General features: G+C 34.2%; 46 protein-coding genes, 4 tRNA genes and 1 pseudogene (2 of these 51 only partly in view). 17 read left to right on the plus strand and 34 right to left on the minus strand.

Translation table 11 applies throughout. The features are described 5' to 3' along the window. Nucleotides 1-784: the 5' portion of an O-antigen ligase family protein gene (locus ACX9TM_RS27360; RefSeq protein WP_065381850.1), read on the minus strand. It extends 689 nt beyond the left edge of the window; the window shows 784 of its 1,473 coding nt (coding positions 1-784); it begins with the start codon at nucleotides 782-784; its stop codon lies off the left edge, out of view. 462 nt (nucleotides 785-1,246) lie between these two features. Here ACX9TM_RS27360 and ACX9TM_RS27365 point away from each other — a divergent pair, with 462 nt between their 5' ends. The 3 genes and pseudogenes from ACX9TM_RS27365 (at nucleotide 1,247) to ACX9TM_RS27375 (ending at nucleotide 3,315) form a co-directional block, all read left to right on the plus strand. Then, complete coding sequence (locus ACX9TM_RS27365; protein ID WP_000924371.1) at nucleotides 1,247-1,879, plus strand: trimeric intracellular cation channel family protein; 633 nt, start codon at nucleotides 1,247-1,249, stop codon at nucleotides 1,877-1,879. 134 nt (nucleotides 1,880-2,013) lie between these two features. Next, nucleotides 2,014-2,559, plus strand: a pseudogene (locus tag ACX9TM_RS27370) (protoglobin family protein); the annotation flags it as partial. A 54-nt stretch (nucleotides 2,560-2,613) separates the two neighbouring features. After that, nucleotides 2,614-3,315, plus strand: coding sequence for a methyl-accepting chemotaxis protein (locus ACX9TM_RS27375; RefSeq protein WP_370541919.1), 702 nt, complete (start codon nucleotides 2,614-2,616; stop codon nucleotides 3,313-3,315). A gap of 91 nt (nucleotides 3,316-3,406) precedes the next feature. Here ACX9TM_RS27375 and ACX9TM_RS27380 read toward each other — a convergent pair whose 3' ends face one another. After that, the gene (locus tag ACX9TM_RS27380; protein WP_001015630.1) at nucleotides 3,407-4,720 is read right to left on the minus strand and encodes an ArnT family glycosyltransferase; all 1,314 of its coding nucleotides are present in this window, start codon (nucleotides 4,718-4,720) and stop codon (nucleotides 3,407-3,409) included. A gap of 298 nt (nucleotides 4,721-5,018) precedes the next feature. Here ACX9TM_RS27380 and ACX9TM_RS27385 point away from each other — a divergent pair, with 298 nt between their 5' ends. The 8 genes from ACX9TM_RS27385 to ACX9TM_RS27420 all read left to right on the plus strand — a co-directional run bounded on the left by ACX9TM_RS27385 (nucleotide 5,019) and on the right by ACX9TM_RS27420 (nucleotide 15,405). Next, nucleotides 5,019-5,531, plus strand: a complete 513-nt coding sequence (locus tag ACX9TM_RS27385) for an acyl-CoA thioesterase (RefSeq protein ID WP_000412123.1) — start codon at nucleotides 5,019-5,021, stop codon at nucleotides 5,529-5,531. A 213-nt stretch (nucleotides 5,532-5,744) separates the two neighbouring features. Beyond that, nucleotides 5,745-6,473: a glycosyltransferase family 2 protein gene (locus tag ACX9TM_RS27390; RefSeq protein ID WP_000151539.1), complete on the plus strand. Its 729-nt coding sequence runs from the start codon at nucleotides 5,745-5,747 to the stop codon at nucleotides 6,471-6,473. 6 nt (nucleotides 6,474-6,479) lie between these two features. Continuing rightward, complete coding sequence (locus tag ACX9TM_RS27395) at nucleotides 6,480-6,830, plus strand: DUF2304 domain-containing protein (RefSeq protein WP_001121774.1); 351 nt, start codon at nucleotides 6,480-6,482, stop codon at nucleotides 6,828-6,830. Nucleotides 6,831-7,184: 354 nt separating this feature from the next. Then, nucleotides 7,185-8,165, plus strand: coding sequence for a glycosyltransferase family 2 protein (locus tag ACX9TM_RS27400; protein ID WP_065382186.1), 981 nt, complete (start codon nucleotides 7,185-7,187; stop codon nucleotides 8,163-8,165). A 97-nt stretch (nucleotides 8,166-8,262) separates the two neighbouring features. Further along, nucleotides 8,263-9,684, plus strand: a complete 1,422-nt coding sequence (locus tag ACX9TM_RS27405) for an oligosaccharide flippase family protein (protein ID WP_046393130.1) — start codon at nucleotides 8,263-8,265, stop codon at nucleotides 9,682-9,684. 309 nt (nucleotides 9,685-9,993) lie between these two features. After that, the gene (locus ACX9TM_RS27410; RefSeq protein WP_000023708.1) at nucleotides 9,994-12,660 is read left to right on the plus strand and encodes a YfhO family protein; all 2,667 of its coding nucleotides are present in this window, start codon (nucleotides 9,994-9,996) and stop codon (nucleotides 12,658-12,660) included. A 97-nt stretch (nucleotides 12,661-12,757) separates the two neighbouring features. After that, nucleotides 12,758-13,696, plus strand: a complete 939-nt coding sequence (locus ACX9TM_RS27415; protein ID WP_063219912.1) for a glycosyltransferase family 2 protein — start codon at nucleotides 12,758-12,760, stop codon at nucleotides 13,694-13,696. Between the two features lie 155 nt (nucleotides 13,697-13,851). Next, a complete protein-coding gene (locus ACX9TM_RS27420; protein WP_065382187.1) occupies nucleotides 13,852-15,405 on the plus strand; it encodes an ABC-F family ATP-binding cassette domain-containing protein in 1,554 nt (517 codons plus the stop codon). A gap of 51 nt (nucleotides 15,406-15,456) precedes the next feature. Here ACX9TM_RS27420 and ACX9TM_RS27425 read toward each other — a convergent pair whose 3' ends face one another. After that, a complete protein-coding gene (locus ACX9TM_RS27425; RefSeq protein WP_065382188.1) occupies nucleotides 15,457-16,332 on the minus strand; it encodes a TetR/AcrR family transcriptional regulator in 876 nt (291 codons plus the stop codon). 140 nt (nucleotides 16,333-16,472) lie between these two features. On the opposite strand from ACX9TM_RS27425, the gene ACX9TM_RS27430 reads away from it, so the two are divergent. Next, complete coding sequence (locus tag ACX9TM_RS27430; RefSeq protein ID WP_001033494.1) at nucleotides 16,473-19,589, plus strand: efflux RND transporter permease subunit; 3,117 nt, start codon at nucleotides 16,473-16,475, stop codon at nucleotides 19,587-19,589. A 28-nt stretch (nucleotides 19,590-19,617) separates the two neighbouring features. Here ACX9TM_RS27430 and msrB read toward each other — a convergent pair whose 3' ends face one another. The 6 genes from msrB to lytS all read right to left on the minus strand — a co-directional run bounded on the left by msrB (nucleotide 19,618) and on the right by lytS (nucleotide 25,822). Then, nucleotides 19,618-20,583, minus strand: coding sequence for a peptide-methionine (R)-S-oxide reductase MsrB (gene msrB / locus ACX9TM_RS27435; RefSeq protein ID WP_033696055.1), 966 nt, complete (start codon nucleotides 20,581-20,583; stop codon nucleotides 19,618-19,620). Nucleotides 20,584-20,674: 91 nt separating this feature from the next. After that, nucleotides 20,675-21,718 (minus strand): AI-2E family transporter, encoded by a 1,044-nt coding sequence (locus ACX9TM_RS27440; RefSeq protein WP_001166010.1) that lies wholly within the window; start codon nucleotides 21,716-21,718, stop codon nucleotides 20,675-20,677. 324 nt (nucleotides 21,719-22,042) lie between these two features. Beyond that, on the minus strand, nucleotides 22,043-22,735 hold the full coding sequence (gene lrgB / locus ACX9TM_RS27445) for an antiholin-like protein LrgB (RefSeq protein ID WP_000168869.1): 693 nt from the start codon (nucleotides 22,733-22,735) through the stop codon (nucleotides 22,043-22,045). Nucleotides 22,736-22,770: 35 nt separating this feature from the next. After that, nucleotides 22,771-23,202 (minus strand): antiholin-like murein hydrolase modulator LrgA, encoded by a 432-nt coding sequence (gene lrgA, locus ACX9TM_RS27450; protein WP_000104901.1) that lies wholly within the window; start codon nucleotides 23,200-23,202, stop codon nucleotides 22,771-22,773. Between the two features lie 132 nt (nucleotides 23,203-23,334). After that, nucleotides 23,335-24,075 (minus strand): LytR/AlgR family response regulator transcription factor, encoded by a 741-nt coding sequence (locus tag ACX9TM_RS27455; RefSeq protein ID WP_017657608.1) that lies wholly within the window; start codon nucleotides 24,073-24,075, stop codon nucleotides 23,335-23,337. Continuing rightward, on the minus strand, nucleotides 24,053-25,822 hold the full coding sequence (lytS, locus tag ACX9TM_RS27460; protein ID WP_000933561.1) for a two-component system sensor histidine kinase LytS: 1,770 nt from the start codon (nucleotides 25,820-25,822) through the stop codon (nucleotides 24,053-24,055). Before lytS ends, ACX9TM_RS27455 begins: the two co-directional genes overlap by 23 nt. 326 nt (nucleotides 25,823-26,148) lie before the next feature. Here lytS and ACX9TM_RS27465 point away from each other — a divergent pair, with 326 nt between their 5' ends. Continuing rightward, complete coding sequence (locus ACX9TM_RS27465; protein ID WP_072770019.1) at nucleotides 26,149-27,447, plus strand: MFS transporter; 1,299 nt, start codon at nucleotides 26,149-26,151, stop codon at nucleotides 27,445-27,447. A 52-nt stretch (nucleotides 27,448-27,499) separates the two neighbouring features. Here ACX9TM_RS27465 and ACX9TM_RS27470 read toward each other — a convergent pair whose 3' ends face one another. Continuing rightward, nucleotides 27,500-29,068, minus strand: coding sequence for a BCCT family transporter (locus ACX9TM_RS27470; RefSeq protein ID WP_001242445.1), 1,569 nt, complete (start codon nucleotides 29,066-29,068; stop codon nucleotides 27,500-27,502). A gap of 360 nt (nucleotides 29,069-29,428) precedes the next feature. Beyond that, the gene (locus ACX9TM_RS27475) at nucleotides 29,429-30,499 is read right to left on the minus strand and encodes a nitric oxide synthase oxygenase (RefSeq protein WP_000047627.1); all 1,071 of its coding nucleotides are present in this window, start codon (nucleotides 30,497-30,499) and stop codon (nucleotides 29,429-29,431) included. Nucleotides 30,500-30,716: 217 nt separating this feature from the next. Here ACX9TM_RS27475 and sodA point away from each other — a divergent pair, with 217 nt between their 5' ends. Beyond that, on the plus strand, nucleotides 30,717-31,343 hold the full coding sequence (gene sodA, locus ACX9TM_RS27480) for a superoxide dismutase [Mn] (RefSeq protein WP_000094042.1): 627 nt from the start codon (nucleotides 30,717-30,719) through the stop codon (nucleotides 31,341-31,343). Between the two features lie 88 nt (nucleotides 31,344-31,431). Here the strand turns inward: sodA and ACX9TM_RS27485 are convergent, their stop codons facing one another. From ACX9TM_RS27485 to trhA, 4 genes are all read right to left on the minus strand, one after another. Beyond that, nucleotides 31,432-32,319: an NAD-dependent epimerase/dehydratase family protein gene (locus ACX9TM_RS27485; RefSeq protein WP_002195968.1), complete on the minus strand. Its 888-nt coding sequence runs from the start codon at nucleotides 32,317-32,319 to the stop codon at nucleotides 31,432-31,434. 99 nt (nucleotides 32,320-32,418) lie between these two features. Continuing rightward, complete coding sequence (locus tag ACX9TM_RS27490; protein WP_000542569.1) at nucleotides 32,419-33,009, minus strand: AmiS/UreI family transporter; 591 nt, start codon at nucleotides 33,007-33,009, stop codon at nucleotides 32,419-32,421. 445 nt (nucleotides 33,010-33,454) lie between these two features. Beyond that, a complete protein-coding gene (gene galE, locus ACX9TM_RS27495; RefSeq protein WP_000996541.1) occupies nucleotides 33,455-34,471 on the minus strand; it encodes a UDP-glucose 4-epimerase GalE in 1,017 nt (338 codons plus the stop codon). Nucleotides 34,472-34,656: 185 nt separating this feature from the next. Beyond that, nucleotides 34,657-35,304 (minus strand): PAQR family membrane homeostasis protein TrhA, encoded by a 648-nt coding sequence (gene trhA, locus ACX9TM_RS27500; RefSeq protein ID WP_001099727.1) that lies wholly within the window; start codon nucleotides 35,302-35,304, stop codon nucleotides 34,657-34,659. Between the two features lie 164 nt (nucleotides 35,305-35,468). Between trhA and ACX9TM_RS27505 the strand changes: the two genes are divergently transcribed. Then, on the plus strand, nucleotides 35,469-36,029 hold the full coding sequence (locus ACX9TM_RS27505) for a DUF1836 domain-containing protein (RefSeq protein WP_063219902.1): 561 nt from the start codon (nucleotides 35,469-35,471) through the stop codon (nucleotides 36,027-36,029). Between the two features lie 40 nt (nucleotides 36,030-36,069). Here ACX9TM_RS27505 and ACX9TM_RS27510 read toward each other — a convergent pair whose 3' ends face one another. Beyond that, the gene (locus tag ACX9TM_RS27510; RefSeq protein ID WP_065381952.1) at nucleotides 36,070-37,515 is read right to left on the minus strand and encodes a DEAD/DEAH box helicase; all 1,446 of its coding nucleotides are present in this window, start codon (nucleotides 37,513-37,515) and stop codon (nucleotides 36,070-36,072) included. 475 nt (nucleotides 37,516-37,990) lie between these two features. On the opposite strand from ACX9TM_RS27510, the gene guaC reads away from it, so the two are divergent. Continuing rightward, nucleotides 37,991-38,974: a GMP reductase gene (guaC, locus tag ACX9TM_RS27515; protein WP_000432447.1), complete on the plus strand. Its 984-nt coding sequence runs from the start codon at nucleotides 37,991-37,993 to the stop codon at nucleotides 38,972-38,974. Between the two features lie 136 nt (nucleotides 38,975-39,110). Next, nucleotides 39,111-40,928 carry an oligoendopeptidase F gene (gene pepF / locus ACX9TM_RS27520; RefSeq protein WP_000800003.1) on the plus strand — a complete coding sequence of 606 codons (1,818 nt, stop codon included), beginning with the start codon at nucleotides 39,111-39,113 and terminating at the stop codon, nucleotides 40,926-40,928. 39 nt (nucleotides 40,929-40,967) lie between these two features. Here pepF and ACX9TM_RS27525 read toward each other — a convergent pair whose 3' ends face one another. From ACX9TM_RS27525 to ACX9TM_RS27610, 18 genes are all read right to left on the minus strand, one after another. After that, nucleotides 40,968-41,846, minus strand: coding sequence for a radical SAM/SPASM domain-containing protein (locus ACX9TM_RS27525; RefSeq protein ID WP_000713630.1), 879 nt, complete (start codon nucleotides 41,844-41,846; stop codon nucleotides 40,968-40,970). Between the two features lie 219 nt (nucleotides 41,847-42,065). Next, entirely contained in the window at nucleotides 42,066-44,084 is a 2,019-nt protein-coding gene (locus ACX9TM_RS27530) for a GAF domain-containing sensor histidine kinase (RefSeq protein WP_065381951.1), read from the minus strand. Nucleotides 44,085-44,152: 68 nt separating this feature from the next. Then, nucleotides 44,153-44,632, minus strand: coding sequence for a 23S rRNA (pseudouridine(1915)-N(3))-methyltransferase RlmH (gene rlmH / locus ACX9TM_RS27535; RefSeq protein ID WP_001027000.1), 480 nt, complete (start codon nucleotides 44,630-44,632; stop codon nucleotides 44,153-44,155). 59 nt (nucleotides 44,633-44,691) lie between these two features. Beyond that, entirely contained in the window at nucleotides 44,692-44,877 is a 186-nt protein-coding gene (locus tag ACX9TM_RS27540) for a CxxH/CxxC protein (protein ID WP_001052827.1), read from the minus strand. 53 nt (nucleotides 44,878-44,930) lie between these two features. Further along, nucleotides 44,931-46,106, minus strand: coding sequence for a S1C family serine protease (locus tag ACX9TM_RS27545; RefSeq protein ID WP_000008033.1), 1,176 nt, complete (start codon nucleotides 46,104-46,106; stop codon nucleotides 44,931-44,933). 63 nt (nucleotides 46,107-46,169) lie between these two features. Continuing rightward, a complete protein-coding gene (locus ACX9TM_RS27550) occupies nucleotides 46,170-46,964 on the minus strand; it encodes an MBL fold metallo-hydrolase (protein WP_000522837.1) in 795 nt (264 codons plus the stop codon). Beyond that, complete coding sequence (locus tag ACX9TM_RS27555; RefSeq protein ID WP_000383740.1) at nucleotides 46,948-47,790, minus strand: two-component system regulatory protein YycI; 843 nt, start codon at nucleotides 47,788-47,790, stop codon at nucleotides 46,948-46,950. The genes ACX9TM_RS27550 and ACX9TM_RS27555 overlap by 17 nt, the downstream gene beginning before the upstream one ends. Further along, complete coding sequence (locus tag ACX9TM_RS27560) at nucleotides 47,771-49,087, minus strand: YycH family regulatory protein (protein ID WP_065381950.1); 1,317 nt, start codon at nucleotides 49,085-49,087, stop codon at nucleotides 47,771-47,773. Before ACX9TM_RS27560 ends, ACX9TM_RS27555 begins: the two co-directional genes overlap by 20 nt. Continuing rightward, nucleotides 49,084-50,925: a cell wall metabolism sensor histidine kinase WalK gene (gene walK / locus ACX9TM_RS27565; protein WP_000755367.1), complete on the minus strand. Its 1,842-nt coding sequence runs from the start codon at nucleotides 50,923-50,925 to the stop codon at nucleotides 49,084-49,086. Before walK ends, ACX9TM_RS27560 begins: the two co-directional genes overlap by 4 nt. A gap of 3 nt (nucleotides 50,926-50,928) precedes the next feature. Then, nucleotides 50,929-51,636, minus strand: a complete 708-nt coding sequence (gene walR / locus ACX9TM_RS27570; RefSeq protein ID WP_000971865.1) for a cell wall metabolism DNA-binding response regulator WalR — start codon at nucleotides 51,634-51,636, stop codon at nucleotides 50,929-50,931. A 281-nt stretch (nucleotides 51,637-51,917) separates the two neighbouring features. Next, nucleotides 51,918-51,990 (minus strand) — tRNA-Phe (locus ACX9TM_RS27575). Between the two features lie 41 nt (nucleotides 51,991-52,031). Next, a tRNA-Asp gene (locus tag ACX9TM_RS27580) sits at nucleotides 52,032-52,107 on the minus strand. Between the two features lie 21 nt (nucleotides 52,108-52,128). After that, nucleotides 52,129-52,200: transfer RNA gene (locus tag ACX9TM_RS27585), tRNA-Glu, on the minus strand. A 13-nt stretch (nucleotides 52,201-52,213) separates the two neighbouring features. Then, nucleotides 52,214-52,289, minus strand: a tRNA-Lys gene (locus tag ACX9TM_RS27590). A gap of 143 nt (nucleotides 52,290-52,432) precedes the next feature. Continuing rightward, nucleotides 52,433-53,722, minus strand: a complete 1,290-nt coding sequence (locus ACX9TM_RS27595; RefSeq protein WP_000100238.1) for an adenylosuccinate synthase — start codon at nucleotides 53,720-53,722, stop codon at nucleotides 52,433-52,435. A gap of 215 nt (nucleotides 53,723-53,937) precedes the next feature. Then, nucleotides 53,938-55,299 carry a replicative DNA helicase gene (gene dnaB, locus ACX9TM_RS27600; RefSeq protein WP_065381949.1) on the minus strand — a complete coding sequence of 454 codons (1,362 nt, stop codon included), beginning with the start codon at nucleotides 55,297-55,299 and terminating at the stop codon, nucleotides 53,938-53,940. A gap of 27 nt (nucleotides 55,300-55,326) precedes the next feature. Next, nucleotides 55,327-55,773, minus strand: coding sequence for a 50S ribosomal protein L9 (gene rplI, locus ACX9TM_RS27605; RefSeq protein WP_000864228.1), 447 nt, complete (start codon nucleotides 55,771-55,773; stop codon nucleotides 55,327-55,329). After that, on the minus strand, nucleotides 55,770-57,671 hold the 3' portion of the coding sequence (locus ACX9TM_RS27610) for a DHH family phosphoesterase (protein ID WP_063219897.1). The gene runs 72 nt beyond the window's last position; only the last 1,902 of its 1,974 coding nucleotides appear in the window; its start codon lies beyond the right edge, outside the window; the stop codon is at nucleotides 55,770-55,772. Before ACX9TM_RS27610 ends, rplI begins: the two co-directional genes overlap by 4 nt.

The following is a 57,671-nucleotide window of genomic DNA, read 5'->3' on the forward strand; positions in this document are numbered from 1 at the left end:
CAATTACTGCATTAAGCGCAAGGGATTTTTTGTTCGGATTTTTTCTATCAAATAATAATTGTAGTACAATGATTCCGATTGCTGCCCCTAACGTAGCACCAATTGAGCCCATTCCAACTTTTGTACCGACTTGAATTAGCGAATAAATCATTAAAAGTGATGGAATCCAATATAAAATGTGTTTCCAGCTCTTTGTTTTTTGAATAGAATATAGTACCACAATAGGGAAAATAATAGCTAAGATTGAACCTAGTTCATTCCCTGCATAGAACCAACCTCGAGAACCAACCTTCATCCATTCATAACTACCAAAGTCAGTAGATGTTGAAATAGAAATAACCATAATTGCGTTAATGATTAATGTAGAATATACAATACTATTTCGAACCTTATCACTAATATTAACTGTCTTTTTCAATGATTTTAAAGCTAAAATGTATGATCCCAGCATGATATATATATATAATGCTTTCGCAACGAATTTAACCTCTTCACCAAGTACAATAGGATTTTTAACTAGTTTGTTATTAATAAACCCTATCCCTAAAACTCCGGCTAATAATATAAGATAAATTAAAAACTTTCTATTTTCCTTCTCTTTTGCCTGAATTAAAATGTAAATACCACCAACAGCCATAATAAGGAATCTTACTAAAATTCCAACGGTAGCATTTGACTTTAATAAAGTTATGCTAAGAGACGTTAATAAATCTAAAACAGGCTGTAAAATAATAAAAAAGAGCAAAAAATGCTCAAATCTAACCCTAGCTTGATTTGCTAACATTCCAAGACCTCCATACAAAATCTTAACATTATCTTTTAATCATAATTTATTATCGTTAAAACACACCTAGCAATTATAACATAACTCATATTTAAATTGAGAACTATTTTTATACCGAAACTAGCCACTCCACCTTAAGTAACAATAGAAAATATTATCCTTTAGCTATCCTTCCCTATCTCTATAAAAACTATCTAACACCCTTTCACTTATTATCAGCATTATAGTAACATTTATTAATCCTTGTATTAATATATAAAATTTAATAATTACAAAATGACATCTACTCGGCTATCCTACAACTAAAGATTAACTTTGCTTCATTTTCCCCTAAACATTTTCAAACGCTTTCTTTATGTATTTTATCCGTTTTTCTACATGTAACGAAAAGTAATTGTTATTTCCAATACTTTAGTGTATATTTTTTCTCTGGAACATCTTTAAGAGGAAGGGATTAAGGCCATGTTATTAATCGATATATTTACGTTTCTTGGCATTATCGCCGCTGCCATTTCTGGTACATTAGTTGGTTTAAAAAAAGATTTAGATTTATTTGGTGTCCTTTGTTTAGCTGTAGCTACTGCGCTCGGCGGCGGTATTATTCGTGATATCATGATTGGTAACCTGCCCCCTGTCGCATTTGTAAAACCCATTTACTTTTTCGTAAGTGTATTATCAGCATTATTTACTTGTATGTTTTTTGAGCGCATCAATAAACTTCAAGTCGTTATTATGCTTTCTGATGCTGTTGGCTTAGGCGTTTTTACAGCTATTGGTGCAAATGCGGCAATGTCACATCATGTTGACGCCTCATTTCTAGTTGTTTCAATGGGAGTCATTACAGGTATTGGAGGCGGTATTTTGCGTGACATTTGTGCTCAAGATATCCCTTACGTATTCCGAAAAGAAATTTACGCAATCGCTTCTATCTTAGGAGCAATTAGCTTCCTAATCACACACGCTATGGGGGCGCACGTATTAGCTTTCTATGTTTGTTTATTAGTAACATTCGTTATTCGTGTCGTCACTGTAATATATAATGTGCATTTCCCTGTTTTCTTTAAAACACATGCTAAAATTAATAAAGGCCATTAAGAGAATTCTATCTAGAATTCTCTTAATTTATATACTATTCAACGAACTAATATAGAGTAATTATATATAAGCATATATAATTACTCTATATTAGTTTTAAAATTGAAAACGTTTTATATACAGGGGGAAGAATGATGCTTGGGGTTTTCAAAAAAAATATTAATAAAACAAATGCCAGTATAATCGAATTAAGTAAGGACCAACAAATAACTTTTAATGTACCTACTAATTCTGAATTAAAAATTCAAATGGATATGCTACATATTTCAAAAGAAGATTTACAAGTTGTAAAAGTACTACAGCCTTTTATTTATGCAGAAATTGATTGGATTACTGAAAAATTCTATGCCAACATTACAAAACAACCTAATTTAATTACTATTATTGAGCGTTACAGCTCTATTCCAAAACTAAAACAAACTTTAAAAACACATATTAAAGAATTATTCAGCGGCAATATGCATGAAGATTTTATTGAACAGCGTGTTAGGATTGCCAAAAGGCATGTACAAATTGGTTTACATCGAAAATGGTATACTGCTGCTTATCAAGAATTATTCCGCTCTATCATGAAGATTTTACAAACAAAATTAACAACAATCGATGATTTTTCCTATTCTATAAATGTCATAAATAAATTATTCACTCTTGAACAAGAACTTGTTCTTGCAGCTTATGAATCTGAATATGAAAGAATGCAAAAAGAGCATGAGAAAGAAAAAGAATTAACTGCTATGACAATTACGCATATCGCAACAGAACTAGCTGCTGTATCTGAAAAGACAAGCTCTTCTATTCAAAAACTAACCGCTAAGTCTGAAACTATTGTAGAGATTGCTAAAACAGGTACATCATTAGCTACAACATCTGAAGAAAAAGCGAATAAAGGGAAAGAACAATTAAACCAGCAAAACAAACGAATGGGATCTATTCAAATGAATATGGAAACAATTATTACAGATACTCATGAACTTCTTGATATTTCTAACAAAATTAACGAAATCATAGATATCGTTAAATCAATCGCGGAGCAAACAAATTTACTCGCACTAAATGCTGCTATCGAGTCTGCACGTGCTGGAGAATTTGGGAAAGGGTTTTCTGTTGTTGCTGGCGAAATCCGAAAATTATCAGAGCAAACGAAAGAATCTATATTTAACGTTACAAAGCTCGTCGAAAAAACAAATGAACAAATTACTCGTGTCTCGTCTTCTGTGAAACAAATTAGCTCTCTCGTATCGGAAGGAACAGATAGTATGTCGGCAACAGATCGATACTTCCAAGAAATCGTAAAAGATATGTCTAACTCAAAAGAACAGAATAAGAAAATTGAACACGAACTACAAGCTATTTCACAAGTAATGAAAGGAATTCAAGATGATTCCTCACAAATGGCTCTAACAGCCGATAATTTGCAACTAGAACTAAATCGATAAGATGAAATTTAGTAGTCAAGCATACTTTTCATCTGTACTAACTACTAAATTTCATCTTCCATCAAAAAAAAGAATCCAGAATGGATTCTTTTTATTTTCTGAAAAATATTTTTTGACAATACACATAACTCATATAAACACCAAAGCTCTGCAAAATAAACAATGCTGGCATAATTACATTGTAATATGCCATATCTACTTGGAAGAGCTTTAACAATACGTATCCACTAATTAAAAATAAGAACAACATATATCCCTCATTTTGTTGTTTCTTAATAAGGAAGTGTAATAGAGCTATAGTCATAAACAATGTTACGGCTATATATATCAGTTTTTCATATTTGAAAAGAATAGAATTTATCCCCTCATCTGAAAACTGATTTATCATCGGTTCTAAAAGTTTAAATCTTTCTCCCTCAATCTCTTTTAACTTTTGATCAATATGCTCTGTTACACTTTGATTTTTCGATATTTTTTCTTCATGTTGCGTTTTTCCAATTAAAACAGATTGAACATACGTCTCATTCGCAATCGTATATTGTGACATTCCCATTGTCTTAATTCCATAATTCACACCAAAATGGGCACTATAAAATAGAATAAGTATCCCTATCATCTTTAGTAACACCTTTTGTTTCGTTGCTGATTGAAATACTTCGATTAATAATACATATACCGTGATAAAAATAGGAAGAAATAATCCCATTGGGAAAATCATATTACTAAATGCAAATAAAATCGCTGAAAATACCCACATATAAGGATGATCTAATCCTTTATATAAAAGTATGTAACAAGCAAAATAAAATAAAAATATTGCAAGTGACTCAGGAGTTAATACGGAACTCATGAATATATTTGGAATATACAGAGCATAAAAGATAGAAGCAATACGACCGCATTCTTCTCCAAAAACCATTGCTGCAATACGATAAATAAAAAATGCGGTTCCTGCGCAAAATAACACATTAAATAGTTGTAAAGCGAATAATGTATCACCAAATATACGAATAATTACTGACTCATATATAATAAAAGGCAAATGAGTTACAGTCTCTATATTATTACCAATTGCAATCTGCTTTGCAGACTCATACATCACTTTCAGATCACCAATTATTGGAGCGTCTACAAATAACAGCATACTAAGTCTCACAACTATAGATATACTTATAAGAAAAATAAGAAATTGTTTATCTGTAAAACGATATTGTAGAATTGATGCCACTAACAAAATGAGTATGATAAAAATTGCTAATATGATTGTTACACTTGTTGTACTTCCTCCAAAAAATTGCTTACTTTTCTCAAATGCTGCCCAACAACTATAAACAAAAAATGCGAGCATCGCACCGATTGTAATTTTATTAAAGAAAGATGAAAAATTTGTTTGTATATGATTCATATGTCCATTGCACCTCTATTTCCATTCATAACAAAACGATTCTATCATGAATGAGTACACGGCTGATAGAGAATTTCTATGACAAATACATAGTCATTACTTTTTACTTGCAATGTAAGCGAATCCTCTTTTACACTACATTTTAGATAAAATAAATTTTCTTTCAGTTACATGAATACAAATACAGAAGTTTAAATAATCCTCTTTTGGAATACACTTTACTTCATTAAATATCTAATATGAGTAATCCGCTTACACATATTATTCTGATTGAAAACAGACTATAGGGGCTGAATATATGGAAAAGAAATTCATGCGAGAATCTAAAGCAATTAAGACAACACGTGTTTTTCCTAACGATTTAAATAATCACCAAACACTTTTTGGAGGGAAATTATTAGCAGAAATTGATAGTATTGCTTCGATTGCGGCTGCAAGACATAGTCGTAAACATTGCGTAACAGCATCTATTGATTCAGTTGATTTTTTAACTCCAATTCACCAGGCTGATTCTGTTTGTTATGAAGCATTTGTATGTTATACAGGGAAATCTTCAATGGAAGTTTTCGTAAAAGTAATCGCAGAAAATTTATTAGCAGGCGAGCGTAGAATTGCTGCTACTTGCTTCATTACATTTGTAGCAATAAAAGATGGAAAACCTTCGTCGGTACCACAAGTACTACCTGAAACTGAGGAAGAACATTGGTTATACACAACCGGTTCAGAACGTGCGGAAAATAGAAAAAAAGGACGTTTAAAAAGCAAAGAAATGGCTGAGGTTTTAACTTTAAATAAACCTTGGAATATTTAATACAATACTCTTCCATATACATGCACAGATTTTTTCTTCCTTGCATGTATTTTTTTATACAAAATATCACCTCTTACCATTTTATTCTCAATCTGTTCTCCTAAATCATGCACCAGCTTTTCCTTTATTTTGTTATACTGTTAATGGTATATTAAATAAAGTTCGTTTAAAAATAACCATAATATGATTAAGTATATAAGGGATGGTGCGGTAATGACTATTGAAGTACCAATTTCAATACCAAAAACGTTAATTATTATTCCAGCGTATAACGAGGAAGAAGCAATTGCAGATACATTAACAAGATTATTAAAACTAAAACAGCATTTTACAGGATTAAGCATTTGTGTTATTAATGATGGATCACACGATAAAACAGCTCAAATCGTACAAGATTTTCCTGTTCACCTTGTGAATTTACCATATAACCTAGGTATTGGCTCAGCTGTACAAACTGGATATAAATACGCATATGAGAACGGATATGATATTGCGATTCAGTTCGATGCTGATGGACAACATAATCCAGATGATTTATATAAAATTATAAAGCCAATCGCTGAAGATGAATGCGATATGGTGCTAGGGTCACGTTTTACAGAAAAAACAGCATATAAAGGTAGTATTTCCAGAAGGATCGGTATTTTTTATTTTACTGCCCTATTGAAAGTACTAACAAAACAAACATTTATGGATCCAACTTCTGGATATCGTGCTATCAATCGAGAAGTAATTAAAATTTTTGCACACAACTATCCAAAAGATTATCCAGAACCAGAAGTTCTTATTCATTTAAAAAAGAAAAAACTTCGCATTAATGAAATATCTGTAAATATGCAAGAGCGACAAGGTGGACAATCTTCTATCACACCTTTTAAATCTGCATATTACATGATTAAAGTAAGTCTTGCTATATTGATGCAAAAAATCGTGAAAGGTTGATAATAAATGCCTATAATTACCTTTTCATTCATCTTTATTTTATTATTATTATTATTAATTATTAATTCCATTCGCCGTGGAACTTTAGAAACGAAATATGCTGTTTTATGGATTTTTGTTTGTATTGCAATGGCTATTTTAAGTTCTACCGATAAAATTATAAACTGGATTGGAAAACTATTAAAAGTAGAATATCCCCCTTCCATTTTATTCTTATTTGGACTATTATTCTGTTTCATCTTAATTTTTGACCTAACAAGAAAAATTTCTAAACAACATCATCAACTTGTAACATTAACGCAAGATTATGCGTTACTAAAGCAAAAATTAAATGCAACTGAGCCAGACAAAGACTAACCTAATATTTCATAGCTAATATAAAAAACCTCTTAATTTATTGCAAAAATTAAGAGGTTTTTTATTCTTAATAATAATTTATTCGCCTTCACAATCGTTAAGATAGATACATCCTACTTAACTAATAAGTTAAAATGACATGAATAAGAAGTTATATGCAATAGACATGATAAAGCTGTTTGAAATACGAGAATTAACCATAAGAATCTAACTTCCCGCCACCTTTTTAATAGAAAGTTGATTTACAAAGTTTATATGCGTTAAACTTATACAGATGTTCTTGTAATCTTCTTCCTTTCAAAAGGCTTGTATATATGATGCAAGACATAAAAAACTTGAGGAGATAAAAATTCTATGATGGAACAAAAGCAACTTGTTTCTGTTGTCATACCCCTGTATAACACGGAAAAATATATTGAAGAAACGATGCAGTCAATACTAGATCAAACATATAAAAATATCGAAATTGTAATTGTAGATGATGGAAGTAAAGATCAATCACCTTCTATTGTGAAAAACCTTGCTGAAAAATATCCAGGGCAAGTAAAATACGTTCATCAAAAAAACCAAGGTGTTTCAGTAGCTCGTAATACGGGTATTGAAAATGCTAGTGGAGAATATGTCGCTTTTCTTGATAGCGATGACTTATGGCATCCAACTAAAATTGAGAAGCAAGTCGAAAGTATGCATAAAAACAACATGGACGCTTGCTATTGTGGTTATATGAATTTCTACGAAGAAACAGGTGAGAAGGTTGAACATACAACAAACTTTATTAAAGGTGATATGGCAAAAGCATTCCTAACGCATCAAGTTGTTGCTCAAACAAGTACTTGGATTTTCAAACGATCCATCGTAATGGATCATAACATTCGTTTTACACCAGAATGTAGTTGGGGCGAAGATTTAGAGTTTTTATTTAAACTTATGAGTGTGACAAATGTATGTTATGTCCATGAATACTTAACTTATTATAGAATCTTATCAGAAGGAAATCTTTCTTCTAAGTATAAAGATTATGAATTAAAAACGACAAAAGAGCTGGAAGTATTCAATCGTATGAAGGAATGGGTACATAATAAATCTCAAGATTTCATTACAAAAGATTCTCAGTTACTTATTGAAATTCTTGAGACTTATTTATTCCCTTATACAGTCATCAATAACGCTTGTATATATATTAAAGAAAACTCTCAATTAGATAAATCACAAGTTCAATTAATCAAAAAAGATATAAAGAAATATTGCCGTAAAGTCTATTCAAAGAATGGAAAACGTAGTAAAAAACTATATGCAATGCTTTGGTTTGTACGAATTAAATTTCTGTTTTCTTAAACTGAAAATATAACGATACTCTCTCTTTCTGTGAACAAATCAAATTTACAAATAGGACAAGCTAACCGGGTCCTAAAGAATAGAAAGGTCTTTTCTCATGAAAACAAATAAAATTCTAAAAAACGCATCCTACCTGTTTGTAGGAAACATTACTGTCCGTTTTGTACTGGCTATTGCAACAATTTTCTTTGCAAGGTATGTTTCTCCAAGTGATTACGGTATGTTTACAACTGCGTTAGCAGTTTCAGCTGTTATTTGTTACTTTACAGATGCAGGTTTAACACATACGTTTATGCGTGAAGGAACGAGAAGCGATGCTAATATTAGCGTACTAATAAGTAGTTACTTACGTATTCGTTTAATATTAGCTATCGTAATTTCTGTACTTTTCGCTATTTTTGCCCAGTTCTTCTATCCCGATGCTTACTTACGCGCGATGGTATATTGGGTTGTTCTACCAACAATGTTCGGAGCAACCTTACAAGGTGTTGGAATGGCTTACTTCCAAGTAACAGAACGCATGCAATTTACAGCTATTATTTCTGTACTACAAGGTGTAACTGCTGCTGCTGCCCTATTACTAGGGATGTCTTTCCAATGGTCACTTATGATGGTTGCTGCCATGTACGGGGTATCTAGTCTTGTAACAGGTGTTATCGCCTTTATAATGACAATACGTTATACGAAGGTCCATAAGGGTTGGGATAAAGGCATTTTAGATCAACTACTTATTTTTACAATCAATGGCATCATCATTATGCTCTTACCACAATTGGGCCCTATTATATTAGAAAAGGTTTCAACGTATAATCAAGTTGGATTCTTTGGTGCTGCATCTAAAATACCTGCTGTACTATATCAAATACCTGGGGTAATTGCAGCGGCCTTTTATCCAAGGCTTTTTGCTTTTGGTAATGAGAAAAATATTGAAGAACATAGAAAATTATCAAGTTTTGAATTAAAACTTATGTCTTTTTTAGGAATGGGAATTTCTATCCCTTTTATTGCGGATCCAAGTTTCTGGATTGTTAGTTTATTAGGAGAAGAATACGCTCCCGCCGGTGACGCTCTTGCTATTCTAGCGTTTATGGTTATTTTACAATCAATTAACTATCCACTAGCCGATAATTTAACAACGATTGGCCAGCAATGGAAACGTGCAACAACAATGACTATTGGATTAGTTGTTGCCATCATAGGTTATATTGTATTAGGTAGTAAATATGGAATGATGGGAGCAGCTGCCGCAGCTATCCTTACCGAAATTACACTATTAATCGGATTTACCCTCTTTATTCGTAAAGGCATGCAATTATTAGTTAAAGGAGTTATATTTAATTCCTTAGCCTTTATTATTAGTTACGGTATATACCGAATTGCATTAATCAACTTACCGCCACTAATTGCTTTAACTCTTACTGGTATACTATACGGTATAATTGGAATTGGAATTGATCCTCAAATACGTGGATTTGTTTTAGGGTTTATAAAACAAAAGCTCATTCGCAAACATGCTTAAAAGCAAAAAGCTTTTCCTATTTAAAAATGGAAAAGCTTTTTGCTTTTTTTATATACCATCATTTTTCTTCAGTAAAAAAATGCTATATATTCCAGCTCAAATTGACTTACTTTCTGAAAATGCCTTATACTAAATTACATGTAAACTATGAACTTCAACGCTTGTAAAAATATATATGCTTCAACAAAAATATATATTTTCTCATGTTAAAACTAAAGAACACACCTTTAAAAATTGGTGTGTTTTTATATGCTACCTAAAAACTAGTTGTTACATGTAACGACTTTCAAAGGAGGATTATCAATTTTTATGAGCATAAAGCCGAATAATAAATTCTTTTCCAAGAAAACAATGATAATTATGCCAATATTATTATTGTGCGCTTTTGCTTTTCATTATTTCTTTTTAACATCTAATCAAGCCTTTTCTGGTACAGGGGATGCGTTACGTCAATTTGGCTTTTTTACGTTTCTTCTACAACATGCCTTTAAAGATGGCAACCTTTTTTGGTCTTTTGATTATGGATTAGGTGGAGATTTATTTGGAGAGTTTAGTTATTATTACAGCACATCACCGTTTTTCTGGATTACACTGTTACTACCTAAACTAAGTCTTGAGCAAGTATATGACGTGAAATTATACATGAGTATTTTAAAAAACTTTTTAGCTATGGTATTCATGTATGGTTCTTTACGTTACCATAATAAAACAGCATTCTCATCTTTTGTTGCTGCTATTATATATGGTGGCTGTATTACTTTCATCCGCCACTCTTTACTATGGGATTTCATGGCTGATGCCATTGTATTTTTACCATTAGTAATATGGGGACTTGATAAATATATTATTGAAAAGAAGCACGGCCTTTTCCTAATCGCTGCTACTTTAATGTTAGCATCAAACTTTTATTTTGCTTTTATCACAAGTATTTTCATATTTATTTATGCATTATTCCAATACTTTGCGACACAACAAAATAAAACGATTGTCTCTTTTCTAACTTATTATATTAGAATCGGTTTATTGTACGGATTATCACTCGGTTTAGCCGCCGTTTGCTTCCTCCCATCAGTTAATGCCGTATTTAGCGCTGATCGACTATCAAAAAAGTTTGAGATACCATTATTATTTGAAGATAAATTTTATAAAGATTTAATGGAAAATATTTTCTTCATGTATAATGCTGAAAATCATCAATTAGCTTTACCAGCTTTAATTTTATTCTTAATCGTATTTGGAATGTTTATACGTGATAAACTCGTTAAGAATAAAGTATTCTTTACGTTATTCATGTTCATTCTGTTTATGCTTCCATATACATATTCTATGTTTAATGGTTTTTCAGCAATGCAATCTAGATGGTTTTATTTATTTGTATTTGTAATTGCCCAAACAATTGCATACATTCTAGATTGGATGATTATTCATAAGAAAGACTACAAATTACCTTATTTAATAAGTTTATTAGTGTCTATTGGATTATTCATTTATGCATTTTATAGAAAGGCAAATATAAATGTAACTGATAAACCTTTACAAGACGTTGATAACATTTTACTCGGAACTGTCGTTCTTTCTGTTATTACAGTATGTTTATGGCGTTATATTTCTAAACCTTTCATACAATTTTTAGTTGTATTGAACGTACTCGTTAGCACAATTTCTATGAATTATATGTATGCGAATAATATACTTAGCACAGTTTACGGACAGAGCCAGATTTCAACTGAAAAGTTACACGAACCAGGCTATGATAATCAAGAAGAAATTGCTGCAATTCGCTACATACAAGAAAATGATAAAGACTTTTATCGTATTCTTAATCCATATAGCGAATATAACACACCAATGCTACAAGGATATCATGGCGTAAGTACGTATCAAAGCTTGGTTAATTATTATGTCCATGACTTTATGAAAAATAAATATGGCGTATTCCAAATGTACGATACACCTTCAATGTTTTATCAAGCTGATAGTCGACTACTACTCGAAAATATGCTAGGTATAAAATATCGCGTATTAAGTGCTGATACAGATTCAAAGAATGTACCTTATGGATATAAACTATTACAGCAAGTAGGACCATATAATATTTACAAAAATGACTATGCTTTACCGTTAGGATATGTATATGATTCGGCTATAAGTGAAGAAGAATTTTCTAAATTAAACTTTGCTCAGCGTGATCAATTATTATTACATGCTGTTGTCGTTAATAATACAAAAGAATTTTCATTAAACCATTTTAATAAACAAGACCTTAAATCAAAGGCAGTATCTATTAAAACGGAAAAAGCAAAATTCGAAAACATGGAAAAACAAGAAAATAAACTAATTGTTCATGGCTTTGGAAATATGATTGTACCTATCAATTATCCTGATACACCTGGTGATCTACTGATAGAATTAAAATTAAAAAATGCAGGCACATTCAATGCAACTGTTAATGGAAAAACGATAGGAAAAGGGGACGATGCTGGTGCATACTCTTATCCGTTAGAAAGGTTTGTTTACAATTTGGGCAATGAGCGTCCAGAAAACCTAACTATCTCTATTGATATGGCAGGTGAGTATGAATTAGGTGACTTGCAAGCAAATATTGTAAACTATGAAAGTATACAAAAAGAAACAAAAAAACTAACTGAAAATAGACTTGAAAATATTTATTATAAGAACAATTATTTAAAAGGGGATATCAAATCAAATAAAGACGGGCTCTTATATCTATCTGTCCCATATAGTAAAGGCTGGACTATAAAAATTGATGGGAAAGAAACAGAATTTACGAAAGCGAATTCTGCCTTTATCGGTGTTCCAATTACAAAAGGTTCACATGTAATCGAAATGACTTACGTTACACCTTACTTCAAATTAGGTATGACTATATCAATCATCTCACTAATTATCTGTATAGCTTTACTAATTTTCAAAAATCCAAAAGCACGACGAAAATTTTCTTTTAAAAAGCAATAATGAGCACTTAATGAATCATGAAGCTATCTATTTAGATAGCTTCCTAAAATAATATCTAAATATTATTTTAATCCACTACAAACAAGGAGTGTCAAACATGACCCTTTCAATAGTTGTACCATGCTACAATGAAGAAAAGGTGCTTCGAGCCTTTTATTCAGAGACTTCCCTTGAAATTCATAAATTAACTACCGATTATGAATTTGTTTTTGTTAATGATGGTAGTAAAGATGCTACATTAAATATTTTACGTGATTTAGCTAGTGTAGATTCATCGGTACACTACATATCATTTAGTCGAAACTTCGGAAAAGAAGCTGCAATGTTAGCTGGTTTAAAATATGCTACAGGCGATGCAATTGTTATTATGGATGCTGACTTACAACACCCTCCTACGTTAATAAAAGAACTGTTAGAAGGATATAACGACGGCTACGACCAAGTCATTGCAAAAAGAACAAGAACTGGTGATTCACCCGTTCGCTCTTTCGTCTCTCGTCTTTACTATAAAGTGATGAATAAATTTGTAGATATTGAATTAGTAGACGGTATTGGTGACTTTAGACTTTTAAGTCGAAGAGCAGTAGATTCTTTATTATCTTTAAGTGAATACAACCGATTTTCAAAGGGCTTATTTTCTTGGATCGGTTATAACGAATTAATCATTGAATATGAAAATGTATTACGTTCTGATGGAGAAAGTAAATGGACCTTCTCGAAATTATTAAATTATGGAATTGATGGTGTAATTTCATTCAATAATAAACCGTTACGTCTATCTATATATCTTGGATTACTAACAACCATTTTAGGACTTTTATACGTAATCACTACGTTCGTTCAAATCATCCTCGGTGGTGTGGAAGTTCCTGGTTACTTTACTCTCATTTCCGCTATACTATTTATTGGCGGTATTCAACTCATATTCCTAGGTGTTATTGGTGAATATATCGGTCGTATTTATTATGAAACAAAACGTAGACCGCATTTTATTGTAGCTGAAAAGAAAGTTAGTGAAGTTAAACAAAAGGCATAACCAAAAAGTTACTTCTGTAGGAGAAGTAACTTTTTTATATACTAACATTTACAAACACTTCTTTTGAAAAAATATACATTTTGAAATGATAGCATTATATGAAAGAATTTAGTATCATGATTCAAGGTACTATTTCAAGTTGGACGGAGGATACTATGAGCTTATTAACAGTTGAAAAATTAGGACATACATTTGGCGATCGTACATTATTTAAAGATGTATCTATGCGATTATTAGCAGGTGAGCACGTTGGATTAGTTGGTGCAAACGGTGTTGGTAAATCAACATTCATGAATATCATTACTGGTCAGCTTATTCATGACCAAGGTCGCGTAGAATGGACACCGGGCACACATTACGGCTACTTAGATCAGCATACTGTTTTAACACCTGGGCGTACAATCCGTGACGTACTAGCGGATGCATTTTTACCGTTATTCGAAAAGGAAAAAGCTTTAAATGAAGTTACAGAAAAAATGGGAACTGCTACACCAGAAGAACTAGAAGAACTTCTTGAGCAAATGGCAGAAATACAAGATGTACTTGAAGCAGGTGGTTTCTACTTACTAGATATGAAAATTGAAGAGGCTGCACGTGGTCTTGGAATTGATGCAATTGGTTTAGATCGTGATGTTTCAGCATTAAGTGGTGGACAACGTACAAAGGTATTGCTTGCAAAGCTATTACTTGAACAGCCAGAAGTGTTATTGCTTGATGAACCTACTAACTATTTAGACGTTGAACATATTCATTGGTTAACAAATTATTTGAAAGAATATCCACATGCATTCTTATTAATTTCTCATGATACGGAATTTATGAACAAATGTGTTGATGTTATTTTCCATCTAGAATTCACAAAAATGACACGCTATACAGCGACATATGAAAAATTCCTAGAACTAGCAGAAATCAATAAAAATCAACATATAAACGCTTATGAAAAACAGCGCGAGTTTATCAAAAAGCAAGAAGACTTCATTGCAAAGAACAAAGCTCGTTATTCAACGACAGGTCGTGCAAAGAGTCGTCAAAAACAACTTGATCGCATGGAGCTTATTGATCGTCCGGAAACAGCAATTAAACCGGAATTCTCATTTAAAGAAAGTCGTGCAAGTAGTCGCTTCGTCTTTGAAGGTGAAAATGTAGAAATCGGATATACACATCCGCTACTACCAAAGCTATCAATGACGATTGAACGTGGTGAAAAAATTGCTATTGTTGGATGTAACGGTGTTGGTAAATCAACGTTGCTAAAAACAATCTTAGGTAAAATTAAACCTTTAAGCGGTAAAACAAGTCTTGGTGACTTCTTAGAGCCTGCATACTTTGAACAAGAAGTTAAAGCTGATAATATAACACCAATTGATGATGTATGGAATACATTCCCTGGCCTAGACCAGCATCAAATTCGTGCGATGTTAGCAAAATGCGGATTAAAAAATGAACATATTTCTCGCCCATTAAGTCAATTAAGTGGTGGAGAACAAGCAAAAGTTCGTTTATGTAAGCTAATGGGTGAGGAAAGTAACTGGCTATTATTTGATGAGCCGACAAACCATCTTGATGTTACAGCAAAAGCGGAACTTAAGAAGGCTATGAAAGCATATAAAGGAACAATTCTCCTTGTATGTCACGAACCGGACTTCTATGAAGATTGGATCACAAAAGTTTGGGATGTTGAAGAATGGTCTCAAAATAGTAAGTAGTCTTTAAGAAAAAACTCCTTGTGTAGACAAGGAGTTTTTTACTTATTTTTATTAAGAATTTTTTATATTGTAGTATCCTATAAGGCGTAATCGAAATTCTTTTAATTCCGGATACGCCTCTAAATTTGCTAACATACCTCTAATTACCGGAATTCTTGGATTAAGCAATCGTATTTCCGCCTCTAAAACATCTAATGTAACCAACAGCTCATCATCCTCTAATTGATCAGCTAAAGTGCGCTTAAATACAATAATCTCTTTTAAAAAATGTTCTTTAACTTGTTCCTTAATAAGCTCTGATTTACAAAGGAATTCTCCAAGCTTTTCTTCATGTAAAATAGGTTCTTCCGAAGATTCTACTAAGCCATCTACTAATTTATCTACTCTTTTTAAAATAAAAGCAGCTACATACGATAAATCAATTTCTGGTGCTTGTAAAATAATTAATTCTAAATACCCACGGCATATGCCTTCTACCATAATTACTAAATCCAATAAATATGGCATAACCTTTTCACCATAAATGGACAATAAACTATCCCGATAAAATGCATGAGACTCTAACTTCATCCGCATCATAAATTCTTCTACTTCTTTATTAAACGGAATCGCATTTTCTCTCGCATGCATAATAATAAATTCTTTATGCTTTTGTATATCATTAAACTGACAATGTAATTGTTTTGCAAATTTTTCACGTGGTAATAAAGACTCTTGTTCAATATCCAGCATTTTTTTTTGGATTTTGTCATAATAATATCGAAGTGTCACTAATAAAAGCTCATCTTTCGATTTAAAATATAAGTAAAAAGCTCCCTTAGATATACCACTAGCTGTCACAATTTCCTGCACTGATGTCGCATTTACACCCTTAGTAGCAAATAACTTCATAGCCGATTCTATAATTAAACGCTCTTTTTCTTTCATATCTTCTCTCCTAAATTTAATCTCGCATCTTATTATAAATGTATTATACCATCTCTTTTTATTGACGATTGACCGAACGGTCAGTTATATTATGTATTAGACTGACCAGTTGGTCAATATAATAAAAAGGGAGCGCAAACATGAACAAAATCATCAATTTCTCGTTAAAAAATAAGTTCGCAGTTTGGCTACTAACCATTATTGTTACTATTGCGGGGATCTACTCTGGACTCAATATGAAGCTGGAAACAATCCCTGATATTACAACACCGATTGTGACAGTAACTACGGTCTATCCTGGTGCTACACCAGAAGAAGTAGCTGATAAAGTTTCAAAGCCGATGGAAGAACAACTACAAAATTTAAGCGGTGTTAACGTTGTGAGTTCATCATCTTTTCAAAACGCATCTTCTATCCAAGTAGAATACGATTTTGATAAAAATATGGAAAAAGCAGAAACAGAAATTAAAGAAGCTCTCACAAATGTAAAACTCCCAGAAGGTGTTAAAGATCCTAAAGTTTCACGAGTAAACTTCAATGCCTTTCCAGTTATTTCGTTAAGCGTGGCAAGTAAGAATGAATCTTTAGCTACCTTAACTGAAAATGTAGAAAAAAATGTTGTACCAGGATTAAAAGGACTTGATGGTGTTGCATCTGTTCAAATTGCTGGCCAACAAGTAGATGAAGTACAGCTTGTCTTCAAGAAAGATAAAATGAAAGAACTAGGACTAAGTGAAGATACCGTAAAAAATGTGATTAAGGGATCGGATGTATCTTTACCACTTGGCTTATACACATTTAAAGACACGGAAAAATCAGTTGTTGTAGATGGCAATATTACAACGATTAAAGCGTTAAAAGAACTTAAAATCCCAGCTATACCTTCCTCACCTAACGGTCAAGGTAGTCAAAATGCTGGCGCTGGTGCACAAACGCCGCAAATGAATCCAGCTGCTATGAACGGGATTCCAACAGTTACATTAGACGAAATTGCTGACATTAAAGAAGTTGGGAAAGCAGAATCTATTTCTCGAACAAATGGAAAAGAAGCAATTGGAATTCAAATTGTGAAGGCCTCTGATGCAAATACAGTTGATGTTGTAAATGCAGTAAAAGATAAAGTAAAAGATCTTGAGAAAAAATATAAAGATTTAGAGATCATTTCAACATTCGACCAAGGTGCACCTATTGAAAAATCAGTTGAAACAATGCTGAGCAAAGCAATTTTCGGTGCTATCTTTGCGATTGTTATTATTATGCTGTTCCTACGAAATATTCGAACAACGTTAATTTCTGTCGTTTCAATACCACTTTCTTTATTAATTGCTGTTTTAGTCATAAAGCAAATGGATATTACGCTTAACATTATGACACTTGGAGCAATGACCGTTGCTATAGGCCGCGTTGTCGATGACTCAATTGTTGTTATTGAAAATATTTACCGACGTATGTCGTTATCAGAAGAGAAATTACGTGGAAAAGATTTAATTCGTGAAGCTACGAAAGAAATGTTTATCCCGATTATGTCTTCCACCATTGTAACAATTGCTGTATTTTTACCGCTTGGACTAGTAAAAGGTATGATTGGTGAAATGTTCTTACCATTCGCCTTAACTATCGTCTTTGCTTTATTAGCATCATTACTAGTAGCAGTTACAATCGTACCGATGCTAGCTCATTCCTTATTTAAGAAAGAGAGCATGAGGGAAAAAGAAGTACATCATGAAGAAAAACCAAGTAAATTAGCAAATGGATATAAACGCATACTTGCATGGGCTTTAAATCACAAAATTATTACATCAAGTATCGCTGTCCTTCTATTAGTTGGTAGCCTTGCACTTGTACCAGTTATCGGTGTAAGTTTCTTACCTTCTGAAGAAGAAAAAATGATTATTGCAACATATAATCCTGAACCAGGTCAAACGTTAGAAGACGTTGAAAAAATTGCAACAAAAGCTGAGAAGCACTTCCAAGATAATAAAGACGTCAAAACAATTCAGTTCTCATTAGGTGGAGAGAATCCAATGAGTCCTGGTCAATCAAACCAAGCAATGTTCTTCGTACAATATGATAACGACACGAAAAACTTTGAAAAAGAGAAAGAACAAGTCGTTAAAGATTTACAGAAGATGTCTGGCAAAGGCGAATGGAAAAACCAAGACTTCGGAGCAAGTGGCGGTAGTAACGAAATTAAACTATACGTTTATGGAGATAGCTCAGAAGACATTAAGCCTGTCGTAAAAGATATTCAAAATATCATGAAGAAAAATAAAGACTTAAAAGATATAGATTCTAGTATTGCAAAAACATATGCAGAGTACACTTTAGTCGCAGATCAAGAAAAGCTGAGTAAAATGGGCTTAACGGCTGCTCAAATTGGAATGGGACTTTCTAATCAACATGATCGCCCTGTTCTGACAACAATTAAAAAAGACGGTAAAGATATCAATGTATATGTAGAAGCTGAAAAACAAAATTATGAAACAATCGATGACTTAACAAATCGCAAAATTACAACACCACTTGGTAATGAAGTAGCTGTGAAAGATGTTATGACTGTAAAAGAAGGTGAAACATCGAATACAGTAACACACCGAGATGGACGTGTTTATGCAGAGGTTAGTGCCAAATTAACATCTGATGACGTTTCAAAAGCATCTGCTGCAGTACAAAAAGAAGTAGATAAAATGGATCTTCCTTCTGGTGTAGATGTTTCTATGGGCGGTGTTACTAAAGATATTCAAGAATCATTCAAGCAACTTGGCCTAGCGATGTTAGCTGCGATTGCCATTGTATACTTCGTTCTTGTCGTTACATTTGGTGGTGCCCTAGCACCATTCGCAATTTTATTCTCGCTACCATTTACAATTATTGGGGCTCTTGTTGCCTTATTAATCTCTGGTGAAACATTAAGTGTATCTGCAATGATTGGTGCGCTTATGTTAATCGGTATCGTTGTAACAAACGCAATCGTGCTTATCGACCGCGTTATTCATAAGGAAAATGAAGGACTATCAACACGTGAAGCTTTATTAGAAGCTGGTGCAACACGCCTTCGTCCAATTTTAATGACTGCAATTGCAACAATCGGTGCTCTTATTCCGCTTGCATTAGGATTTGAAGGTAGTGGCTTAATTTCTAAAGGACTTGGCGTAACGGTAATTGGTGGATTAACAAGTTCAACGTTATTAACACTTCTTATTGTTCCAATCGTTTATGAAGTATTAAGCAAATTTAAAAAGAAAAAAACAAAATAACAAAAAAATAACCTCGCTAACTGCGAGGTTATTTTTTATTTCCAAACAAGATTAGGAAATCGCCATAGCCTTCTTTCTCTAATTCCTCTTTTGAAATAAATCGAAGAGCTGCGGAATTAATACAGTAACGAAGGCCATTTGGTCCTGGACCATCTGGAAATACGTGCCCAAGATGTGAATCTCCTTCTTTACTTCTCACTTCTGTACGTGTCATATTATGACTCACATCCATCTTTTCTTTCACACTTGCTGACATCACTGGTTTTGTAAAACTAGGCCATCCACATCCACTATCAAATTTATCTAGAGAAGTAAACAACGGCTCACCTGAAACGATGTCGACATAAAGACCTTCCTCTTTATGGTTCCAATACTCATTTCGAAATGGTGGTTCTGTACCATTTTCCTGTGTTACATAATACTGCATCTCATTGAGTTTTTCTTTTAAATGAGCATTATCCTTTGGCCAATGTTGCTTAATAAAAGCATCTCGTCCTGAGCCTTTACGATATAACTCATAGCGGAATGTATTTTTCTTATGGTATCCTTGGTGATATTCTTCAGCTGGATAAAATGTAGCTGCTGGTAGTATTTTTGTCGCAATTGGTTTTGAAAAGCGTCCACTCTGCTCCAGCTCTTCTTTTGAGGCCTCTGCTTTTTTATGTTGTTCTTCATTATGATAAAAAATCACCGTTTCATAAGACTGTCCGCGGTCGTGGAATTGTCCACCAATATCGGTCGGATCAATTTGTCTCCAATATATATTTAACAATTCCTCATACGGCATTTTATTTGCATCAAATGTAATTTGTACTGCCTCATAATGTCCCGTCGTTTCTGAACATACTTCTTTATACGTTGGATTCTCTTTATGACCACCTGTGTAGCCAGAAACAACCTTTATAATCCCTTCCATCTCTTCAAATGGTGAAACCATACACCAGAAGCACCCTCCAGCAAATGTAGCCAATTCTACCTTTTCATTTACAGCCATTACTTCACCCCTATTCTATGTTCTGCTTACAGTATGGCATAAGAAACATCATATTATAAAAGAAAAAGCACCGAACATCGATGCTTTTTCTTTACTTCACTTTATTTTTTCCAACATCCTTCTCCATTTCATCACTTGTCACATCTAAAACATCTAATAAGAAGATGAAGATTGGAATACCGATAATTAATCCCCATACACCTAAGAAGTGTTCTGAGAAGATTAATACCATAAATGTATAAAAAATCGGTAAATTTGTTTTTTGCGACATAAACTTCGGGTTTAATACGTAACTTTCAAGCGCATGAATCACTGTTACGATAACCAAAATATAAACAACGTACATGATACCGCCAATATTGTAAGCAATCATACAAAGTGGGAATAACGAAATGATAACCCCCGCTACTGGAATTAAGCCAAGCAAGAAAATCATTAACGCTAAACCTAATAATTGCGGGAATCCTAATATCCATAATGCGATAACTGAAAGAACGCAGTTAACAACAGCAATTAAAAATTGCGCCTCGATTACCTTTCCAAATGAACGTGCAAATTTCTTTCCGAAGTACTCAATTTCAGTATAGAAAATTGCAAGCCTGCTTTCTTTAAACTTTGCAGTAAAACCGACAATACGAGATTTTTCTAATAAGAAAAACAAACTCAAAATTAAAGAAAGTAAAACTTGAAGGCCAAATTTACCAACATTCGTAATCGATTTATACAAAATGTCTACGCCTTGTCCTACATATTTAGAAAGCTCCATATGATTGACAGCATTAACTGCATACTTAATTAGTTCACTATCTGGTGGGTTTCTTAAAAATACATTGAATTGGTAAATCAGTTGTGAAATTTGTATCGTCAATACTGGTAAATATTTAAATAGCGTAATAGCAATTCCACCAATTAACATTACATATAGAAACGCTATAATAATTTTTCGATTAATAGGCATGAAATGATCTAATTTGCGTGAAATAAACTTTTGGAATCGATCCATTAAATACGTGAGAATAAACGTAATTAATATTAAATTCAACATACTTTGCAGCCCGTATAACACGAGAGCAAGTATTACTAATACGAGTAACCTCTGGAATCCTTTGCTTTGAAACAGGTTTTTTATTTGCATAATCGACGAATACTCTCTCCTGTCCTATAAACTAAAACGTTAATAAGTAGATTTCTCTCTCTTTTCTACTTTTAATTATTCATTCATATTAAGATTTTTATAAACTCATTATATGCCTACTTTAACAGGTATATAGTAGCTTACTTCTTATTTTACAATACAATGACCTAATTCAAAACGTATTCTACATAGTATTAATGAAGATTTAAGGAAACTTACATTTTTTTAAATAGGTCTTACCACTACTGTAACATAAAAAGCAAGCTATCAGTAGAAATCTGTCCTACAAATAGCTTGCTTTTCTTATTTTTTAAGTAAGTTTTACTATCCAATGAATGGCATGAACATTGGGATGACAACTACTGTTACAACCCCAACTACCGTTACAGCAATACTTGCCATCGCTGCCTCTACCTCACCCATTTCAATTCCTACTGCAACTCCTAATGCATGACCCGCTGTTCCAAGTGCTAAACCTTTTGCAATCGGATGTTTCACTCTAAATGTTTTTAAGAATAATGCTCCTAATGCGTATACGATAACTGCGTTGAAAATAACTGCAAACGATGTAATTGCTGGAATACCACCAATACTTTCTGAAATTGGTAACGCAATTGCTGTTGTTGCTGCTTGTGGTAGCATTGAATTCATTACTGCTGTATCTAAACCGATTGCTTTTGCAACAATGAACACGACAATTACTGAGCAAATAGATCCAACCACGATAGCTGATAAAATTTGCCACCAATATTTTTTCAACTTATCAACTTGTTTATATAGTGGGATAGCGAATGCAATTGTTGCTGGCTCTAAGAAGAAACTAATCATTTTTCCGCCAGTATTATATTCTTCAAAAGTAAAGTTACCTACCTTTAGAAATACAATCCCTAATACCATCGCCACGAATAATGGTGTAAATAGGAAGAACCCTTTTGAATGCTTGAATAATAATGTTCCGATTCCGTATGCGATTAATGAAACGACGATTCCGAAATATGGAGTCATTGTGCTTGCCATGTTCATTACCTCCCAACAATATATAAATACAATGGTTACGCAACCTTTCCGTGCTTGCGTCCTTTATTTACTACTTTCAATTCTTTTGTATCTTCTGTTTCTTTTTCATCTTTTCCTAAAATAAATTGTGCAAATAATCCTGTTACAGCGAGTAAAATAACTGTTGCTACAACAATTACAGTTAAAATTTGTACAAAGTATTGTCCCATTACACCAAGAGAATTAATAACTGAAATACCTGATGGGACGAATAAGAATCCAATAATACCTGTTAAAGCTGTTCCGAGTGATTCAACTTGCTCCAATTTAATAACTTTTAAACATAATAGACTAAATAAAATAACTAACCCGATTACCGATGAAGGCATTGGAATTGGTAAATGTGTTGCAATAATATTAGAAATTAACATAATAGCTGAGAATATGAATGCTTGTGATAAGAAACTATATACTTTTTTCGTACTCATTTTGGCCACCTCTTTCGATTTGGTACCTTTATTGTATAGGAGATAACCGCCTAAGTAAGCGTTTACATAACGGAACGTCAAATATACAGAATCAGTTACAAATATAAAAGGATGAAATACAAAAGCTGCTTCTTAAATACGAAGCAGCTTCTTGAGTTCTTTTGCATATGTACGACTAACAGGTACTTTTGATCCTTCTTTCATAATTAAATTATAAGTAGAGTTAAACCATGGCTGAACTTCAGTAATATGATTAATATTTGCAATAAAGCTACGATGAACACGCATGAAACTTACTTGCGGCAACTTCTTTTCCAAAATCACAAGTGTATCGTGTGTTACATATGTTTCCCTCATTGTTTTTACTGTCACTTTTCCGTCCACAAGTCCTACATATACAATATCTTCAATATTAACAAGTACGATTGATTCTTCAATTGGTAATGCTAACTTATGCATCTCTACTGTTACATCTGTCCCCTTTATTTCGTGCTTCGTTTCTATTTGCGATTGTTTTTGTTTTTTATACTTCTTTAATGTCTGCACAATACGCTCTTCATCAAATGGTTTTAAAATGTAGTCTAACGCATCTACTTCAAATGCTTGCAGCGCATATTGATCATAGGCAGTAGCAAATACAATTGCAGGTGGATTTTTCATCTTCTTTAATATATTGGCGATTTCAAATCCGTTATCATCGGATAATTGAATATCTAAAAACACAATATCTGGTCTACTTTGCATTAGTTCTTCTAATGCGTCTTCCACACAATCAGCCTCACCAATTATCTCAACTTCTTTCGTTCTCTCTAATAAATACTTTAGTTCATCACGTGCTAACATTTCATCGTCAACTACTAATACTTTTAACAATCTGTTCTTCCTCCCCTACTTTTTTTGGAATAACAAAAGTAATCTCTGTCCCCTCATTTAATTCACTTTCGATATGAAGCATCGTTTCTTTTCCAAATAATCCAATAAGACGTTCATTAATATTATATAAAGCTGTTCCAGTCCCTTTCTTTGACGAAACTACCATCTTTCCTAATTGTTCTAAACGTTCTTCCTCAATTCCCTGCCCATTATCTTTTACTTCAAAATGAACCATACCCTCTTTTTCAAAAACATGCACTTCTACTTCACATACTGGTTGCTTCTTCGGAAAAGCGTGTCGCAATGCATTTTCAACCAATAGTTGAAGAACAAATGGTGGTACTAAAGTTGTCTTTAGCTCGTCCTCAATATACATCTTTACCTCATACTTATTTGGGAACCTTGCTTGTTCTAAGGATAAATATGCCTGTACATGGTTTAATTCTTGTTCTAGTGGAATCAATAACTGACGTGCCCCTTGCAAATTACATCGGAAATATACGCTAAGCTGTAATAATAACTTCCTTGCTTTTTCTACATCTGTTCGGCATAAAGCTGATACTGTATTAATCGCATTAAATAAAAAATGCGGGTTAATTTGTGCTTGTAATGCCTTTATTTCCGCATCTTGCAATAATTTACTTTGCAACTCAGCTTCACCTAATTCAAGTTGTGTAGAGAATATTTTTGCTAATCCTTCTGCTAATTCCTCTTCCACACGACTTAACTGGTTAGGATTTTTGAAATACAGTTTTAATGTCCCTATTGTATTTCCATGTGAAGTTAGTGGAATAACAATCGCCGCTTGCAAAGGGCAGCCTTCATGTTGACAATTAATAACCTCACGTGATTTTGCTTTCATTATTTTCCCTGTGTGTAACACTTCTTTCGACAAACCAGTTATTAAACTATGTGACGGAATATGGTGATCTGATGCTAATCCAACATGAGCTAATATTTTCTCTGTATCTGTTAAGGATACCGCATCTGTTCCTGTAAAGCGGTGAATAATTTGTGCCACATGCTTACACGATTCTTCTGTTAAGCCTTGGCGAAAATATGGTAACGTTTTATCTGCAATACGTAATACCTTATGAGTCTGAAGTGCCTTTGCGTTCTCTTCCTGACGCAAAATAGCTTGTATCATAGAAAGTAAAATAAAACTTCCAAAACTATTTACAAGGATCATTGGTATCGCAATTGTTTTCACAATGCTCATTCCATCCTCTACAATTAATAGGATCATAATCATTTCTAAAGAAACGATAAAAACACTTAAAATCGCTGAAAACTTAGGGGTAATTGTACGGTTATATTTTTTAAAAATGTATCCGATATAACCAGTTATAACGCCTGCTAAAATTGAAGAGATTGCACAACTTAGAGCTGTCGTCCCTCCAAGCATATAACGGTGAATACCAGCAATTGATCCTACCCCAATTCCGACGATAGGACCACCAAGCAATCCACTAATTCCAACACCCATAATACGTGTATTTGCAATGGTACTCGATGATGAAACACCTTGTAACCAATTTTCATTCATAATCGTATTTCCTGCTATTTCAATCCCAGTGTAATTGCTTACAATTGTAAATACCGAAAAAATACAAATAAGCTTAAGCTTATCTACATAGCCATCCTGTTTATGAAGGAGGCGTCTGAAAGTTTTAATATGAGAGAGTAAAAATCCTAAAATAACTATAAGTCCGACTCGTTCAATCATCATGAGTACTAAATTTAGCATCTTTGATTCATTCCTTTTTATTTAGTTAGTTTTATTATGGGAAAATAATGAAGTCGGCGTCAAGAAGAACGAAATGTTTTTTGAAATATTTTACACATAATAACTTCCTCTTTATTTGACAATACATATAGAAGAGTGCTAAAAATAAAGTAATATAATACAGTCCTTTAACCCAACCCCGTGAGGTTGAGAAGGAAGTCGGAATACAATATACGTATGTTCTTTTCTTGGGGATACGTATGCTTTTTTGGCCTTCTCATCATATCAGGTGAGAAGGCCTTTTGTTATTCTTCCATAGCGACTGTAGAAAATAAGGAGGAGTAATAATGAACGTCACTACTGATGTACAACAAACAACAGAGGAGACAAAAGCGAAAAGATATAAAACATTATTTGGTTCTGCGCTAGGATATGCAGCAGAAGGTTTAGATATGTTGCTATTATCTTTCGTACTTGTCTATATTTTAAAAGAGTTTCACTTAAGTCCTGTTGAAGGTGGAAACTTAACTTTAGCTACCACAATAGGAATGTTAATTGGTTCTTATTTATTTGGATTTATTGCTGATTTATTTGGCCGTATTCGTACAATGGCCTTCACAATCTTACTGTTTTCACTAGCAACCGCACTCATTTATTTCGCAACAGACTACTGGCAATTATTAATTCTGCGCTTTTTAGTTGGAATGGGAGTTGGTGGTGAATTCGGAATCGGAATGGCCATCGTAACAGAAACATGGTCTAAAGAAATGCGCGCTAAAGCGACATCTGTTGTTGCACTTGGATGGCAATTTGGTGTACTGATTGCTTCACTCCTTCCAGCATTTATTGTCCCACACTTTGGATGGAGAGCCGTTTTCTTATTTGGATTAATTCCAGCTTTACTAGCTGTCTATGTCCGTAAAAGTTTAAGTGAACCGAAAATATGGGAGCAAAAACAACGCTACAAAAAGGAACTATTGCAAAAAGAAGCTGCAGGTAAATTAACAACTACTGAAGCAGAACAACTAAAACATATAAAAAAATTTCCACTTCGAAAGTTATTTACCAATAAAAAAGTAACAATTACAACAATTGGTCTTATTATTATGTCGTTCATCCAAAACTTCGGATATTACGGAATCTTCACATGGATGCCCACTATTTTAGCAAATAAATATAACTATACATTAGCAAAAGCAAGTGGCTGGATGTTCATTTCTACCATCGGTATGCTAATTGGAATTGCAATCTTTGGTATTCTAGCTGATAAAATTGGTCGCCGTAAAACTTTTGCAATCTATTATATTGGCGGTACAGTATACTGTCTCATTTACTTCTTCTTATTCACAGATTCAACATTATTATTATGGGGAAGTGCATTGCTTGGATTCTTTGCAAATGGAATGATGGGAGGATTTGGAGCAATTTTAGCTGAAAACTATCCTGCTGAAGCTCGCTCTACCGCCGAAAACTTTATTTTCGGTACAGGACGTGGGTTAGCTGGATTTGGGCCTGTTATTATTGGCTTACTTGCTACAGGTGGCAACCTACTTGGAGCATTGTCCTTGATTTTTATCATCTACCCAATCGGGTTAATTACAATGCTACTATGTGTACCAGAAACAAAGGGAAAAGTATTAGATTAAACGTAAAAGAGGAAGCATCTCATTTAAGATGCTTCCTCTTTTACGTTTTTATTTATTTTGATTTACTAGCCTTCTGAAATAAGAATGCAGTTTTATCTTCTTCTTTTACAATACCTTGTTTTAATGCTAATTCTCCCGCAACTTTAGGCGCTAACCATAGCATTGGGAATAACAAAATTGATACCGGAACTGCCGTCACCACGATAAACGATTGTAGCGCATTAATACTTCCTTCACCCATATATAAAAGAATTGCTGCAACTGCGCCCATAATAAGCGACCAAAAAATTCGCAAACTAATTCTAGGATCTCCGTCTCCAGTCACTGCCATTGAAATAGAATACGCCATTGAATCTCCTGTTGTCACTACAAATAAAATTGTTAATAAAAGAAATGCTGGTCCAATAATATTAGAAAGTGGCAATTGCCCTGTAATTGCAATCATAGCTGCCGGCATACCAGATTCACTTAATGCGTCCGAGATAGACCCAGGATTCATCAACTCATAAAACACGCCTGATCCACCTAATATAGTAAACCAAAATGTTGTAATAATAGGTGCGATAATTCCAATTGCAACGATGATTTCTCGAATCGTTCTCCCTCTTGAAATTCGACTCACTAAAATTGCCATCATTGGTCCGTATCCAATAAACCATCCCCAGAAAAAGATTGTCCAAGATCCTAACCAACTTGTATCACCACGGTATGTGCTCATCGGTATAAACTCATTTACATAAAATCCAAACGAAGAAACAAACGAATCAATAATAAATCCACCTGGCCCAAATAGTAATATGAATGCCATTAACACAATTGCTAATCTAACATTTAAATTACTTATAATTTGAATCCCTTTATCAATACCTGTTACTGCCGATATGGTAGACACGGCCACCACACAAACAATAATTGCTAATTGAGTAGTAAACACATCAGAAACTCCAAATAATTCTTGTAATCCATAACTTGCTTGTAAACCTAAAAATCCAATTGGGCCAATTGTACCTGCAGCTACTGCAATAATTGCAGCTGCATCAATTATCGTTCCAAGCAGGCTCTTTCTTAATTTTTCCCCAAAAATAGGATATAAAAGTGTTCGAGGTTTTAGCGGCATATCTTTATGATAATGTCCATACATCATAACTACCGCACTAATTGTACCTAAAATCGTCCATGCTAAAAATCCCCAATGCATATAACTTTGTGCTAAAGCAGGCATGACTGCTTCTTTCGTTCCAGCAGATATACCATCATGTATTGGTGGCACCGTCATCAAATGATACATTGGCTCTGCTGCTGCCCAAAAAACGCCACCTCCAGCAAGTAATGTAGACATAATAATAGCAAGCCATTTTGCCGTACTAATCTCAGGTTTTTCTAATCCCCCAAGCTTAACTCTCCCATATTTGGAGAAAGCCATACACATCGCAACAATAAATGTACCTAATAATAAAACTTGCCAGAAGGCACCGAAATATTTAATTGAAAAAGCGAAACTTTTATTAATCGCACTCTCTACATAATCCTTGTTCAAAAAAACTGCAATTACAAATAATAAAAGTGAACCACCACTAATAATAAATACAGGCCAATCAGTTTTTCGACTCTTCATCCTCATTTATACTTCCTCCTTCCTCAGCAATCTAAAAAAACAACTTTATTATGTTTTATTGTTTAAACCTAAAACATAATAATTATATATGCATAACATTTTATCGACTTCCCACATACTTATGTTGTCCCTAAAAATATGCCAAATCCCTTATTAAAAAGAAAAATTCTCTTCCTCTTACATAAAAAAGCAAAACAAAAGACCTTATATTTCTATAAGGTCTTCGAAACAGAAATTTGATTATAACATAAGGTACTCCTTGGTTCAAAAAGCCTCTTCCAAAAATAACCGAGAGTAAAGGCTTCCATTTGCTACATAACAGTAATTAAAAAAAATATATTTTGCAGAAAAAAACTGCACTAAATATTATTTATGAAAGAAATTTGGCTTCAAAATTTCATTCGGATACGGTTTATGATAAATGTGAGTGGTAGCTGGAGATAATGGCGGAATAAGCCATACCCAATTACCTGTTACAACACGACCACAAGCAGCTTCTTGCTTCTCAAATTGCTGAAATTGTTGTGCAGCAGTATGGTGATCAACAATACTAACTCCTTGTTTTTTAAAGGAGTGTAGTACGGCAATATTCAACTCAATTAGCGCCTTATCTTTCCATAAGGTACCGTTTCTCGATGTATCTAAATCCATCATCTCCGCAACAGCCGGAAGTAAATTATAACGATCATGATCTGCTAAGTTGCGCGCCCCGATTTCTGTTCCCATATACCATCCATTGAACGGAGCGGCTGTATAAGAAATACCGCCAATTTCTAAACGCATATCTGAAATCATTGGAACACCATACCATTTCACTCCAAGTGATGAAATAGGGTATTCTGGGTGTTCAATTGGCACTTCTTTTACTTCTTCTCTCGGAATTTCTTTATATGTAGGTGCCTTCCCGTTTATAGAGAACACAAGTGGCAATACATCGAAATTCGTACCTTCTCCTTGCCAACCAAGCCCCTGACAAAAGTCCGTAAATGTAGCGGAATGAGAATCACCAATCACTCCCGTTTCTGTTTTATATCCTGCATATCGAATCAATTGGTGATTATAAATTCTTATATTATTTTCTTCACCTTGATATTGCTTAAAAATCGTAATGGTTGGTTTAACTTTCCCGTCGTTCGTTGCATATTTAATATGATGAATTAATGCATTATATACACCCTCTTCATCATTTACTTCGCGCGCATCTAATATGTGCATCTTACTCCAAAATAGTCTTCCAATACATCTATTACTGTTACGCCATGCCATTCGTGAACCATGAACAAGTTCTTCAAATGTATGCTCATATGTCCCTGTCTTCTCTATCTCAATTTGAATTTCTTTTATACGTTCTTCTATCAATTGTTCTTTATGAAGCTCCTTATAACAAATCGTAATAAAATTACTTGCTTCTTCTATTAATTGTTTCGTTTTACTCATAAACAATCTCCTTCTATTTCAACAAAGCCCTGCTACTTTACAGTATAAGCAAAAAGGATAGGAGTCACAAATGAAAGTGAGAGTGTTACTTTTATTGTAATATTTTTCAGAAAATTAATGGACTTACTATTGACTTATATGGAAAATGGGTGTATTTTTGACTCAGGTAAAGTATTTTTACCTAGACCAACTTTTTAAATAGAAAGGAGGTAATGTTATGTCTTCATTTCAATTGCCAAAGCTTTCATATGACTATGATGAACTAGAGCCACATATTGATAGCAATACACTTTCCATTCATCATGGAAAGCACCATGCGACATACGTAAACAATTTAAATGCTACTTTAGAAAATTATACTGAATTACATAATAAATCTTTAGAAGAATTGCTATGTAATTTAGATACTTTACCGAAGGAAATTGTTACAGCTGTACGAAATAACGGTGGCGGTCACTATTGTCATAGTCTTTTTTGGGAAGTGATGAGCCCACGAGGTGGCGGTGAGCCTAATGGAGACGTTGCAAAAGTAATTGATTATTATTTCAATACCTTTGACAACTTAAAAGATCAACTTTCCAAAGCAGCTATTAGTCGTTTTGGAAGTGGCTATGGATGGCTTGTTCTTGACGGTGAGGAACTCTCTGTTATGAGTACACCAAATCAAGATACGCCTTTGCAAGAAGGGAAAATCCCCTTACTCGTAATTGATGTATGGGAACATGCTTATTATTTAAAGTATCAAAATAGGCGCCCAGAGTTTGTTACCAACTGGTGGCATACAGTAAACTGGGACCAAGTAAACGAGAAGTATTTACAAGCAATTCAATCACAAAAACATTAGTCGTACGTATAAGGTAAATTTGGTAATGTAAAATCAGTATTGTCGAAATCCTCCAGAATCCCCCGGATTGCCACCGGGGGATTTATGATTACTTCATTGTATTTATATAATGTTTTAAAACATTTTTCATTTCTAGTTTCAGCTCTCGGAACAAAAATCCGAATTCACGAGCCTTTCCATTATGTAATGTACAGTTAGTTACCTCATTATAAGGAGCTATATTTTCCCCAGCTTTCTGAATGAGTGCTTTTATTCCTGTCTTCTCTTCTATGAAATGAATAATTTCTTCCGTAGAAACTACCCCGTTACTACAGGCGTTAATTGGCCCTTTCACATTTTCCATTCCGCACCAAGCTAGAAACTCTCCTGCCTCTTTTTCATGTATAAATGACAAAGTTCCATCTACATGATCCACAACGATAGGTTTTTGGTTCACAATACATTCAACGTAAAATTGTAACCTTTTCGTATAATCGTTTTCTCCAATAACAACTGGAAAACGAACTGCAACAACTGGGAATGTTGCTTGTTGAAATACAACGGCTTCAGCTAATCTCTTTCCTTCACCATAATTGAAGTCATTCCTATCTCCATACGCGATTGCATAATCGTACGGATTAAAGTCTTCTTCTGATAAGCTTAGGGCAGGTTCATAGACGGCCATTGAAGATGTCATAACATATTTCTTCGTTTTCCCTCGTAACACTTCACATGTTATCTTCGCTGCATTCGAGCTATAGCATAAATTATCGTATACAATATCATAACTTTTTCCTTCTAGACACTTTTCTAGTAGCTTTCCATCTTCTCTATCAATAATTATTCTTTTTACTGCGCTACCAAAAGAATCTTCAGTAACTCCCCTCGTCGCAATCGTTACATCGTGCCCCTCTTGCAAAAGTGCTTCTACTAAATGTTTACCAAAAAATCTTGTTCCCCCTAGCACCAATACTTTTTTCAACTTCATCATCCCCATTTTAGCAAATTGTAAAATACTACCTCTCTATTATAAGTGCCAACATATAAAAAGCATGGAATTCGTTTAACGATTCCATGCTTTTCTACAGAAAATATATTAACGTACTCGATATTTATAAATACAATAACAGAAGTACAAAATAGAAATTACTGATACATAAACCCATAGTTCATATACAAATCCCTCTCCCCACACTCCCATAAAATAAAAGAGTGAAGGTAAAGTCAATGTTACCCATGATTGTACGAAGGCAATCCTTCCAAGATATTGATTAATGTTCTTCTTTTGTGTATTTAATACAAAGAATAAATACCAAAGTAATGCCCACATAAACCACGTTAACGCATTAACAACATCATGGAATTGAACAAATGAAACAACCATATAGAATAAGGCTATAATTGCTACCCAAATACAAAACCATCCTAGACCACTACTATCCATTCCTTTTATAAAAGTAACACCTACATATAAATAAGTTAATCCAAATAAGAAAGTAGCCGCATATGAATACACTGTCCAATTGCTTTGGTCAGAAATCATGATCAAATAAAACGGAATAATAATTTGTAGTGCACCCACAAATAAATTAAAAACACCCGCACTTTTCATCTCTGCTTTCCCTAATATAACAAGACTATTTAAAAATAAAGCTGCCCCTGAAAGTAATAATCCTACATAACCCATATATATTCGTGTGAAAATCTTTACCTTTCACACTTTTAACCTCCCCACACTATAAAGTGATACTTATATTATTTTTCTTCCCATTTAAAACTACATACATAATTTTTCATTCAAATAAGTCAGACCTCCTACCTCAAAAAGGAGCGAACTTAAAACGCTTTCAATAATAAATAATCCTATCAAAACATGAACTAGGATTCCTTGATTATAAACGGACTCTATCAATGATACAAGTGTTGGAATACTTTTCAATAATACGCTTTCAATTTCTATAAAAAATTAATAAAATAATACATTCCTCTATCTCATTCTACTACCTTCTAGCATAAGATATTGTAAAATCGCATCATTTAAAACAGCGAACGTTCTTTTCTAGGTTCGCTAATAAAATTAATAAAAAATGACCTCTTGCTTTTATGCAAAGGTCATTTTTTTATATTCATCATTAAACTTTTAAATAGCCATTTTTATTATTTGATTGCCATTTCCAAGAATCTGCACACATTTCTTCTAATCCGCGTGTTGCCTCCCAGCCTAATTCACGCTTTGCTTTCGATGCATCAGCAAAACATACTGCCACATCACCTGGGCGACGCTCTGTAATTTTATAAGGAACTTTCTTACCCGAAACTTTTTCAAACGCTTCAACCATCTCTAGTACACTATAGCCCATACCTGTTCCCAGGTTATAAGCATCTACTCCCGTTGTACTCAGTACTTTCTCAAGCGCCTTTACGTGACCATTTGCTAAGTCCACAACATGGATGTAATCACGGACTCCTGTTCCATCTTTCGTTGGATAGTCATTTCCGAATACGCTTAATTCTTTTAACTTACCTACCGCTACTTGCGTTACATATGGCATTAAGTTATTTGGGATTCCATTTGGATCTTCTCCGATACGCCCACTTTCGTGTGCACCAAATGGATTGAAATAGCGAAGTAATGCGATACTCCATTCTGCATCTGCAAATGCTACATCACGCATAATTTGCTCAATCATTAATTTCGTTTGACCATATGGATTTGTTGCACTTAATGGAAACTCCTCCGTAATCGGTGACGTTTCCGGGATACCATATACAGTTGCAGATGAACTAAAGATTATCTTCTTTACATTATGTTTCTGCATTACTTCACATAGCACTAACGTGCTTGTAATGTTGTTATGATAATATGTTAATGGAATCGCTACTGACTCCCCTACAGCTTTAAATCCTGCAAAGTGAATAACTGCTTCAATTGCATTTTCTTCAAAAATTGCGTCAAGCGCTTCGCGATTTAAAACATCTTCTTTATAAAACTTAAATTGTTTTCCTGTTATTTCTTTCACTCGATTTATAGATTCTACCGAGCTATTCGAAAGATTATCCACTACTATAACTTCGTAACCGCTATTTAGTAATTCTACACATGTATGACTACCAATATATCCTGCTCCACCTGTTACAAGTATTGCCATAATTATAGTCCTCCATATTTCATTCATTATAAACTTCTCAAAGTATATCACATATTTCTTATCCTATGTTTAACATGCGAACACAGAAACTTACATTTTATCCCATAATAAATTTATAACATATACGATTCTAATCAGGTAATAAAAAAACGCCACATAATTTTTATTATGTGGCGTTTTTTTTATTAAATTACATAACAATATACACTTAGAAAATGCGCAAGACTACCTAATAATACAAAAACATGAAAAATTTCATGATGCCCCATATATTTAAACTCTAACCATTTTGGCTTTATTCCATAAATAAATCCACCAATTGTATAAAAAATGCCCCCAAGTACTAAGAAAATAATGCCTCCTGTACTTAAATTCTCAGCTAACGGTGCAAAGAATAACACAATTAACCAACCCATCGTAATATAAATTGCTGTCGATAACCATCTTGGACAATTAAACCAAAACATTTTAAATACAATGCCACAAATCGCAGTTGCATAGACTAAACAAAATAATAGTAAACCACTTGCTGAATTTAATGTAATTAAGCAAAAGGGTGCATATGTACCTGCAATTAATATAAAAATCATAGAATGATCTAGCTTCCTAAAGAAGTAAATAACACGTTCATTGGCCACAACACTATGATACACAGCTGACGCCGTATAAAGGACCATCATTCCAATACCAAACAAAATAACAGCTGTAATTGCAGCAAATGATGGCATCTTGATAGAAACTTTCACAAGCATAGCTAATAAGGCAATAAATGATAATATTGCTCCACCTAAGTGAGTAAATGCATTAACTGGTTCCCTTACATAAGTATTCATAATAACACCCCTCATATAATTACATGTAGTTTTGATAACTACATGTAATTATATACACATTTCTTTTTAAGGTCAACATTTACAATTCATTTGTTTCGTAATACCATATTTAAAGATATATTAAACATTAAGTTCCACTAAGTTATAAAAGTGAGGGATTCTACGTGGAAAATATAAATGAATTACTTGAGACATTGCATTTAGAAAAAAACATTAAACTTGAGGATATTCCAAATGTTGACTTATATGTAGATCAAGTTGTTCAACTATTTGAGAATACTTATGCAGATACAACGAGAACTGATGATGAAAAAGTATTAACCAAAACGATGATTAATAATTACGCAAAAGGAAAACTATTCATCCCCATCAAAAATAAAAAGTATTCAAAAGAGCATATGATTTTAATTAGCCTAATTTATCAATTAAAGGGAGCTCTCTCCATTAACGACATAAAAAGTTCATTAGAAACTATAAATGACTCCTTATTAAATGATGATTCATTCGAATTAAATACGTTATACAAAAATTATCTTGCTCTTACTGAAAGCAATGTCGAAAGCTTTAAACAAGACGTAAATAACCGTGTTACAGAAGTAAATGTGATTTCTTCCTTAGAAGATACAAAGCTAGAAAAATTTCTACTACTAACATCCTTCGTGACTATGAGTAATATGTATAGACGTTTAGCGGAGCAACTAGTGGATGATTTAAAAGAATCATAAATAAAAAACTATCCACCTATTAAAGTGGATAGTTTTTTATTTACTTAATTGCTTCATGAACTTTTAGTTGTTTCCCTTTAATCGTTGTAGTCTTCATGACTTTCAAGACGAGTGGTCCTTTTCCATTTAATATTTCAACATAAGAAACATTATCTTGTATCGTAATAATACCTATATCTTCTGCTGTAACACCTTTAATTTTAGCAATTGTACCGACGAAATCTACCGCCCTAATTTTCTTTTTCTTCCCGCCATTAAAGTACAGCTTCATAATGCCTTTGTTGATGTCTGCATTTTTATCTTTCTTTATAATTGGTTTAGCATGTATCTTTTCTTCAAATGCAGCTTTCTCTTTCATAACTTCTTCTTTTGAAGGTCCAATTGCCTTTGGAATTTCAAATCCAATATACTCCTCAATCTCTTCTAAAAATCTATTTTCATATGGTGTTATAAATGTAATAGCTTTTCCACTATTTCCAGCTCGTCCCGTTCTTCCAGTACGATGTACATAGCTTTCTTTTTCAAGTGGAATATCATAATTAATAACATGTGTAATATTATCAATATCAATTCCTCTCGCAGCTACATCTGTTGCTACTAAATAACGGAATTTTCCTTTTCTAAAATCATCCATGACTTCAAAACGATCTTCTTGTACCATACCACCATGTATTTTGTCACAGGGATAGTTAGCTCGTTTTAATTGTCTATATACATGATCTACACTTTCTTGTGTACGGCAGAAAATAATACAGCTATCAGGATTCTCAATCGTTGTTACATCTTTAAGTAGTGAAAGCTTCTCGTCTTCTATCACCTCAAAAAGAGTATGTTCAATTTTATCCGTCGTAATCCCAGCCGCTTTAATTTCAATATGAGTTGGTGAATTCATATATGTACGAGACAATTTCTCAACATCTTCTGGAAGTGTTGCTGAAAATAACATCGTCATTCTTTTTGTAGGTAATTCATCAATAATTGCCTCTACTTGATCGATAAAGCCCATATTTAGCATCTCATCTGCTTCATCAATAACTAAATACTTCAAACACTCTAAAGAAAGGGTACCCTTCTCAATATGATCCAACACACGACCAGGAGTCCCAACTACAATATGTGTCTTTTGCTTTAATTCTAATTTTTGACGTGCAAATGGAGATTTCCCATAAACTGCCGCAGCCTTAATCCTCTTGAATCGACCTATATTTGTAATATCTTCTTTTACCTGTACCGCAAGCTCTCTCGTTGGTGTTAAAACTAATGCTTGTGGTTTATTCTCTTCCCACTCCACCATTTCACAAAGTGGAATACCAAATGAAGCTGTTTTTCCACTTCCAGTCTGGGACTTCACAACAAGATCCTTCTTTTGTAATGCAACTGGAATAACCTCACCTTGTACTTCTGTTGGATGATCATACCCTAACCCAGTAAGTGCCCTTACAATTTCCTTACTTAATTTATAATCAGAAAAACTTTTTTTACTCATATATTAACCTCATTTTATTCTGTATTATTTTCTTTTTTATCTTTTGTATACGTTACTATCACCCTACTTATTATACTTGAAACCTCACATAAAAGGTGAATCATGCCAGATTCATCTTTTTATATAGAAATAAACCTTTTCATTTCATATATTGTTCAACTACTTGATAACATCTTTTGCTCGTATTGTTAGCATTAACCTTTTTATAGTATCCTACATCCAATTAAAAAAATAAAAAGAATACATACAACCTTCTATAATTATCTTAATTTTTCAACCCTTCCTATAAACGAACAATAAAAACAAAAAAATGTTTTAAATTCGTTTTTAACGTTGTTTTTCAGGTATAAAATCTATTTTTTTAAAAAATGTTAAGAAATCCTTTGACTTCTTAATAAAAATAATGTAAATTATCCTATGGACGAACATTTTTGATTAATAAAAATAAAATATTCGTATTTTAGGGGTGTAAATGATGGAAAACGTATTCGACTATGAAGATATTCAATTAATTCCTGCAAAATGTATTGTAAATAGCCGCTCTGAATGTGATACAACTGTCACTTTAGGAAAACATAAATTTAAATTACCTGTCGTGCCTGCAAATATGCAAACGATTATTGATGAAAGAATTGCAACTTATTTAGCTGAGAACAACTACTTTTATATCATGCATCGTTTCCAACCAGAGAAACGAATCTCATTCATTAGAGATATGCAATCACGTGGATTAATCGCTTCTATCAGCGTTGGTGTAAAAGAGGACGAATATGAATTCGTACAACAATTAGCTGCTGAGCAACTTACACCTGAATATATCACGATTGATATCGCACACGGTCATTCTAATGCTGTGATCAACATGATTCAACATATTAAAAAACATTTACCAGAGAGCTTCGTTATCGCTGGAAACGTTGGAACTCCAGAAGCGGTAAGAGAATTAGAAAATGCTGGTGCCGATGCAACAAAAGTTGGTATTGGACCTGGTAAAGTTTGTATTACTAAAATTAAAACAGGCTTCGGAACTGGTGGTTGGCAGCTAGCTGCGCTTCGCTGGTGTGCAAAAGCTGCAAGTAAGCCAATTATCGCTGATGGTGGTATTCGTACACACGGCGACGTAGCTAAATCTATTCGCTTTGGGGCAACTATGGTCATGATCGGTTCTCTATTTGCTGGTCACGAAGAGTCTCCAGGGGAAACAATTGAAAGAGATGGAAAACTTTATAAAGAATACTTCGGTTCTGCTTCTGAATTCCAAAAGGGTGAGAAGAAAAACGTTGAAGGTAAGAAAATGTTCGTTGAGCATAAAGGTTCTTTAGAAGATACGTTAATCGAAATGGAACAAGATCTTCAATCTTCTATCTCTTACGCTGGCGGAACAAAATTAGACGCTATTCGTACTGTAGATTATGTTGTCGTGAAAAACTCGATTTTCAATGGTGACAAAGTATATTAATTCTTAAATTAACTCGAAGGACAAGCATTTTCATGCTTGTCCTTCTTTTTTGTATATGAAAATGTAAAACATTTTAATTTAACTGAATTTTCTAGTATTATGTGTTTAGATAGTCTTAATAAGGGGGAGATACAACTTGAAAAATGTAATAGAAAATCGCCTTAATCGCGCAGAGGTACCCGCTGAACTAACATGGGATTTATCCGATTTGTATAATTCTGATGCCGAATGGCATACTGCATTAAACGCATTGGAAAATGATATACAGAAACTTGATTCATTTAAAGGGCATTTACATACTAGCTCCCACACTTTATTAAATTGCCTACTTTTAGAAGAAGAGCTTTTAATGACGTTAACAAAACTGTACTCATATGCAAATTTAAAAGAAGCTACTGATCGTACAAATCCAAGTATTCAAGCGAACTCTTCCAAAATTTCCGCTTTATGGACGAAAGTACATACTGCACTATCCTTTATTCATAATGAAATCCTCTCATTCGACGAAGGAACAATTGAAAGATGTTTAACTGAAGAAACAAAACTCGAACCTTTCCGTAAATCTTTACTAGAAATACTACAAAAAAGACAGCACACACTCTCTCCTGAAACAGAAGAAGCACTTGCTGCACTTGGCGAAGTTCATAGTTCTCCATACAAAATTTACGGCATGACTAAATTGGCCGATATGGATTTCACTTCTATACAAGACGAACAAGGAAACGAACTTCCTGTTTCATTCTCATTATTTGAAAGCAAATATGAATTTTCTCCAAGCACATATATACGTCGAAAAGCATATTCATCATTTGTTTCCACACTGAAACGATATAAAAATACAATTGCCACAACATATGCTACTGAAGTAAAAAAACAAGTAACACTTTCTCGTTTACGTAAATATGAATCCGTTACTCATATGCTATTAGAACCACAAAAGGTTCCACTTGAAATGTATAACAACCAACTTGATATTATTTATAAAGAACTAGCACCTCATATGCGCCGTTTTGCAGATTTAAAAAAGAGAGTATTAGGACTCGATCAAATGCTTTTCTGTGACTTACATGCACCTTTAGATCCCGAATTTAATCCGGCGATTACTTATGAAGAAGCAGGCACGCTCATTCAAGATTCTTTAAAAGTATTAGGCGATGAATATAGTTCCATAATCCAAAAAGGATTCAAAGAAAGATGGGTAGATCTTGCAGATAACGTAGGCAAATCAACAGGGGCATTTTGCTCAAGTCCATACGGCTCTCATCCCTATATTTTAATTACATGGCAAAATACGATGCGTGGATGCTTTACATTAGCACATGAATTTGGACATGCTGGTCATTTCTATTTAGCAAATAAAAACCAACGTATCATGAACGTACGCCCATCTATGTACTTTGTTGAAGCACCATCAACCATGAATGAATTACTATTAGCTCAGCATTTACTAGCGACTACTGACGATAAGAGAATGCGCAGATGGGTCATTCTACAACTACTTGGCACATATTATCACAACTTTGTTACTCATTTACTTGAGGGTGAATATCAACGTAGAGTATATGCTCTAGCAGAAAAAGGACAGGCCCTTACAGCTACAACTTTAACTGAAATTAAAACAAATGTCCTTTCGACATTCTGGGGAGATTCTGTAGAAATCGATGAAGGTGCGGGCTTAACTTGGATGCGTCAGCCTCATTATTATATGGGTCTATATGCTTATACATATTCCGCAGGCCTCACTGCATCCACTGCAGTAGCTCAAATGATTAAAGAGGAAGGACAACCTGCTATTGATCGCTGGTTAGATGTGCTTCGTGCTGGTGGTACAATGAAACCACTTGAACTAATGAAACATGCCGGGGTAGATATGTCAAAACCAGATGCAATCCGTAAAGCTGTTTCTTACGTTGGTTCATTAATTGATGAATTAGAGCATTCTTATCAAGAATAAAAAAATAAGCCCTCGCTTTAATGAGGGCTTATTTCATATTTACTTCCCAAAACGTTTGCGATATCCACATTTCCTGCAAAGTTCTTCAACCGCAACTCTTTTCGAAAATCCATCGACAATGTTTGTTGCCCTTTCACCTTCAATAATGTTAGAAAATGAATCATTATTAATATTCCCAAGGTTAATAATCCCTTCACCATCTAAACAACAAGGAATAACTGTTCCATTCGCTAAAATACCCGCTTGATTACGAAGTCCATGACAGAATCCTTTCCCATCATCCTCTTCCTCATGTAATGCTGGCCACTGGAATTCATAGTCTTGATTAATAAAGACACGTTCTGCAATTTTTATACCTTTTCCTGGTGTAAGCTTCTCTTCAATTTGATAAGCTAGATCAAATTCATTTTCAATTATAGATAATAACTCTCTATTTTTCTGGATTTCAGCATTTGTTTTATTATCCTGAGTTAAATTCCATAACCTTAACGATACAATTAAATCTGATTGACTTGTCGCTTCCCTAATGAAGGAAAGTATACTCCTTACATAGCCCTCTTTATCTTGCGAACCTGGATGTCCATCAAAACTATGCAGTGAAAAATTCATTTGTCTTAACGCAGGCTTATTTAACAGCCTATGTCTTCTCTTATTAATTAACGTTCCGTTCGTTGTAATATTAACTTTAAATCCTTTTTCATGACTTAAGTCTAATAGTTGATCTATTTTCGGATGGAGCAACGGCTCACCCTTCACGTGCAAATAAATGTAGTCTGTGTGAGGTTTAATTTGGTCTAATCTTTTAGCAAAATCCTCCACAGAAATGAATTGCTTCTGCCTTTCCGTCGGCGGACAAAAGCTACACGCAAGATTACATACACTCGTAATCTCCAAGTAAAACTTCTTAAACTTCTTCACCTTTAATTCCTCACTTCTCTAACTACTTATACTTTTTCCTCTTCATATTACAGCATATTTTTATGGAAATAGAAACATACTTATTTTAGGAAATCTACACACCATCTAATAATATTTAAAAGACCATCGGTAATTTTTGTCCAATGGTCTTTTTATCCTTTTATATACAAAGAATAAATTTATTTATGATACGGCTCATCGTAACTATTCTAAATAAGGTTATTTTTTATTATTTTCATAATTAAATTTAACAAAAAAGGTAGTGCCTTCCGATCCTGTTTGAATTTCTATTTTTGCATTATGGCGGGCAGCAATGGCATAACATACACCTAACCCCAATCCAGTTCCATTATCTTTGGTCGTGTAAAACGGCGTACCCAGTTTCTCTAATACTTCAGGCCTGATACCTTTTCCTTGATCCCGCACTGCAAGCACCACACAATTTTGACCTTCCTTGTAAGTGCTAATGGTTAGAACTTTCCCTGTATTCATCGCTTCTAAGCCATTACGATATAGATTCATTAATAATTGCCGTATCTCATTACGATTTAAAAGTAATTCTGGAATGTCATTTGTATCGACTTGAATATATTTATTTTGATTGTACGTATCAATCTTTATTAAAGGAATAATATCGCGGATAATTGAATTTAAATCTAACATCTGCAAATCCAATTTCCTTGTATTACCCATTGAGAGAAATTCAGTAATAATAGAATTGGCACGGTTAAGTTCTTCAATCATTAAATGAAAGTACTTATTATGTTTCTCATAGGTATTCTCTTCTTTTAATAACTGTAAAAATCCCAGTACTGTTGTCATTGGATTTCTAATTTCATGGCTGATACCTGCTGCCATTTGCCCTATTAAATCTATATTGGATAATCTTTTCAATTCCTGTTCATATTTCTTTTTTTCCGTTATGTTTTTAAAAATACAACAAATACCATCATCATATGGGTATGCAATAACTTCGTGCCAATATTCATCTGCAGTAGAAAGAAATTCGAAATGAACTGTAGTTCGCTCTGACATCGCACGATGAAATTCCTTATACATAACTGTTTCAATTTCACTCGGGAAAACATTCCATATATTCTTTCCTAATACATCTTTTGCTGTTTTTCTTTTCGGAAAATATTGGTGCTTATTTACGTACGTAAATTCCCATTTATTATTTAAAATAAAAAATCCATCCGTAATACATTCAATCACACTTGTAACTTTTTCATTAGCAGCAGCTAGCTCTCTCGTTCGCTCTTCCACTATGCTCTCTAGTTGATCCATATACAACAAATTCGAAAACGTAGGGGCTGTGGCATCAACGATAGATTTTGCTAGTTGAAGTTGGGAATCATCATAATTGTGAGCTTTTCCTTCTTTGCCAACGACTATTACCCCTAATACTTCTCCCATTGAAACCAATGGAATCATCAATAGACCCTTACTATCTATATTTTTTGTTTGAATAACCTCTTGGATCTTGGCTTCATAGCTTTTCTCTGTCCAATCCGCTTCTGTCCAATGACAGTCCTTACTTAATTTCGTTGTTTTAATTGTTGTTTTGTCTAGCGGATCTAGAAGATGAGCAGTCATATTTTTACTCTCTAAAATCTGTTCTAGGTAAAAAAAGCATTTATCAAAACTCTCCTGTATCGAGGAACACATCGATAAATCACGTGTAACATTTAGTAACAGTTGTTTCTCAGCAATAAGGTTTTCCTTTTGTTTTAAATTATTTGCGTTTTGAATTGCAACCGCAGCCATATTTACATAAGCTTCAACACTTTGAATTTCTGAATCTGTTAAGTTCATCGGAATTCCATAATCAAATAAAAAAACCAGACCAAATAACTCTTGCCCAAATGAGATAGGCAGAGCTAATAAGGACTTAATTTTGAATGCATTAACCGGTCTCGGATCTGGTCGATGATCCTTTGAGGTATCAGGAATATAGATGGTTCTTTTCGTTTCAATAACTTCTTTTGCCAGTAAGTCTATTTCAGGATCAATTACTTGAGTATCGAGCGTTACACCATTTATAGTCTCTGGTTTTCCTGCAAACCCTCTAAATGTTCCATCTTCCTGGGGTAAATAAATTCCAACAGCGTCGCACCTAACAATCTCCTCTGATATCGCCATTGTCACACGCTGCAATACGTCACGTAGTTCTAATTTCGTATTTATTATTTTTGTTATATTCGCGAGCCTAGAATATCTCGTCTGATCACTTACCATTCACATAGCCTCCAGTTATAGGCATAATAAAATAAATATGATAATATCAGTGTTTTATATAGAATACATTACTTATGATACGGTTCCCCACGATTAATCCGAAACGCTCTATACACTTGCTCAAGCAACACTAATCGCATTAATTGGTGTGGTAATGTCATCTTTGAAAAAGAAAGTGATTCATTTGAACGCTTCATCACTTCTGAGCTTAGTCCAAGTGATCCACCAATTACAAATGCGACTTTACTCTTTCCGTATGTAGCAAGGCGATCTAGACTTATCGCGAATTCTTCTGATGACTTTTGCTTTCCTTCTATAGCTAATGCAATCACATGTGTGTCATCAGAAATTTTATCCAGTATACGTATACCTTCTTTTTCCTTTACAATTAACATTTCTGCTTCACTTAAATTTTCTGGCGCCTTTTCATCAGGCAATTCAATTACTTCTACTTTTGCGTATGCAGATAATCGTTTTAAGTATTCTGCTATACCTTGTTTCAAATATTTTTCTTTTAATTTCCCAATTGAAATAATCGAGATATTCACACGTATCCTCCACCTTACAAACATGTTATCCACAAAACTTATCCACATATCCACAAATACTACCCACATATTGTGTGAGAATCTGTGTTCGATACAACATATGTCGCCTCATTTTGACAAAATTCACATGTTTTTTTCTCTTTTTCCGAGTTATCCACATTGTTGATAACTGGCGCAACTTCACACTCATCCACAATAATATCTAACGCTAATTCAACATGCTCTAAACAACAAGGTAAATTCATTTTCTTCACCTCACTTTTCTACAATAGAAAACAGGAGGTAGGCCCTCCTGTTTTTAATACTTTTGAATGCCTAATTTCACTGTTGTTGTTACTCTTTTTGTGCCACGATAAAACGTAAGAGTCATTTTATCATTAATTTCCTTATCATATAAGGCCGTACGGAATCCAATAATATCGCGAATCGGTTTTCCATCTACCGCCACAATAACATCATGTTCTCTTAAACCAGCATCCGCACCTGGCGAAGGACTTTTCACATCCAAAATACAAACTCCCTCTGTTACAGTACCTGGTAAATGTAATGTTTTTGACCAATAATAGTTTGGAATTTCATTTAATGACCTAAGTTCAATCCCAACATATGGTCTTCTTACTTTTCCATACTTCTCAAGTTCATTCATAATCGGAACAGCTCTAGTCACCGGAATAGCAAGGCCGATTCCTTCTACTTCTTTTGCAGCAATTTTCATTGAATTAATACCAATTAATTGTCCTGCTGCATTTACAAGCGCACCGCCACTATTCCCCGGATTAATCGCTGCATCTGTTTGTAACACTTCTACTTGCCAATCATAATGTCCATCTTGATCTAAATCTACAGGGACAATACGTTCATTAGCTGAAATAATACCTTGTGTAACTGTTCCAGAAAATTGCAGTCCAAGCGGGTTTCCAATCGCAATAACTGGCTCTCCTCTGCGAACAGTATTAGAATCGCCAATTTCAATTATTTTTTTCACATGCTTTGCATCTATTTCTAATACAGCTAAGTCTGTGACTACATCGGTTCCTAATACTTTTCCAGGAACCTTCTTACCGTCACTTAGACTTACTTCAATACGATTCGCTCCAGCTACAACATGATTATTCGTTACAATATAAGCTTGACCATCTGTCTTTTTATAAATTACTCCTGATCCTGTACCGGCCTCTGAATCTGCCTCTGAAAAGTTATCTCGTTGAATGTTAATAACACCCACAACAGCTTCAGATGCACGATCAACAGCATCTACAAAGCTAATCTGTTTAATCCCTTGAGTTTCGGCCATATTACTTCCGCTTGCTTCAGCTTGCGGAAGCGTATCAGCAGAATTTGAAAATAAAGGCGCTCCAAACGCGAATAAAGAAGCTCCTACAATTGTTCCCGCTATACTAGAAAGAACTATACCTTTGTGCTTCTTTTTTCCTGCACGTTTCATACGATAATTTTCTTCATCAATAAAGGACATATTTGTTCACCTATCTTCCTGAAAACAACTATATTCACCTTTATTGTTTACTAAAATGAAGAATTATACGTATTGAATTTTTGTAGGCATTTTTGGATCTGTATCGTGAATTTCAAAGGATTCACCCACTCCAAATCCTTTTTCCTCTAGTACTTGTGATACTGACATACGCGCTAGTTCTTTCATGTTATTATCTAAGCTTAAATGGGCTAAATAAATATGCTTTGTCTCATCTGTAATTACATCTGCCATCGCTAATGCAGCATCCTCATTACAAACATGCCCAACGTCACTTAAAATACGTCGTTTAATGCTCCATGGATAACGTCCCATACGAAGCATTTCTACATCATGATTACTTTCAAATACGAAAGCATTAGCTCCCTTAATAACGCCTTTCATACGGTCACTTACGTATCCCGTATCTGTAATAAGCGCTAACTTCCTATTATTGTTATGGAAAGCATAAAACATCGGTTCTGCCGCATCATGAGAAACTCCAAATGACTCGACTTCAATATCACCAAAGGTTTTCACATCACCAACTGAGAAAATAAACTTTTGTTCAGTTGGGATATTTCCTATTAAATGTTCCATTGCATTCCATGTTTTCTCATTCGCATAAACAGGTAAATCATATTTACGTGCCAGTACACCTAAACCTTTAATATGATCACTATGCTCATGCGTTACAAGAATACCTGATACATCATTTATATTCAGTTCTGCTTGTTTAAATAAAGCCTCTGTTGCTTTACCACTTAAACCTGCGTCGACTAGTAATTTTTTTTCATCGGTTCCTACGTATAGCATATTTCCTGTACTTCCACTTGCAAGTACGCTAAAATGCAACCCCATTCTTTCTCACTCCAGTATGTTCATCAACCACTTGATTTTCCTTTTCTCCTAATTCCATAACTTGTCCTTCAATTGCATTCACAAAGAAGTCCTGCTTCTGCTCCGTTTTCAAATTCCACGTTGGAGCCAGTACTTGGTTATTAGAAGTAGATGCGGTAAGAGTGGCATAACCAATTTGCGCTTCTTTAACATGCGTATTTCCATGAATTTTATTTTTTAAATACAAATTTTCTAAAGCTGTTTGAGCCGTAATAATTTCTTGCTCTTTCGTTTTTTCACCTTCGCCCATTTCTTTTAAATCAGTTAGCATTGTCTGCGTATATGAAACAAGTTCATTTTTTTCATTTAATTCCACAACAATCATCGCCTGATTATTATAGAAAATAGGCTTATCTTTATATTTTTGGAAGAAATAAATTTTAGAGTCTTTCACCGCTCCAAATTCATACTTTTGTCCATCCAATACATAGTTCTTCAAAAATTCATTATACTTATCTTTTGATAATGATTTCGTATTTAAAAAAGGCTCTTTTAGCTTACTTTCTATCTTGTACATATTTTGTATATGCACCGTTTGATTTTTCAAAGACTGTATATCTTCTTCTTTAAAAGCTTTATTTTCTGCTCTAATAAATGACTCTTTTTTCGGTTCTTTAGGGATATTTCCCATCGTAATTTTGTTTGCTTTTAATTCTTGATCTATCTTTGTTTCTGCAATAAGCTCCAATTGATTACTATCTTGCTTTTGAATGAATTGGAAAATGAGAAAGAGGTCCAAAACAAAAAAGGTCACAATAAATATGGTTTTAATCCGATCCCAATCCATTTAGTCCTCCCTCACTCCACTCATAGATTTTCTGTTTACCTGTTTCATCTTCAACAAGCTTTACATACCAAATTGGTTGTAATCGAACTACTTGTCCATCTAGTGATAACTTGTATCCAATACTAATATCCTTAATTACTTGTTTCTTTATCTCTGGATTATTTTCTAGGGATGCTATTACAACATGCCCTGACGGAAGAGTAACCTTCTGTTCTATACCTTTAGTATTTAAAGACAGCAACGGTCTTTCATATTCCATTACTTCTTCTGATCCCCATATTTGTCTCAATTCAGCTAATCCATCTTCATTGAATACTGAATATCCATCTTCATTTAAACGAAATACTGTCTCTCCTTTATTCATATAGTCCAAACGATATGAATCCAAACTTCCACTGTGACCACTTACGAATTCAAAGCTTTTTTGTAAAAGCATTAAATTATCTATCGTTTTCTCAGTTAAGACAGAAGAGTTTTTATACTTTAGCATGTGACGATCGTTTTCAATTTCCATGGATCTAATACCATCTGTAAATGTTTCTTTCGACATCTCGGTAATCGGACTTAAATAACGAGGATCACTAAACAGAGCATTCTTAAACGTATCAACTGCTAAATTAGATGAAATATATGTTATATTGTTTAACTCTGTCGTTCCATCTGGTAAAAATAACTTTTTCATATCATTAAGTTGATAATCAAAATAAGGCTTTGCTGATACTATAAATTGATTTTGGGCATTTACAATATCTTTTAAATACACGCCACTTAATTTTGCCTCGTATATTTTAAAGTTATCACCATCAGAAACAAAGTTAATTTTAATTTCTTGATCCTTACTTCGAGAAGGATCGAGGAGAATACGATTAAAATGTTTAGGCTTATCTGTACTCTTCTCTTTCATGTTAAACATGGATTTTACTGCATCAAATGGGATATCGGTAGGGAAAACAAGTTCAACTTTCCCTTCACCATGCACATATGAAAGGAAATCACCCTTAGTGATTGATATCTCTTTAAAATCATGTAGTTCCCCTACTTCCAGAGGCTTATAGATTGATTCTATATCTGCCTCTCTTCTGCTCCCATAATGATTTTTATCTTTATGCACGATGATAGAAGTAGGACGGACAACATCGGAAATTTTAGTTTGGTTCATTCCTTCATTTCCCTGCACAAATTTCGCGTTTTGCATGGATGTAGAATCTGGCACATACGTCCATAGGTTAAAAGTAAGAAATAGGCTAATTACAACTAGGTTAATTAAAACTATTGTTTTAAAGTTTTCCATACTCATTCCCAATCGTCCTCTTCATCTGCTGCCATTGGTAACGTGAAATAAATAGTTGTCCCTTTTCCTTCTTCACTCTTCGCCCAAATAGAGCCACCATGTGCCTCAATCATTTCTTTTGCAATTGCTAATCCAAGCCCAGTACCACCCATTTGTCTTGAACGAGCTTTATCTACGCGATAAAAACGTTCAAAGATTTTATCAACGTTTTCTTTTGGAATACCCATTCCTTGGTCACTTACACTAATTTCTAATAAATCACCGCGATCACGTAAACGATATGTTACTGTTCCACCTTCTGGTGAATACTTTAATGCGTTAGAAATAATGTTATACAGCACTTGAGTAATTTTGTCAGTATCCATATCAATAAATCTAGATTTCTTAGAGAAAGATCGTTTGAAACTTACATTTTGCTCTTTAGACATTTCAAAGCGATCAATAATATTATTAAAGAAATCAGTAAAGTCGACCCATTCTTTCATTAAACGATGCTCTGTACTATCAAGTTTAGATAGCTGTAACAACGCATTTACAAGTCTAATCATTCTTTCTGTTTCTTCTTGTGTAACCGTTAAAAATTGTGGTGCAATATTTGGATCCTGCCATGCTCCATCTGTAAGTGCCTCTAAATAACTGCGCATCGTCGTTAATGGCGTCCTTAATTCATGAGAGACATTCGCCACAAACTCACGGCGTTCCCGTTCTATACGCTCCTGCTCTGTTACATCATATAGTACAGCAATTAAGCCGTTTGCCTTCCCTGTTTCTTTTTGAATAACAGAGAAACTAGCACGTAAAATATATGGTTCGTTTCTCGTACTAAAATCTAATAAAACAGAATCTGGCTCTTCATATAAATGATCGAGCGTAAATTCTTCCTGTATCCCTAATACCTCTAAAACAGATTGATCGAGCGCTGTTTCACGAGAAACATTTAACATCTTTTCCGCAGGATCATTTAGTAAAATAATATCCCCTTTTCGGTCAGTAGCAATTACTCCATCTGTCATATGTGATAAAACAGATGATAATTTACGCCTTTCACTTTCTGTAGAAGAACGAGCTTGTTGTAATTTTTTTGATAAATTATTGAAGGATAATGCCAGTTGTCCAATTTCATCATGGCTATGCACTTTTACTTTTCTCGAATAATTTCCTTTTGCCATTTCGATTGCTTGTCTCCGCATATCTGAAATTGGTCTTGTAATTGTTTGAGCCAATAAAATCCCAAGTACGGCCGTTACTAATAAAGCAATTACTGTTCCCGTAGCAAAAATTTGATTTATATCCTTCATTTGTTTATATACATCTTCCATAGATGCCACAATGTAAATAACACCAAGCGCATCCTTACCGTTATCATCTAGAATCGGAGTAAGCATAACTTGAACACGATGACCTGTACTACCATCCTTCTCAATTTTCACTTCCGGCTTTTTTTGTACTAACACTCGCTGAACAGCTATATCAGTTGATGTTCGATTCACCTTATTCTGCTTTGATTCATCTGAAATAGCCAGTAACTTTCTGTGCGAATCAAATACACTTACCTCTTGTATAACTTTCTTCTGATCAGAGGCAAATTTTCGAATTGAAGTTTTAATCGTTTCATCTGTTGACTCTGTTTCTGCTTTTGTATAACTTTTTTTAAACTCTTGCTTCAAATTATATGATAATAAGTTTGTTTGCTGCGTTAAAGAATCCCTAAAACCTTGTACTAAACTCTTCTCTAATTCCCTTACGAAATATACTCCAATAACTTGCATCGCTATTAATATTAATAGCATATATATAAGCACAAATTTTAAATGAATAGATTGAAAAAAACCAACTTTCTTCATATACTATTCCTGCTCTGGGTCACGCAAGTAATACCCTACTCCACGTCTAGTTACAATTAAAGTAGGATGGCTTGGATTATCTTCAATTTTTTCACGCAAACGACGTACTGTAACGTCTACTGTGCGCACATCTCCAAAATAGTCATAACCCCAAACTGTTTGTAATAAATGTTCGCGTGTCATAACTTGTCCTAAATGTTTCGCTAAATAATGTAGCAACTCAAATTCACGATGTGTAAGCTCGATATTTTCCTCGCGCTTCGTTACACTATATGCATTTGGATTGATCACAATTGGTCCAATAACCATTTCTGTATTTTCTTCTTTTTCCGCAGCACCACCTTGTTGATGGCGGCGTAAATTCGCCTTCACACGAGCAAGTAATTCCCTCGTACTAAATGGCTTCGTTACATAATCATCTGCCCCAAGCTCGAGCCCTAATACTTTATCAATCTCAGAGTCCTTTGCTGTAAGCATAATAATCGGCATTTCTGAGCTTTTACGTATTTCACGGCAAACCTCTAAGCCATCTTTACCTGGTAGCATAATATCTAATAAAACCATATCTGGTTGCTCTTCATTAGCCTTTTCAATTGCTTCATCACCATCATGCGCCATTACTATTTCAAAACCTTCTTTTTCTAGGTTAAACTTCAAAATATCTGCAATCGGCTTTTCATCATCAACTACTAAAATTTTCTTTCCCATCATCGTCTATTTCCTCCTTATAAAAATATGGTCAATAATCCCTAAACATATTGATGTTTACATAGTATGTCCTATATGACCGCATCCTTTGTTTAAGTATTTTCTCCTCTATTCTCATAGACTCATGTATGATCCACTTTTACACGGCATCCTATACGATCTATAGAAAAACCTCTAGCTTCAACTGCTAGAGGCTCCTCGTTCTATTTTAAAATAACTACTCAGTTTTGTAAAATTACATAAATAAAAAGGATATTAAGTGGGCCCACTTAATATCCTGAGAGTGGCTCGGGACGGAATCGAACCGCCGACACGAGGATTTTCAGTCCTCTGCTCTACCGACTGAGCTACCGAGCCAAAACTATATATAAAACCACTAATGGTGGTATAAACAAAAGTGGCGGTCCCGACCGGGGTCGAACCGGCGATCTCCTGCGTGACAGGCAGGCATGTTAACCACTACACCACGGGACCAAAAATAAGCAAAAAAAAACATGACCCGTACGGGATTCGAACCCGTGTTACCGCCGTGAAAGGGCGGTGTCTTAACCACTTGACCAACGGGCCACGAAAAATAAAATGGTGAGCCATGAAGGACTCGAACCTTCGACCCTCTGATTAAAAGTCAGATGCTCTACCAACTGAGCTAATGGCTCATACTCACCAACGTCATATTTTCGTGACGACAAGATGTATCATAACATGTATTCTGTATTTATTGCAATACTTTTTTTGTTTTTTTATAAAAGAATAAGAAAAAAACTCATGCAGACATGAGTTTTTTTTCAAAAAATGTTAATTAAGCTTCGTATACGTTACGTACAATATTTGTTTGGTTACGATCTGGTCCAACTGAGAACATAGATATTTGAATTCCTGTTAACTCAGAAACACGTTCTACGTATTTTCGTGCATTTTCAGGAAGTTCATCTAATGATTTTACACCAGTAATATCTTCTTCCCAACCTGGAAGCTCTTCATATACAGGCTCACATTTCGCTAAAATGTTTAAGTTAGCTGGAACTTCATCAATAACTTCGCCATTGTATTTGTAAGCTACACAAATTTTAAGAGTTGGAATACCTGTTAAAACGTCGATAGAATTTAATGATAGATCCGTTAAACCACTAACACGACGTGCATGTCTTACAACAACGCTATCGAACCAACCTACGCGGCGTGGACGACCAGTTGTCGTTCCATACTCGCGACCAACTTCACGAATTTGATGACCAATTTCATCATGAAGCTCAGTAGGGAATGGACCATCACCAACGCGGCTTGTATATGCTTTACATACACCTACAACGCGAGTAACTTTCGCAGGACCAACTCCAGTTCCAACTGTTACACCACCAGCAATTGGGTTAGAAGATGTAACGAACGGGTACGTACCGTGGTCAATATCAAGCATAACACCTTGCGCACCTTCAAATAATACACGGTGATTATTATCTAATGCATCATTTAATACAACAGACGTATCACATACATATTGCGCGATTTGTTGCCCGTACTCGAAGTACTCTTCGAAAATTTCTTCTACAGTGAAACCTTCTGTATCGTACATTTTTTCAAATAAACGATTTTTTTCTACTAAATTGCGCTCAAGCTTCTCTTTAAATGCTTCACGGTCTAAAAGATCAGCCATACGAATACCAATACGAGCAGCTTTATCCATATATGCAGGACCGATACCTTTTTTCGTTGTACCGATTTTGTTATCACCTTTACTTGCTTCTTCTAACTCATCTTGTTTTAAGTGGTAAGGTAAAATAACATGTGCACGGTTACTTACACGTAAATTATCAGTACTTACACCACGATCGTGTAAGTATTTTAACTCTTCAAGTAATGCTTTTGGATCTACTACTAATCCGTTTCCGATTACACAAATTTTCTCTTTATAGAAAATACCAGATGGAATTAAGTGTAATTTATATTTAACTCCGCCGAAAACAATTGTATGTCCCGCGTTATTTCCACCTTGATATCTTGCAACTACTTCCGCATGCTCAGAAAGAAAATCAGTGATTTTACCTTTTCCTTCGTCGCCCCATTGTGTTCCTACAACTACTACTGAAGACATTATTAAAGCACCTCCGCAATTTTCAAACGATCTATTCAAACAATATAATTGTACCAAAACCGAAAGAGAAGTCAACCGAAAAGCGAACATTTTTTCACAAAAAAACATTTTCGTTCGTAAGAATTATATATTTAACTTATGAAAGCCTTATCTTTCTTATAAAAAAAAAGAAACACATCTTATTATAAGAAATGTGTTTCTTTTTTATACTGCCTTTATGCCGGTGGAGCATGTCCATCCTCAAAACGACGTTCTAAGTTAACGAACTTATTGAACTCTTTGACGAATGCAAGTTCCACTGAACCTACTGGACCGTTACGTTGTTTTGCAATAATAATTTCAATTGTATTTTTGTTTTCCGTTTCTCGATCATAGTAGTCTTCACGATATAGGAAAGCTACAATATCAGCATCCTGCTCAATACTTCCAGATTCACGAATATCAGACATCATCGGGCGTTTATCTTGACGAGATTCTACACCACGAGATAACTGTGATAAAGCAATAACAGGCACTTGCAATTCACGCGCAATCCCTTTTAAGGTACGAGAAATCTCAGATACTTCCTGCTGACGGTTTTCTCCTGATTTCCCACTTCCTTGAATAAGCTGCAAATAGTCAATCAAAATCATACCAAGACCTTGTTCTTGCTTTAATCTACGGCATTTTGCTCGAATCTCATTTACTTTAATACCTGGCGTATCATCAATATATATACCAGCATTTGAGAGACTCCCCATTGCCATTGTTAATTTTGCCCAATCATCGGAAGTTAATGAACCAGTACGAAGTCTTTGTGCATCAATATTCCCTTCTGCACAAAGCATACGCATAACAAGCTGATCAGCACCCATCTCCAAACTAAAAATCGCTACATTTTCATCCGTTTTCGTCGCTACGTTTTGTGCAATATTTAATGAAAATGCCGTTTTCCCTACTGATGGACGTGCTGCCACGATAATTAAATCATTTCGTTGGAAACCTGCTGTCATCTTATCTAATTCAGTAAACCCAGTTGGTATCCCAGTAACTTCACCCTTTTGATTATGCAAAAGTTCAATTTTGTCATAAGCATCTACAAGAACATCTTTAATGTTTTGGAATGCTTTTGCATTCGTTTGATGGGATACTTCTAATATTTTTTTCTCAGCCTCGTTTAAAAGACCATCCACATCATCTTCTCTCTCGTATCCATCCGATACAATATGAGTCGCCGTGCGAATTAAACGACGTAAAAGCGCCTTTTCAGCGATGATGCGTGCGTAATATTCTACGTTAGCTGCAGTTGGCACAACTTCTGCTAACTCTGCTAAGTAAGAAAACCCACCAACCTCTTCTAGTAACCCTTGATCAGCCATTGCTGATGTCATCATTACTAAGTCGATCGGCTCTCCCTTATCAGATAGCCCAAGCATGACTTCAAAAATCTTTTGATGTTTCGTTCGATAGAACGAATCAGGTACCAATAACTCTGATGCTGAAGTTAACGCATCTTGATCAATCAATATGGCCCCTAAAACCGCCTGCTCAGCCTCTATATTATGCGGAGGGGTACGATCAGCAAGTACATCACTCATACGCAATCCTCCTTGCTTAATTTATTTTTATTGTTCACTAACATGAACTTTTACTGTTGCTGTTACTTGTGGATGCAATTTCACAGTAACGTTTGTATAACCTAGCGCACGGATTGCATCGTCCATTTCAAATTTACGTTTATCAAGTTTAATCTTGTGTGATTTTTGCATTGCATCTACGATTTGTTTGCTTGTGATAGAACCAAATAAACGGCCACCTTCTCCAGATTTCGCCTTTAATTCTACAGTTAATTTCTCTAAAGTCTCTTTTAACTCTTTTGCATTTTCAAGCTCTGCTGCTGCATCTTTTTCTTCTTTACGCTTTTGAGCTTCTAAAGTTTTCATACTGCTATTTGTTGCTTCAGCAGCTAATCCTTGTTTTAGTAAGAAGTTATTTGCATAGCCATCTGGTACGTTTTTTACTTCTCCTTTTTTACCTTTACCTTTTACGTCTTTTAGAAAAATTACTTTCATGATTGTGTGCCTCCCTGTAAATAGTCATCAATAACAAATCGAAGCTTCTCCTCAGCTTCATCTACTGTAACATTTTTCATCTGTGTGGCTGCATTCGTCAAATGCCCGCCACCGCCTAAGTTTTCCATAATTAGCTGCACATTCACTTCACCTAAAGACCTGCTGCTAATTCCAATGAGATTCTCGCCACGTTTCGCAACAACAAATGATGCAATAATCCCTGTCATCGTTAATAACGTGTCTGCCGATTGCGCAATAAGCACTTGATCGTAGTAATCATCACTATCAACTTTAGCAATCGCAATTCCATTTTTATAAATGTACGCATTTTTTATAGCTTTTGCAACCCGTAAATACTGATCCATATCTTCCTTTAAAAGTTCTTGTACAAGTACAGTATCTGCACCATGTGAGCGTAAATAAGAAGCAGCATCAAATGTACGAGCCCCTGTCCGGAATGTGAAACTTTTCGTGTCGACAATAATACCCGCTAACAATGCCGTCGCTTCTAACATTGTCATCTTTAAATTTTTAGGTTGATACTCAAGTAATTCTGTAACCAATTCTGCCGTTGAAGAAGCATATGGTTCCATATAAACTAGCAATGGGTCTTCAATAAAATCTTCTCCACGGCGATGATGATCAATAACTACTACATTTTCAATTTTATGTAACAGTTTTTGCTCCATCACCATAGAAGGTTTATGCGTATCGACAACAACAAGTAACGACTCATCATTTGCAAATTCCATCGCTTGCTCTGGAGTAATAAAATGAGACCATAACTCCTCATTTTGTTTCACTTTGTCCATCAAACGCTTAATTCCTTTATCGGAATCATTTTCATCTAACACAATATATCCTTTACGCTCATTTAATTGAGCCACTTTTAAAATACCAATCGCAGCACCAATTGCGTCCATATCGGGAGCCCTATGCCCCATAATAATGACATTACTACTTTCTAATACTAAATCCTTTAACGCATGCGAAATGACCCTGGCGCGTACACGGGTACGTTTTTCAACCGGATTTGTCTTACCTCCATAGAACTTAACTTTACCTGTCGCTTGTTTAATAGCTACTTGGTCTCCCCCACGCCCAAGCGCAAGATCTAAACCAGATTGAGCCATTGCTCCAAGCTCTGATAAAGGTAAATCACCTGATCCGACACCCACACTTAATGTAAGTGGTATATTCCTTTTAGATGTTTCTTCACGCACCTGATCTAAAATGTTAAATTTCCCTTTCTCCATCTGCGTCAAAATACTTTCATTTAGCACAACGAAGAATCTTTCTGAAGATGCACGTTTTAAATAAGCACCATACTTAAGTGCCCATTCATTTAGTCGCGATGTCACAAGACTTGTTATATTCGTACGTAATTGATCATCTAATCCTTGTGTAACTTCATCATAATTATCCAAATAGATGACAGCTAAAACAGTCCTTTGATCCTCGTACATCTTTTCGATTTCTGTTTGTTCCGTTACATCAAAGAAATAAATTAACTTTTCTTCTTTCCTTACAAAAACGCGAAACTTTCGATTATTTAAAGAGACTATATCATCAGAAGTTTCTCCTTTAATGAAAAGAAGTAATGTTTCTGATACATCGTAAAGGTGCCATCCAGCTAATGCGTGCTGTCCCAGACATGAAGATAAATAAGGATTTGCCCAATCAATCCCATAATCCTTATTGTATAACAAAATACCAATCGGCATTTGGTTAAATGCTTCATTACTTACTTTCTTTACTCTTGTAATCATATCTGTCGTATGCTTTTCGAAATTCCTTTGAAAATTAAGTTCAAATCGTATAACGATAAAGAATACGATACAAAAAATGACGAAAGCAGCTATACCCATAATTAAATGAAAATAACAGAGAATTGAAAT

The sequence above is a fragment of the Bacillus sp. LH1 genome (genome assembly GCF_057924895.1).

Bases quoted from the DNA above. Each gene is read 5' to 3' on its own strand.
- ACX9TM_RS27365 (WP_000924371.1), top strand. From the start codon at position 1,247: ATGTTATTAATCGATATATTTACGTTTCTTGGCATTATCGCCGCTGCC.
- ACX9TM_RS27375 (WP_370541919.1), top strand. From the start codon at position 2,614: ATGACAATTACGCATATCGCAACAGAACTAGCTGCTGTATCTGAAAAG.
- ACX9TM_RS27380 (WP_001015630.1), bottom strand. From the start codon at position 4,720: ATGAATCATATACAAACAAATTTTTCATCTTTCTTTAATAAAATTACA.
- ACX9TM_RS27385 (WP_000412123.1), top strand. From the start codon at position 5,019: ATGGAAAAGAAATTCATGCGAGAATCTAAAGCAATTAAGACAACACGT.
- ACX9TM_RS27390 (WP_000151539.1), top strand. From the start codon at position 5,745: ATGACTATTGAAGTACCAATTTCAATACCAAAAACGTTAATTATTATT.
- ACX9TM_RS27395 (WP_001121774.1), top strand. From the start codon at position 6,480: ATGCCTATAATTACCTTTTCATTCATCTTTATTTTATTATTATTATTA.
- ACX9TM_RS27400 (WP_065382186.1), top strand. From the start codon at position 7,185: ATGATGGAACAAAAGCAACTTGTTTCTGTTGTCATACCCCTGTATAAC.
- ACX9TM_RS27405 (WP_046393130.1), top strand. From the start codon at position 8,263: ATGAAAACAAATAAAATTCTAAAAAACGCATCCTACCTGTTTGTAGGA.
- ACX9TM_RS27410 (WP_000023708.1), top strand. From the start codon at position 9,994: ATGAGCATAAAGCCGAATAATAAATTCTTTTCCAAGAAAACAATGATA.
- ACX9TM_RS27415 (WP_063219912.1), top strand. From the start codon at position 12,758: ATGACCCTTTCAATAGTTGTACCATGCTACAATGAAGAAAAGGTGCTT.
- ACX9TM_RS27420 (WP_065382187.1), top strand. From the start codon at position 13,852: ATGAGCTTATTAACAGTTGAAAAATTAGGACATACATTTGGCGATCGT.
- ACX9TM_RS27425 (WP_065382188.1), bottom strand. From the start codon at position 16,332: ATGAAAGAAAAAGAGCGTTTAATTATAGAATCGGCTATGAAGTTATTT.
- ACX9TM_RS27430 (WP_001033494.1), top strand. From the start codon at position 16,473: ATGAACAAAATCATCAATTTCTCGTTAAAAAATAAGTTCGCAGTTTGG.
- msrB (WP_033696055.1), bottom strand. From the start codon at position 20,583: ATGGCTGTAAATGAAAAGGTAGAATTGGCTACATTTGCTGGAGGGTGC.
- ACX9TM_RS27440 (WP_001166010.1), bottom strand. From the start codon at position 21,718: ATGCAAATAAAAAACCTGTTTCAAAGCAAAGGATTCCAGAGGTTACTC.
- lrgB (WP_000168869.1), bottom strand. From the start codon at position 22,735: ATGGCAAGCACAATGACTCCATATTTCGGAATCGTCGTTTCATTAATC.
- lrgA (WP_000104901.1), bottom strand. From the start codon at position 23,202: ATGAGTACGAAAAAAGTATATAGTTTCTTATCACAAGCATTCATATTC.
- lytS (WP_000933561.1), bottom strand. From the start codon at position 25,822: ATGCTAAATTTAGTACTCATGATGATTGAACGAGTCGGACTTATAGTT.
- ACX9TM_RS27465 (WP_072770019.1), top strand. From the start codon at position 26,149: ATGAACGTCACTACTGATGTACAACAAACAACAGAGGAGACAAAAGCG.
- ACX9TM_RS27470 (WP_001242445.1), bottom strand. From the start codon at position 29,068: ATGAGGATGAAGAGTCGAAAAACTGATTGGCCTGTATTTATTATTAGT.
- ACX9TM_RS27475 (WP_000047627.1), bottom strand. From the start codon at position 30,499: ATGAGTAAAACGAAACAATTAATAGAAGAAGCAAGTAATTTTATTACG.
- sodA (WP_000094042.1), top strand. From the start codon at position 30,717: ATGTCTTCATTTCAATTGCCAAAGCTTTCATATGACTATGATGAACTA.
- ACX9TM_RS27485 (WP_002195968.1), bottom strand. From the start codon at position 32,319: ATGGGGATGATGAAGTTGAAAAAAGTATTGGTGCTAGGGGGAACAAGA.
- ACX9TM_RS27490 (WP_000542569.1), bottom strand. From the start codon at position 33,009: ATGGGTTATGTAGGATTATTACTTTCAGGGGCAGCTTTATTTTTAAAT.
- galE (WP_000996541.1), bottom strand. From the start codon at position 34,471: ATGGCAATACTTGTAACAGGTGGAGCAGGATATATTGGTAGTCATACA.
- trhA (WP_001099727.1), bottom strand. From the start codon at position 35,304: ATGAATACTTATGTAAGGGAACCAGTTAATGCATTTACTCACTTAGGT.
- ACX9TM_RS27510 (WP_065381952.1), bottom strand. From the start codon at position 37,515: ATGAGTAAAAAAAGTTTTTCTGATTATAAATTAAGTAAGGAAATTGTA.
- guaC (WP_000432447.1), top strand. From the start codon at position 37,991: ATGGAAAACGTATTCGACTATGAAGATATTCAATTAATTCCTGCAAAA.
- ACX9TM_RS27530 (WP_065381951.1), bottom strand. From the start codon at position 44,084: ATGGTAAGTGATCAGACGAGATATTCTAGGCTCGCGAATATAACAAAA.
- ACX9TM_RS27540 (WP_001052827.1), bottom strand. From the start codon at position 44,877: ATGAATTTACCTTGTTGTTTAGAGCATGTTGAATTAGCGTTAGATATT.
- ACX9TM_RS27545 (WP_000008033.1), bottom strand. From the start codon at position 46,106: ATGTCCTTTATTGATGAAGAAAATTATCGTATGAAACGTGCAGGAAAA.
- ACX9TM_RS27550 (WP_000522837.1), bottom strand. From the start codon at position 46,964: ATGGGGTTGCATTTTAGCGTACTTGCAAGTGGAAGTACAGGAAATATG.
- ACX9TM_RS27555 (WP_000383740.1), bottom strand. From the start codon at position 47,790: ATGGATTGGGATCGGATTAAAACCATATTTATTGTGACCTTTTTTGTT.
- ACX9TM_RS27560 (WP_065381950.1), bottom strand. From the start codon at position 49,087: ATGAGTATGGAAAACTTTAAAACAATAGTTTTAATTAACCTAGTTGTA.
- walK (WP_000755367.1), bottom strand. From the start codon at position 50,925: ATGAAGAAAGTTGGTTTTTTTCAATCTATTCATTTAAAATTTGTGCTT.
- walR (WP_000971865.1), bottom strand. From the start codon at position 51,636: ATGATGGGAAAGAAAATTTTAGTAGTTGATGATGAAAAGCCGATTGCA.
- ACX9TM_RS27595 (WP_000100238.1), bottom strand. From the start codon at position 53,722: ATGTCTTCAGTAGTAGTTGTAGGAACACAATGGGGCGACGAAGGAAAA.
- dnaB (WP_065381949.1), bottom strand. From the start codon at position 55,299: ATGAGTGATGTACTTGCTGATCGTACCCCTCCGCATAATATAGAGGCT.
- rplI (WP_000864228.1), bottom strand. From the start codon at position 55,773: ATGAAAGTAATTTTTCTAAAAGACGTAAAAGGTAAAGGTAAAAAAGGA.